41 protein-coding genes and 2 pseudogenes (1 of these 43 running past the window's edge) are annotated in these 57671 nt (G+C 32.7%); 41 read left to right on the top strand and 2 right to left on the bottom strand.

What is annotated here, in order from left to right:
• The 11 genes and pseudogenes from M2098_RS08110 to M2098_RS08055 all read left to right on the top strand — a co-directional run.
• Positions 1 to 6559: the 3' portion of an RHS repeat-associated core domain-containing protein gene (locus M2098_RS08110; RefSeq protein ID WP_280684516.1), read on the top strand. Its footprint begins 2012 nt before the window's first position; only the last 6559 of its 8571 coding nucleotides appear in the window; its start codon lies beyond the left edge, outside the window; it ends in the stop codon at positions 6557 to 6559.
• A 71-nt stretch (positions 6560 to 6630) separates the two neighbouring features.
• Positions 6631 to 7158, top strand: coding sequence for a hypothetical protein (locus tag M2098_RS08105; protein ID WP_280684514.1), 528 nt, complete (start codon positions 6631 to 6633; stop codon positions 7156 to 7158).
• Entirely contained in the window at positions 7155 to 8339 is a 1185-nt protein-coding gene (locus tag M2098_RS08100) for a hypothetical protein (RefSeq protein ID WP_280684512.1), read from the top strand. The genes M2098_RS08105 and M2098_RS08100 overlap by 4 nt, the downstream gene beginning before the upstream one ends.
• 149 nt (positions 8340 to 8488) lie before the next feature.
• Positions 8489 to 9193 (top strand): DsbA family oxidoreductase, encoded by a 705-nt coding sequence (locus tag M2098_RS08095; RefSeq protein ID WP_280684510.1) that lies wholly within the window; start codon positions 8489 to 8491, stop codon positions 9191 to 9193.
• Positions 9194 to 9373: 180 nt separating this feature from the next.
• Positions 9374 to 9664, top strand: a complete 291-nt coding sequence (locus M2098_RS08090; RefSeq protein WP_280685261.1) for a transposase — start codon at positions 9374 to 9376, stop codon at positions 9662 to 9664.
• A gap of 26 nt (positions 9665 to 9690) precedes the next feature.
• Positions 9691 to 10542: pseudogene (locus M2098_RS08085) on the top strand (IS3 family transposase); the annotation flags it as partial.
• Between the two features lie 64 nt (positions 10543 to 10606).
• Positions 10607 to 11623: pseudogene (locus tag M2098_RS11570) on the top strand (reverse transcriptase domain-containing protein); the annotation flags it as partial.
• Positions 11624 to 11807: 184 nt separating this feature from the next.
• Positions 11808 to 12758, top strand: a complete 951-nt coding sequence (locus M2098_RS08070; protein ID WP_280683397.1) for an L-lactate dehydrogenase — start codon at positions 11808 to 11810, stop codon at positions 12756 to 12758.
• 103 nt (positions 12759 to 12861) lie between these two features.
• A complete protein-coding gene (locus tag M2098_RS08065) occupies positions 12862 to 13482 on the top strand; it encodes a DUF975 family protein (protein ID WP_280683399.1) in 621 nt (206 codons plus the stop codon).
• A 94-nt stretch (positions 13483 to 13576) separates the two neighbouring features.
• On the top strand, positions 13577 to 14242 hold the full coding sequence (locus M2098_RS08060; RefSeq protein WP_280683401.1) for a DUF975 family protein: 666 nt from the start codon (positions 13577 to 13579) through the stop codon (positions 14240 to 14242).
• A complete protein-coding gene (locus M2098_RS08055; RefSeq protein WP_280683403.1) occupies positions 14221 to 14652 on the top strand; it encodes a helix-turn-helix transcriptional regulator in 432 nt (143 codons plus the stop codon). The genes M2098_RS08060 and M2098_RS08055 overlap by 22 nt, the downstream gene beginning before the upstream one ends.
• 82 nt (positions 14653 to 14734) lie before the next feature.
• On the opposite strand, the gene M2098_RS08050 is transcribed toward M2098_RS08055, so the two are convergent.
• Positions 14735 to 15037, bottom strand: coding sequence for a type II toxin-antitoxin system RelE/ParE family toxin (locus M2098_RS08050; protein ID WP_280683405.1), 303 nt, complete (start codon positions 15035 to 15037; stop codon positions 14735 to 14737).
• Positions 15024 to 15293: a prevent-host-death protein gene (locus tag M2098_RS08045; RefSeq protein WP_280683406.1), complete on the bottom strand. Its 270-nt coding sequence runs from the start codon at positions 15291 to 15293 to the stop codon at positions 15024 to 15026. Before M2098_RS08045 ends, M2098_RS08050 begins: the two co-directional genes overlap by 14 nt.
• Positions 15294 to 15514: 221 nt before the next feature.
• On the opposite strand from M2098_RS08045, the gene M2098_RS08040 reads away from it, so the two are divergent.
• From M2098_RS08040 to M2098_RS07895, 30 genes are all read left to right on the top strand, one after another.
• Positions 15515 to 17464: a PTS sugar transporter subunit IIA gene (locus M2098_RS08040; RefSeq protein ID WP_280683408.1), complete on the top strand. Its 1950-nt coding sequence runs from the start codon at positions 15515 to 15517 to the stop codon at positions 17462 to 17464.
• 13 nt (positions 17465 to 17477) lie between these two features.
• Positions 17478 to 17921 carry a PTS sugar transporter subunit IIA gene (locus tag M2098_RS08035; RefSeq protein WP_280683410.1) on the top strand — a complete coding sequence of 148 codons (444 nt, stop codon included), beginning with the start codon at positions 17478 to 17480 and terminating at the stop codon, positions 17919 to 17921.
• Between the two features lie 12 nt (positions 17922 to 17933).
• A complete protein-coding gene (locus M2098_RS08030; protein ID WP_208318310.1) occupies positions 17934 to 18218 on the top strand; it encodes a PTS sugar transporter subunit IIB in 285 nt (94 codons plus the stop codon).
• 26 nt (positions 18219 to 18244) lie between these two features.
• Positions 18245 to 19519: a PTS ascorbate transporter subunit IIC gene (locus M2098_RS08025; protein WP_280683412.1), complete on the top strand. Its 1275-nt coding sequence runs from the start codon at positions 18245 to 18247 to the stop codon at positions 19517 to 19519.
• 11 nt (positions 19520 to 19530) lie between these two features.
• Complete coding sequence (locus M2098_RS08020) at positions 19531 to 20274, top strand: SIS domain-containing protein (protein ID WP_280683414.1); 744 nt, start codon at positions 19531 to 19533, stop codon at positions 20272 to 20274.
• A 210-nt stretch (positions 20275 to 20484) separates the two neighbouring features.
• The gene (locus M2098_RS08015; RefSeq protein WP_280683416.1) at positions 20485 to 22179 is read left to right on the top strand and encodes a Na/Pi cotransporter family protein; all 1695 of its coding nucleotides are present in this window, start codon (positions 20485 to 20487) and stop codon (positions 22177 to 22179) included.
• A 194-nt stretch (positions 22180 to 22373) separates the two neighbouring features.
• Positions 22374 to 23009, top strand: coding sequence for a response regulator transcription factor (locus M2098_RS08010; protein WP_280683451.1), 636 nt, complete (start codon positions 22374 to 22376; stop codon positions 23007 to 23009).
• Between the two features lie 423 nt (positions 23010 to 23432).
• Positions 23433 to 23864: a hypothetical protein gene (locus M2098_RS08005; protein ID WP_280683419.1), complete on the top strand. Its 432-nt coding sequence runs from the start codon at positions 23433 to 23435 to the stop codon at positions 23862 to 23864.
• Positions 23865 to 24684: 820 nt separating this feature from the next.
• On the top strand, positions 24685 to 25362 hold the full coding sequence (locus tag M2098_RS08000) for a response regulator transcription factor (protein WP_280683421.1): 678 nt from the start codon (positions 24685 to 24687) through the stop codon (positions 25360 to 25362).
• Positions 25363 to 25806: 444 nt separating this feature from the next.
• Positions 25807 to 27024: an NlpC/P60 family protein gene (locus tag M2098_RS07995; protein WP_280683423.1), complete on the top strand. Its 1218-nt coding sequence runs from the start codon at positions 25807 to 25809 to the stop codon at positions 27022 to 27024.
• A 25-nt stretch (positions 27025 to 27049) separates the two neighbouring features.
• Positions 27050 to 27721, top strand: coding sequence for a response regulator transcription factor (locus M2098_RS07990; RefSeq protein ID WP_280683425.1), 672 nt, complete (start codon positions 27050 to 27052; stop codon positions 27719 to 27721).
• The gene (locus M2098_RS07985; protein WP_280683427.1) at positions 27714 to 29078 is read left to right on the top strand and encodes a hypothetical protein; all 1365 of its coding nucleotides are present in this window, start codon (positions 27714 to 27716) and stop codon (positions 29076 to 29078) included. The genes M2098_RS07990 and M2098_RS07985 overlap by 8 nt, the downstream gene beginning before the upstream one ends.
• 1 nt (position 29079) lies before the next feature.
• Positions 29080 to 29715: a hypothetical protein gene (locus M2098_RS07980; RefSeq protein ID WP_280683429.1), complete on the top strand. Its 636-nt coding sequence runs from the start codon at positions 29080 to 29082 to the stop codon at positions 29713 to 29715.
• A gap of 187 nt (positions 29716 to 29902) precedes the next feature.
• Positions 29903 to 36796, top strand: coding sequence for a LapB repeat-containing protein (locus tag M2098_RS07975; RefSeq protein WP_280683430.1), 6894 nt, complete (start codon positions 29903 to 29905; stop codon positions 36794 to 36796).
• 371 nt (positions 36797 to 37167) lie between these two features.
• Positions 37168 to 40953 (top strand): leucine-rich repeat protein, encoded by a 3786-nt coding sequence (locus tag M2098_RS07970; protein ID WP_134169320.1) that lies wholly within the window; start codon positions 37168 to 37170, stop codon positions 40951 to 40953.
• A 209-nt stretch (positions 40954 to 41162) separates the two neighbouring features.
• Entirely contained in the window at positions 41163 to 45251 is a 4089-nt protein-coding gene (locus tag M2098_RS07965; protein ID WP_280683431.1) for an InlB B-repeat-containing protein, read from the top strand.
• A 353-nt stretch (positions 45252 to 45604) separates the two neighbouring features.
• Positions 45605 to 46252 carry a signal peptidase I gene (locus M2098_RS07960; RefSeq protein ID WP_134169316.1) on the top strand — a complete coding sequence of 216 codons (648 nt, stop codon included), beginning with the start codon at positions 45605 to 45607 and terminating at the stop codon, positions 46250 to 46252.
• A 97-nt stretch (positions 46253 to 46349) separates the two neighbouring features.
• On the top strand, positions 46350 to 47435 hold the full coding sequence (locus tag M2098_RS07955; protein ID WP_134169314.1) for a hypothetical protein: 1086 nt from the start codon (positions 46350 to 46352) through the stop codon (positions 47433 to 47435).
• A 103-nt stretch (positions 47436 to 47538) separates the two neighbouring features.
• Positions 47539 to 48423 (top strand): LPXTG cell wall anchor domain-containing protein, encoded by an 885-nt coding sequence (locus M2098_RS07950; protein WP_134169312.1) that lies wholly within the window; start codon positions 47539 to 47541, stop codon positions 48421 to 48423.
• The gene (locus M2098_RS07945) at positions 48413 to 48994 is read left to right on the top strand and encodes a signal peptidase I (RefSeq protein ID WP_166667555.1); all 582 of its coding nucleotides are present in this window, start codon (positions 48413 to 48415) and stop codon (positions 48992 to 48994) included. Before M2098_RS07950 ends, M2098_RS07945 begins: the two co-directional genes overlap by 11 nt.
• The gene (locus tag M2098_RS07940) at positions 48978 to 49922 is read left to right on the top strand and encodes a hypothetical protein (protein WP_280683434.1); all 945 of its coding nucleotides are present in this window, start codon (positions 48978 to 48980) and stop codon (positions 49920 to 49922) included. Before M2098_RS07945 ends, M2098_RS07940 begins: the two co-directional genes overlap by 17 nt.
• A 160-nt stretch (positions 49923 to 50082) precedes the next feature.
• The gene (locus M2098_RS07935) at positions 50083 to 50823 is read left to right on the top strand and encodes a hypothetical protein (protein ID WP_280683436.1); all 741 of its coding nucleotides are present in this window, start codon (positions 50083 to 50085) and stop codon (positions 50821 to 50823) included.
• Positions 50824 to 50986: 163 nt separating this feature from the next.
• Entirely contained in the window at positions 50987 to 51622 is a 636-nt protein-coding gene (locus M2098_RS07930) for a CatA-like O-acetyltransferase (protein ID WP_280683438.1), read from the top strand.
• A gap of 143 nt (positions 51623 to 51765) precedes the next feature.
• The gene (locus M2098_RS07925) at positions 51766 to 52026 is read left to right on the top strand and encodes a hypothetical protein (RefSeq protein ID WP_134169304.1); all 261 of its coding nucleotides are present in this window, start codon (positions 51766 to 51768) and stop codon (positions 52024 to 52026) included.
• Positions 52023 to 52583, top strand: coding sequence for an aminoacyl-tRNA hydrolase (pth, locus tag M2098_RS07920; RefSeq protein WP_280683440.1), 561 nt, complete (start codon positions 52023 to 52025; stop codon positions 52581 to 52583). The genes M2098_RS07925 and pth overlap by 4 nt, the downstream gene beginning before the upstream one ends.
• Positions 52584 to 52590: 7 nt before the next feature.
• Positions 52591 to 55935, top strand: a complete 3345-nt coding sequence (gene mfd / locus M2098_RS07915) for a transcription-repair coupling factor (RefSeq protein ID WP_280683442.1) — start codon at positions 52591 to 52593, stop codon at positions 55933 to 55935.
• Positions 55936 to 55942: 7 nt separating this feature from the next.
• Complete coding sequence (locus M2098_RS07910; protein ID WP_280683444.1) at positions 55943 to 56227, top strand: RNA-binding S4 domain-containing protein; 285 nt, start codon at positions 55943 to 55945, stop codon at positions 56225 to 56227.
• Complete coding sequence (locus M2098_RS07905) at positions 56217 to 56372, top strand: hypothetical protein (RefSeq protein WP_280683446.1); 156 nt, start codon at positions 56217 to 56219, stop codon at positions 56370 to 56372. Before M2098_RS07910 ends, M2098_RS07905 begins: the two co-directional genes overlap by 11 nt.
• A 40-nt stretch (positions 56373 to 56412) precedes the next feature.
• A complete protein-coding gene (locus tag M2098_RS07900) occupies positions 56413 to 56709 on the top strand; it encodes a septum formation initiator family protein (protein ID WP_280683448.1) in 297 nt (98 codons plus the stop codon).
• A 15-nt stretch (positions 56710 to 56724) separates the two neighbouring features.
• Positions 56725 to 57480 (top strand): DUF975 family protein, encoded by a 756-nt coding sequence (locus M2098_RS07895; protein WP_134169294.1) that lies wholly within the window; start codon positions 56725 to 56727, stop codon positions 57478 to 57480.
• The last annotated feature ends 191 nt before the right edge of the window (positions 57481 to 57671 follow it).

The following is a 57671-nucleotide window of genomic DNA, read 5'->3' as shown; positions in this document are numbered from 1 at the left end:
TACTCCACCAGAGAGAATAGCTGAATACAAGGCAAAATATGTAAATAGAGGACCAAGATGTGTTGGAACTTGTGATATTATTGATCCAGTTAATGCAACAACAGGTAATTATTTCAATGTGACGACAGATTTTACGCTAATCGATTTTGAAGATATAAAATTTAATAGGTATTATAATTCTACAGGACCGCAAATATCAAACATGTTTGGTAATGGGTTTACGTCAATATTTGAAAGTTATGTAAGTTATGATAAAGACGGAAATATGCATTATTTTTATGGCGATGGCAAAATCTATGAGTTTAAAAAGAATGGGGAGAATTATGAAGCGAGAAAGCAAGATCATTTTGAAATAAGAAAAGATAATAATCACATTGTAATAAAAGACTTAGATACTAACTATATATATACGTTTAACAAGTATGGAAGCTTAGATATAATAACTACTGATTTAGGAAAAGAAATAAAAGTAAATTATGATGATTATGGATATATAGTTAAAGTAGATATAGGTGCAAAAGAAATAAAATTTAACTACAATGATAAAAATTTAGTTAAAGAAGTAGTTTTACCAAATGGAGCAACAACTGCATATTTCTATGATAAAAATAGAAATTTGGTTGAATTTAAAGATGTAAATGGAAATAGTATAAAATACAACTACAATGAAGATAATTATCTTACGTATGCAGTAGATAAAAATGGTTATAAGACAGCTTTAAATACATATGATTCTGACGGGAGAGTTATAAAACAAAGTGATGCAAATGGAAATATTACTACGCTGTCATACAATGCAAATTCTTCTGTTGTAATAAACGCTGATGGCACAAGACAAGAATTTATATTTGACAATTCATATAGAATTACTGAAATGAAGAATGATGACACAAGCACCTATAAGTATGTATATGATAATTATGGAAATATATCTAAAGAAATAGATAGAGAAGGAAATGAAACGACATATATATATGATAAAGAAAATTTACTTAAAGTTGATTATCCTGATAAAACGTTTGAGGAGTATAGATATAATACGAATAATCAAATAGTTTATTCGAGACATCGGGATGGTAGCGTAGAAAATAGAATATATAATGGACTTGATGAAATATCCAATATAGATGCAAATGGAAATGCGATGTATTTTGAATACGATAACGAACATAGACTAATTAAGGAAACAAATATCTATGGAGCAAGTAAATCATATGAATATACAGAAAACCAAATAACTACAGTTAAACATAGTAACGGATTAATAGAGAATTTTGAATATGATGCGAATGGAAATACACTTAAAGAAAGTGATAATCAGGGTAAAGTAACAACATATGTGTATAATCTAAATGGAGAAATGATTCAAAAGAACTATCCGGATGGCAGCGATGAGAAATGGACGTATGATGGAAATGGAAACATCGTTGAATATCAAGATAGATTAGGTGGAGTTACTACGAATGTGTATGATAAGAACAACAATTTAATAAGTTCGACAAAGGGTTTAATGACGAACTCATACGAGTATGATGTATTTAATAACTGTATTAGCGAAACTGATATTAAAGGAAACACAATTCGTTCAACATACAACACTTACAATAAAAAAGAAACTGAAACAGACATTTATGGAAATAAAACTACATTTTTATATGATGAACAGGGACAATTAATAAAAACAATTGATCCTTTTGGTAATGAAGAAATTCAAGAATATAAATATGAAAATCTTGTTAAATCAATATCAAAAGAAGGAATTACTACTTTATATAAGTACGATGAGTTAAATAGAGAAGTTGAAAAAACAAATCATAATGGATTTAAGGAAACTAAAATTTATGATGGTGATAAATTGTTATCAACTGTAGATGAATATGGAAAGACTATAGAAAATAAATATGATTCGTTCGGACGGATAATAGAAAGAAAAACTATATATCTAGATGGAATGATTACAATTACTAAAATCACTTATGATGAATATAATAATATTATTAGTGAGAACGTTGATGGAGCAGTAACTTCTTATGAGTATGATGTATACAACCGTAAAATTAAAACGGTTGATCCGTTGCAAAACACAACTACTTTTATGTATGACTTTAATGATAATATCATAGAAGAAACTGATCCGTTGGGAAATAAGAAAATAACAAAATATAATGCAAATGCAGATGTAATAAGTGAGACAGATAAGAATGGCAATATAACTACGAAGCAATATGATACAAATGGGTTTTTAATAAATGAAACAGATGCAATGGGATTTACTTATTCATATATATATAATAATAAAGGACAAATTGTTGAAGAAATTGATCCGTATAATGTTCATACTGTATATGTTTATGATACTTATGGTAATCAAATAGAATCAAAAATTGATGGTAGTACAATCGAGAAGAAATTATTTGATGCTTACGGAAGAGAAATCGAAGTAGAGAATCAAGAAAATCATATGTCTAGTAAATATGATTCTTTTGGTCGTGTAACAAATACCATAAACCATGTTACAGGTTTAGAAACTGTAAAAAAATATGATGAATATGGAAACATTGTAGAGGAAAGTGATAGTGAAGGTTTAAAAACGATATATACATATGATACTCACCAAAGGAATATTGAAACACAAGATGCATATGGCAGAAAACAAACACAAGTTTATGGTGTTAGAGGAAATGTTATAGAAAAGTATAATTATGATGGTACATGTGAAAAAATGGAGTATGATGTTAAAGGAAATGTGATCAGAAAAATTGATGTTAATGGTCAAACTACAACGTCTAAATATAATGTTTCAGATGAATTAATTAGTGAGAAAATTGGAGAAAAAGAAACTCAATTTGAATATAATGCACTCGGAAAAAATACGAAAATTATTCATATAAATAACAACTCTTTTGAAAGCAAAGTATATGATGCAAATGGAAATCTAATTGAAGAGATAGATGCGCTTGGTAATCAAAGTAAAAAGGAGTACAATAAAAACAATTTAGTAATCACAGAAATAGATGCACGAGGGAATAAAATTTGTAAAGAGTATGATGCATTCGGTAATTTGATAAAAGAAGTAAATCCTTTAGGTGGTAGTAAGCAAAACCAATATAATAAATTTGGACAATTGGAAAAAGAGATAGATGAAAGAGGATTCGTAATTACATATTTATATGATGAAAACCATAAACTAGTTGAAACTATTGATCAAAAAGGAAACTCGATTAAGGCAACGTATAATGAGGTAGGTCAACTCGTTAGTGAAGAAAATGCAAACGGAGGAATCACAGAATACTCATATGATGCATATAATAGGATTGTTGAAGTAATAGAACCAAATGGGAAAATTATAAGTATCACATATGATGCGATAGGAAATGCAACTCAGGAAAAAGATGGTGAAAAAATAACAACAAATATTTATGATTCATATGGTCGTCTTATTCAAAAGGAAGTAAATGGAGTTATTCAAGAAAAAAACAAATATAATAAATATAATCAAATAATAGAAAAAGAAGATGCAAATGGAAATGTAAGTGAATTTACATATGACTTGAATGGAAATGTCGTATATCAAAATGAAAAAGGATATATTATTGAAAACAAATATGATGTTTATAACAATTTAATATCAAAAATAGAAAACAAAAAATATGTTGAACTATATACATATGATAGTAAAGGGCAGTTAATTGCAACTTCGATAAACAATAAGAAATCAATTGAAAAGACATACGATGCAAATGGAAATGAAATAAAAGTTGTAGAATCAGGTTTAACTAAAGAATTTACGTACGATGTATTAAATCGCCCAATTGAGATGAAAGTGCCTTCAGGAGATGGAAGCGAAATGATCGTTTTTCAAAAAATAACATATGATGAATCTGGAAATGTTATTGAGGAAATGGACGCTTTAGGTAATAAAATTTTGAGAACATATGATGCAAAGAATAATATAATATCAGAAACAAATGCAAATGGAATAACTAATACTTTTGAGTATGATGCACTTAATAATTTAACTAAGGCACAAAATGCCAATGGTAGATATGTAAGTTATACATATAATTCAGGAAATGATATGATTATTAAACTAGTAAATTCAAAGTATGCAACATATGAATACGATGAACAACATAACTTGATTGTCGAGAATAACGAGTACGGATATACAAGTAAGTACGAATATGATTTTTTTGGAAATAAAACAAGTTATATTAATCCTAATGGAGTAGAGATTAAATTTGAATATGATAAACTTAATAATAAAATTAAAGAAAATGATTCAATATTTACATATGATAAGCGCGGGAATCTTAAAACAGCTTCAAATAAAGAGGGAAAAATTACATATACATACAACGATTTTGACCAAATTACATCAGTAGTAGATACAGAAGGTAAAAAAGTTACATATGTATACAATGAAGACAAACTACTAACAAGTGAGATATACGAAGGAATAAATATAACATATACTTATAATGAAAATAGGCAATTATTTGAGGTGAAAAAGAATGATATTATTATTGCCACATACGCATATAATAGTAGAGGTGAAAACACAGCGTTAGTTCAAGGAAATGTTGAAACAAAAACAGAATATGACAATGATGGTAGTGTAATAAGAAAAACGTCCATAAAGGATGGAAAGACAATTCAAGATACTTCATATGTTTATGACTCGAACGGTAACTTGATAGAAGAAACAATTAACGGAAAGAAAAATACGTATGAATATAATAAATATGATGAACTTTTGAAAAGTAAAAAGTATATTGATAATGAATATATTACAACAACATATGCGTATGATTTATATGGAAATAAAACGATTGCTTCATCAAATGGAGAGAACTACCAATATAATTATAATGATAAAAATCAGGTAGAGAGTATTGTAACACCAAAAGGAACAGTTAAGTATAACTATGATAAAAATGGAAATGTTAGCGAAAAGATTAATGAAGATAAATCTGTTGATAAATATGTGTTTGACGATAATAATAAACTAGTACAATTAACAAAAGGACAATATCAATATGATTATTTTTATGATGCACAACAAAATAGAATAGCTCAAATTAAAACAGATTTAAAAGATTATCATTTTGATGTTTGGTATGATTATAATGTTGAATTTGAAGTAACAAGTACTGAGCAATTAGCAAATGGATTTGATGAGTTACGAAAACAAATAGAAAGCAAAGAAAAGAATGGTGGAATATGTAGTTATATTGATAGTTCAAGTTATGATGTAACATATTATAAAGAACCAGAAGTGACTAATTATATGCTAGAAAGAAACTCGGATTATGCTCAAGTATTAAGTATAAATGGAAAAACCAATGTATTTGGTATTTCATTATTGGAAAGTGACAATGAAATTCAAGTAAAAGGATTGAATGATAGCATTGTTGCAAAGGTAGGAAATGATAAAATTACTAAAATTACATATAATGATTTTGGTAAGACAAATAGTCAAATTGTAGGACATGGATATAATAGTGAAATGATGGATGATACTGGCCTTATTTATTTAAGAGCAAGATATTATGATCCAGAAGTTGCACAATTTATTCAAATTGACAATAATTACAGCGGAGAAAAGGAAACGGTGAATACCCAAAACCGTTACGCATATACGTTAAACAATCCATATAAATATGTAGATAAAGATGGTAATCGATCAATTAAAATAGGAGAAGGTACAGGTGCAGTAGAAAAACTATTAAAATCATCATGGCTACAAAAATCTTTAAAGGAATTTACAAAAATAGTAAAAGCATTATTACCATCGCCATCAGTTTCAATAGCAATAAATGCATGGAAAAACGCTAATATTGTTAAAGGAAATAAAACAAGTAATAAAAATAGTGGTAAAAACACAAATAATATTGGTTTAAACAAAAGTCAATCAGGATTTGACAAGGTAGATAAGAAAACTTTAAAAAGAAGAATTATAGAGGTAAAATGTCCAGAGATTGTATCCAGTATTAAAAATGTCGTGTCAGCAGCGTTTGTAGTTACTCATAAAATATTGGATTTGAATTTTAATTTAGGCATTATTAGTATAACTATAGAGAAATTTGTGAAAACAAAAATTGAACTTAGTCAAGATAATGCAAAAAAACTTGCAGGTGTAGGAATTACAACATCAACAGAGTTTAACTTAAGACATGATCTAAATATTGTTACAGCCCTTAGTGAGCTAACAAGTATGGGAATGAGTTATTATAGTGGTGATTGGGGAGACAAGCATTTCAATCTCTCAGCAACTGTATGTAAAACAACATATGCTGTTGAGGCAGTAATTCAAACACTTAATCCATTTGCAGATAACTATCTAGGATTTTCAGTAGAAACTGAAATAAACGAGTATGTGTCTATCGAAGATACGTTGTCAGTTAGCTCGAATCCGTTAGCACTTGCATTACTTACTTTAGCTGTAGTAGTCACATTACCTGCTTCAGCACCAGCATTTGCAGTAGCGGCAAGTAGTGCATTAACTATACTACAAACATTAACAGAGTCGATCCCTCAACTCGGATCAGCAGTTTAATAAATATAGTAACGACATTCTCGAATTACGTGTTAAGTATTACATGAGGATAATAGAAGAAGGATGAGAAAATGAATAAAAGAATGACAATAGTATTAATAATAAGTATGGTTGTGATAGGTTGCACGAAATCACTAACAACACTAGAACAAATAGAAGATCAAATATCTAATTTGTGTGAAGATAGATTTTGTAATTTTGATAATTTTGTTGAGATTAGTGATATTAAGGGGGTAGGCATATACACGCTAGCAAAAGTGAATTTTGAAAATAGAGATGGTTTAGTATATGGATGGCATGATGAACTAACTAGAGAAGATGATTTTGATGTGTATTCTGCTGGATTGATTAGAAATGAAGACTATCACGTTTTCGAAAACTTGGATGAGAGCTATGGTCGTGGTCATAATTATTATATTTGCATGACACTCTTGCCAGTGAATAGTATTGAGTATAATGGAAAGAAAATTGACCTTAAAACAACAAAGTTTGATTTGAATGGAGAGACAAAAACTGTAACGACGTTTGTGATAGAACTAGATAGTGAAGAATTATTGAATAAAAACTTATTGGATTTAGTGCAAGGTGAAGAAGGATGAAAGATAACATAGGTAGAATACTATTTGCGCAAATTGTTGCGATGTGTGGAGCATTTATTGCGGTTTATGTGTTTCACACATTCTATAAAGACAGTATAAATGTAAGTCAATTTGAAACGTTTTGTATTCTTGCCTTATTCGTTAGCAGTTTCGTAATGGCTATTTTCATATTGGAATATGTTGATAGAATTAAAGGGAGAGTTTTTTCAATTATTCTAGCAGTCTGTATGATGTTTGTGATATTTGGATTGTTTGTAGTATCTGTACCTATGTTATTCGTCGAAATATTGTTATTTATAAATTTCATTTCTAAATTAAACATGAATTCAGTTTTAAATAGAGATGAACAAAAGCGAATTGATCAAGACAGAATTGATAAAATCAAGGCATTTTTATTAAGTAAGAGAAGATTATACATATATAAAATTTTGATTGTGATAATTGATACTTCGGTTATATTTGGACTTTCAAATATTATTGAAAATAAAGTAGTAATTGTCATAGCTTCAGTAATATTGGTGGTTTTGTCATTTTGTATGTATGTAATTATTGTTCAAGCAAAAAACAGAAACAAAAATGCTGAGTTATTTGATGATATTTTAACAGAGGAATGTGATGCAAAAGCATATTGTGTTATTTATCGTGCAATTGAAAGAAATTGCAAATCGATTGATGTTATGTTTGGTTATATGCGTGGTCTTCGATGGGGTGGCTATGTAATAGAATTCGATAGAATGTTGAATGCATATAGGGTAAACAGAAAAACGTATGAATATAAAATAATGATTTATTATAGAAACGCACTTGATAATGACGTGAATGATAATTTATACAAAGAGCTAATTTCACTTTATGATAGTTACATTAAACGCAGTAAGAATGATAGAGCGTGGATATATAGTAAAAAGATATTCATGATACAACATGAAGTTATTAAAGAAAAATACACAGAAGCACTAGAAAACATTCATGAATTACATGAATATGAAGAGACTTTACCAAAGATTTCATTAATTAATCAGAAAAGTTTAGAAAGTGAGTGCTTATTTCATTTAGGTAAATATGAGGAGTGCATGAACTTACTTGATTGGATTATTGAACATGGTAATACATTGGTGGTGGTACGTAATGCGCAAGATCGTAAACAAAGGATTCATGAAAAACTAGCCATTGAAGTATAAAATGGATAGATAAAGTGATATTTACAACATCCTGGTTACATCAATTGACATAATGTCTATCCAATACTAAGATAACACCAACCAAAGCAGTAAAAGTTATAAACAAAGAGTTTATAGGTTTATAAATTTACAGCTAAAGGAGGGCGTTTATGAAAGTAACTATTGATATGTACAGTGACTATGCATGTCCATTTTGTTATCTGGGAAAAGAGAATTTAAAAGCAGCAATTAATGCGTTACATCTACAAGATGATGTTGATATTCGTTACCATAGTTTTCAGTTAGATCCAAATATTGATCAATCACACCCAATTGATTTAGAACACTTTGCGAAGATGAAAGGAATTTCATTGCAGCAATTACTTGAATCACAAAAAGAATTAGGTGAAAGACTACAAGAAAAAGGATTGACGATGCATTATGATAAGCTGATTGTCGCAAATAGTTTTGATGCACATCGTTTAGTAAAATTTGCAACAACACAAAACAAAGCTACAGAATTACAAGATCGTTTATTAAAAGCAAGTCTTGAACAAGGTTTAGATATTGCAGACTATAATGTATTAACTACACTTGCTGTAGAAATAGGTTTGGATAAAGATGCAGTAAAAGCTGTACTAAATTCTGGTGATTATGCATATTCAGTCATTCAAGATTTAGATAGTGCACGCGAACAAAATATATCGGGTGTTCCATTTTTTGTGATCAACAATCGCTATCCAATTTATGGTGCACAACCAGAATATCGTTTTGAGGATACATTACGTCGTGCATTACTTGAAATGGATGATGCACCAATTAAAAAAGAAAAGAAACCAGAAGTCTGTGAAGGCGATTGTTGTTTGTTTGAATAGGTGATGTAAAGGCATCACTTTTTCGTGTGACGGGCAGTCATATATATAGTCCTCAAACTGCAATGGGAATTGGCAAAAGTTGATGCTAGTATAAAAATAGGACCACTGAAACAGAGATTTTCCGACATTTGGTATAATGTAAGTAGATGGACGTACAGATAACTAGAGGAGGTGTTATCAATGTCAAAAGGCAAACAATACACTAAACAATTTAAGCTAGATGCAGTTCAATATCATCTTAATCATCCAGAAATATCCATCAAGCAATGTGCCAATAACTTGAATATTGGATATAGTACATTAGGTAAATGGATTCAAGAGTTCAAAAATGGTGGTGATATTAATGTTCGTGGTAGTGGTAATTATGCAAGTGATGAAGCGAAAGAAAATGCAAGACTACGAAAAGAGTTGAAGGACACAAAAGATGCTTTAGAAATCTTAAAAAAAGCAATGAGCATACTGGTCGATTAACTGAGAGAAAATATGTTGCAACGAAAAAATCTAAAGAAGAAGACGCATCGATCTCTGTTAACAGTGTGCTAAGAATACTCGGTGTGTCAAAATCAGGATATTATGCTTGGTTAAATAGAAAACCAAGTGAAAGCCATAAACGGTGTGAAAAATTAAAAGAAGAAATATTAGATATCTATGAAGCCTCACATCATATATATGGATCACCTAAAATAACTGTATGTTTAAGCGAAAAAGGATATTCTGTATCTCAGAAAACAGTATTTAAATTAATGAAAAAGATGGGACTAAAGCCTCATTATATAAAGCCGTGGGTTCGTACAACAACAAATTGTGATTTTTCAACAAAGCTACAAAACGTACTGGAAAGAGACTTCAACCCAACCGAACCAAATGCTGTTTGGTGCACTGATATTACTTATATTCCAACTAGTGAAGGATTTGTATATCTAACAAGCATTATGGACTTATACTCAAGAAAAATCATTGCATGGACATTAAGTGAATCAATGGAGTCGGAAATTGTTCTACAATGTTTAAGACAAGCGATTGAAGAAAATCAAACAAGCAAACCAAGGGTGATTCACAGTGATAGAGGGATACAATTTGTATGCAAACTATATCAAGAAATATGTGGAAATATGACACGCAGTTATTCAAGGAAAGGAAACCCATGGGATAACGCATGCATTGAGGCTTTTCACTCATTGATAAAACGCGAATGGTTGGACCGTATTAAAATCAGAAATTACAATCATGCATATACACTTGTGTTTGAATATATCGAAACATTCTACAACACTGTAAGGATACACTCAAGCTTAGATTACCTTTCACCAAACGAATACATTAAAAAGTTTTACACACATTCTAATTAGACTAACTACATTTAACTTGTCCATTTTCTTGACATAGTACCATAGACCAAATAGAGATGTCGAACTAGCATTGAAAAAGATTCTATCAAGAATAGAATATGGATATGTCTATATTTATGATTTTGACATCAAAGGATACTTTGATAACATCCCACATAAGAAACTTATGAAAGTGTTGAATAAGTATGTGAGTGATGGAACTGTGCTAGATATGATATGGAAATGGTTAAAAGCTGGATACATGGAAGATGGAGTACGTTTCAATCAAACTAAAGGCACACAACAAGGAGGAGTAATTTCACCTCTACTAGCAAACATTTATTTAAATGAACTTGACTGGGAATTAGACAAAGCGAATCACGAGTTCGTTAGGTATGCGGATGATGCATTAATTATGTGCAAAACACCTGAAGAACTAGAAAAAGCGAAAGCGTTAGTCAAAAGAGTGCTTGATGAACTTGGGCTAGAGATTGCCGAAGACAAAACAAAAGATGTTGATTTCCACAATGATGATTTTGAATTCCTAGGGTTTAAGTTTGAACATCTTAGAATAAGTAAGAAAGGTGACGAGTATTACATAATCAAAATCAGTGAGAGTGGAATTAAGAAATTCAAGAGTGATATAAAATCTAAATCGAAGAAGAGTTGGACGTTTTCATTTGAGAAATGGAAAGAGATACTCAATCCAGTAATAAGAGGAAAATTCAACTACTATCTTAAAGCGATGAAAGCGAAGCAAGCAGTTGAGGAAGTACTTGAAAGTCGAGGGTTGAAATGCAAATGTATCGTATCTCACAATGAATATAAAACATTAGATGGGTATGTTAGACAACGACTTAGAGTAGCATTCTCATGTAGAGGAAAGAAAAATGGATGTCGAAGAGATGGAAAATTACTTACTGTCAAATATGACAATTTATTCTTTCTCAAAGAGATGGGACTAGTAAGTGGACATTATATGTTCAACTTACACAACAATAACGGAATAACAATTGAAGAATACTGTATGAAAACAAAAAGAAAGAATCAGAAGCGAACTAAAAGTAGCGACCGATTCTTTAGATATGCACTAGCAAAATAACTGTCATTACAACATAAACTGTCGAAACATGTTGGAAAGCCGTATACGTTAGTAGCGTACGTACGGTTTGATAAGGGGCGATTGAAGTAATTCAGTCGCCTACTTTTTTTTGAAAAAGTTGTATTCCAATAGAATTTAGACACACATATTGATATACTAAACCTAGAACTAGGAGGATGATAGGATGGCAATTCAAGAAGGAAAAGTCGTAATTATCGGAGCAGGTATGGTTGGTAGTCAAACCCTTTCTGCAGTATTAAGAGAAGCAGTTGTAAATGAAATCGTACTTATTGATATGAATAAAGAAAAAGCACAAGGAGAAGTACTTGATGCATCACATACAACAGCGTTTGCATATAGCAGTAATGTGAACATTCATACAGGAGATTATAGTGAATGTAAAGATGCACATATTATTGTGATGTCAGCTGGTCCAAGTATTACTAAAGGAAATACGATGGATCGTAGTTTATTGTTAAATAAGAATATTGCAGTAATGCATGATGTAATGACGAACATCACAAAATATACAAAAGAAGCAATTATCATTGTGATCAGTAATCCACTTGATGCATTAGTTTACTATGGGCAACATGCATTTGATTATCCACGTCATAAAATGATTGGGACAGGTACGTTATTAGATACAGCACGTCTACGTAAGATTATAGGTGAAACCTGTGGTGTAGATAGCAAGAATGTACATGGATATGTACTAGGAGAACACGGAGAAAGTGCATTTGTTACTTGGAGTGATGTGAATATTGCAGGTATCCCATTTGAAGATTTAAATACAACCTTCCAAACAAAACTCGTAAAAGAAGAAATCTATAATGAAATGCGTTCCGTTGGATTTGATATATTACAATTAAAAGGATATACAAATGTTGGAGTTGCAGCTGCATGCGCAAGAATTATTAAATGCATTGTATTAAATGAGAAAAGTGTATTACCAATTTCCAATGTGCCCGATGGTGAATATGGATTACATGATGTTGCCTTAAGTTTGCCTTGCATTGTAGGTAGTCAAGGAATTGAACGGATTCTAGAAATTCCATTAACAATTGCAGAACGTGCTTGCCTAGAGCGTTCAACAGCAAAACTAAAAGAAGAAAACTCAAAAATTGAAGCATAAGTTTGGCATGTTCCTTTATAAGGAATGTGCTTTTTTCTTTATACGTATATGTCAAAAAATGGTATGATATCAAAAGGTGTGTGATGTAGAATAGGAGGACTCTATGTTTTCAAGAATCTTAGTAAAAGAAAAAGCAAAAGTACAAAAAAGAAGTAATACGAAATTCATGCTTGTCGATTTATGTTTTTGCTGGATTTTACTGTTTGCACTTTTTATAGCAATTTGTCTTCTAACAGAACCAGAAGTTATAAACGTAACACTAACCATAAGTATTGTTGCTATTTTTATTATTATGATTTCATGCTTTGTTGCAAAAATAATTAATAAAACTGTAAAGTATGCAAAAGATGAAGATGCATTTTTATTGTCTATTGATGCATTGACATCATTTACGTTTACTATGAAATACACAGTTGCTTGTTGCATCATTGGACTTGGATTATTGTTATTTATATTTCCAGGAGTGTATCTAGCATATCGCCTAATGTTTGTAAAACAAATTGCGGTTGATAAACCAAAACTAGGAATAGTAGATACGATAAAATATTCTTTCGAACTGACAAAAGGAATTGAATTTGATTTATTTATCTTGGATCTTTCATTTGCTTGGCGTTACATAATAATCATTTGTACATTTGGTGTAGCTATGATTTTACTAGCTCCATATATCTTAGTAACAAAAGCAGTACTATATGATCAATTGTCAAAAGAACCACTGTGTTAGTGGTTCTTTACTGCCTTTGTAGCATATGCCTTCTGTATGATTTATGGTATGATATACATCGTGTGTGGGTTAAGTAATGAAAGAGAGGGAACGAATGTTTATTAGAAAAGAGTTAAAAGAAAAGGCAAAAAAGCGACTAAAAGGAAACTTAGCGAATATTATCGCATTACAGTTTTTCTCTATTGTCGCTTTTTTAGGTATGTATGTTTTTGCTTTTGGTATGATTGCAAGTAGAAATCGCCAACAAGGAATCACTATTTTACTGAGTATGGGATTTATCCTATTTCTACTGTATCTATCTGTGGTTATTATGAATATGTACGTCAAGTATGCAAAAGAAGAAGTATATACATTTTCTGATACAAAATTAAAGACGGTGTGTATGTATGCCTTGAAAAATCTAGTGGTAGGATTACTTGTATGCATTGGAACGATTGCATTTTTAATACCTGGAGTGTATCTGCTATATCGCTATACATTTGTTAGACAAATCGCTGTAGATCAACCAAACTTAGGGATTATTAAAACTCTTCGATATTCAGCAGAACTGACAAAGGGAATCAAACTAGATATCTTTGCACTAAACTTGTCATTTTACTTTTGGCAACTACTATGTGTAGTTACTTGTGGTTTAGCAGCGTTTTATGTAATACCTTATGTGACAATGACAAATACGGTATTATATTATGAATTATCTACTGATGAAGGTAATGTGACAAATAAAGTAAGGGAGGAACAATGGAAACAGGGAATCGAATAAGAATCGCTCGTGAACATAAGCGATACACGCAACAAGAGTTTGCAAAACATATTGATGTAAAAGAAGGAATTGTAAGGCACTGGGAAGCTGGTGTATTATTTCCTACGGCATATGAATTATATAAGATAGCTAAGTGTCTGGATCTAACAATTGATGAGTTTTTAAAAGATGATACACGTATGGTGAATGCAATTGAATACAATCATCGCTTACTTAAAACAACAAGAATATTCATTACGATTTCAGCACTCTCTATAATGATTACGTTATTTGCTTTGTTGTTTTCGTTTGGATCAAGAGAACTGCAAACCAACCTAATAGATTTAAACATATGGATTTCGATGTTTTGTATGTTGGCTAATTTTGTGTTAATCAGTGTATATCGAGTACCCCAAAAAGAAAATCATTGAGTTCATTTTTGTTGGGGAAACACTAAATAAGAAAAAACAACAGACAAGTTTGATTAAGTTGAATTAAACCTGTCTGTTGTGTTTATATGTTTCGTCCTTGATATTGTATGGTAACGACGAGAACAGTTTTATCTATTTCATTGATACGGAAAATAACAATATACTTATCAACTAGCAACTGCTTATAGTTCTTTCCTGCATAATTTCCTTCAATGCGATCTTGATGAGACATCGGAAATGTTGACAGACTCAAAATGTCGTGCTTGATTTTGTTTGTTAATTTTTTTGCACTTTCAGGAGCTAATATCGTATGTGTAATGTAATCATAAATGCCGTCCAATTCTTTTATAGCTTTAGGTGAAATAACTACTTTATATTTTTCCAAAATGCTTTTTGTCTAATTCAGCAAAAACTGTCTTCGCATCAACAGGTGCTGCTCCGTTTGTGATTTCTTGTTCAGATTCATAGATAGCTTGGTCAATACGATTTATTCTGGCAAATTTATCATATAGTTCACTACTCATTATTACTAAATCGCTATATCCGTTTTTGGTAACAAATATTGGTTGATTTTCCTTATGTGCAAGGTTTGAAATTTCAGTTGTATTTCGCAAATCTTTAATAGGTACAATAATTGGCATATCGTTAAGCTCCTCTCTTTACATAATTATAGCATAATTATGTAAAGAGGTAAATAATCGCTTAAAAGCACAGATTTAGATATAGAGTTATAGAAATTATGATGTATACAACAAAATAATGTAAAAAAATGAATAAAAGAATAAAGTTTGCCACAAGTAAGGTAAACTTTTTTTATTGGCAATAATTTTAGGTTTCATATAATGAAGGTAGGAGATAAAAGATGATAGTTCTAACAAAACGGCAAAAAGAGATTCTTACACTTTTGGCAAAGCAAAGTGATTACATCACATTCAATGAAATTGCAAAAAAACTAAATGTAAGTAATCGAACCATTCGTAATGACATGAAGCAAATTGAATATTTTCTAGATGAAAAGAATATTGAACTTATCAAGAAATCAGGGGTAGGTGTTTTCATAAACTGTTTAGATAATACTATGCGTGAAATTCAAAAAGATATTGATGAACCATGTATGCGAATTTTATCAAAATCAGAACGTAATGATTTAATGAAAGTGTATTTGTGTCTACCACGAATTAGCACCTTTCAAGAACTAGCTGATTTTTGTTTTGTGTCAAAACAAACCATTGTTAATGATTTTGACGAAGTGATACAGGAACTTGGTGGATGCAACATCTCCGTTGAAAAAATACAAGGTGTTGGCTTACGACTATTTGGAAGTGAAATTGATATTCGTAAGATGTTTATGCAAATCAACAACCAAGGAACGTATCAAAATGAAATCAAAGAGTTACTAACGATTCATGATGAAACTGGAATGCTTCAAAAGAAGGTAGAAGATATCTTTAATCAATTGGAAAATGAATACAATATTGTGTTCAAAAATAGAGAACGTTTTACCAATATTATCTTATTTTTCTTCCTGCGTATGAAACATAAGCAAGAATTAGCTGAAGACTTTCAATTTCCAGAAACACCAACACATGAGAGTTTGCCATTCTTTGTATCTTTTTTAACACCATATATTTCAAACAAACAAGAACGTTTATATATGAGTACAATCATGATCAGTGAAAGAATGAGTCAGTTATCAGATTTACTTCATACAGATACAAATGAAAATGATGAAGCATATCAAATCTCTATGTATTTAGTGGATTCCTTACAAGCTTTACAACCATTAGAAAAAGAAGCAGTTCAGGAAATGATAGATGGATTAACCCTTCACTTAAAAACTGCAATTCATCGTTGCCGAAATAATCTTCAAGTGAAAAATGATTTAGTCGATCAAACGCAAATGATGATTTCGCTATTCTATGAATTCACACGCAAGCAATTACATAAAATTGAAAAAGATTATGATCTAGCTTTTGATGAAAATGAAATTGCATATATTGCGATGTACATTGCCTCAATTTATGAAACGGGAAATAAGGAACAAAATCTAGTGAATGTATTGTTGGTTTGTTCGTTTGGTTTAGCAACGAGTTCAATTTTGAAATCAAGACTTTCACAGTTTCTACCAGAGATTTGTATCATTGGGCCAATTGGTGAAAAACAAGCACAAGACTATATACAAAAAGAAGATATCGATTTAATTATTTCAACTAGTGATTTTGAAGCACAAGAGATTCCAGTGATTCAAGTAAACGCAATGTTAAATCAAGTCGATATTGAAAGAATAAAGAATACGTTGTATCAATTCTCTTATGCAAAGATGTGTTCGTCATTTATTAATTCAGTTGCACCTGCAATAGAGAAGTTAGAGAAACACTATATTAGTGATTACATTGAACGTTCACATATTCAAATTGTTGATCGTGTAGCCTCATGGGAACAAGCGATTCAGTTAGCTGCAAAACCATTACTACACAAAGGATATATAGAACAAACGTATGTAGAAACTATGATCTATGCGGTAAATGAATATGGGACGTATATGGTGATGACACCAGAAACAGCATATATCCATGCTGGTGTAGATGATGGAATTTATCAAAATTGTACAGCGATGTTGGTACTAAAACATCCAGTGATGTTTGGATACAACAATCCAAAACTAGTTCGTAATATCGTAATCTTAGGAATCGAAAACAAACAAGAAAATGATTTGTTGAATATTGCATATATTTTAGAGAAAGAATGGAATATTAAACAACTGGAACATAAAGAAATAACTAAAGAAATGATTTTAGACATGCATGATTAATGGAGGACTTAAAATGAATGAAATTATACGAATGAATCATATACTAATCAATCAAAAAGCAAATACTTGGGAAGAAGCGATTCGATTGACAGGACATCCATTAGTGAAAAGTCATGCGATTGATATGGAATATGTAGATAACATGGTCACAAGTGTAAAAGAGCTTGGACCGTATATTGTGATTATGCCACACTTTGCCTTAGCACATGCTGCTCCAGGTATTGGGGTACATCAATCTGAAATGTCGATTGCGACATTTCCAGAAGGGGTTTGTTTTGACTGTGACAACGATCCAGTAAAAGTACTGATTTGTATGGCTTGTATCGATAAGACATCACACATTGATCGATTACAAAAGATTGCGAATATTTTAATGGATGAAACGATTATTCAACGGATGTGTGATTGTACAAGCAAACAAGAATTATACGACATCATAAATACAGATGGAAAATAGAAAGGAGGCATTATGAAACATAAAATTCAGACAGTTTGTGGTTTTGGTTGTGGGTCTTCACTAATGTTAAAAATGAATGTAGAAGCAATAGCTAAAAAACACGGAATTGAAATTGATGCGTTTTGCGGAGATGTTGGAACATGTTGTTCCAATGAATGTGATGTAATCTTCATCTCTAAAGAACTTGCAGAACGTATTGCAGAAAGAACAAAAGTACCTTTAGTTGTGTTCAACAACTTTATGGACAAAAAAGAAGTAGAAGAAAAAAGTTTAGCCTATTTTGAAACGATTAAATAAAAGATAGAAAAAGGAGAGTATATAATATGGCAGTATTTAATTTTATTATTAAAGAAATATTTGGACAGGGTGCAATATTTCTAGGATTGATTGCATGTATTGGGTTATTATTGCAAAAGAAATCCGCTTCAGAAGTAATTCGTGGTACGGTAATGACCGCAATGGGATTCTTTGTATTATCAACAGGGACAGGATTAATTACAGGAAACTCGATTGATGGAATTGCAACAGCATTTAATTCTATTATGCCCACAGCAGTAGAATCAACAAATGTAGATATTGGTGCATTATATGGTACAGAAATCGGAATTGTAATGTTGGTTGGATTTGGGATCAACCTATTAGTTGCAAGATTTACAAGATTTAAATCAGTATTCTTAACAGGACATATGTTATATTGGTTCCCATTTGTGTTTATTGCTGCTGGAGTAAATGCAGGACTTACAGGAACAAAATTAGTAATTATTGCAGGTTTATTCACTGCAGTATATATGGTGGTTTCACCAAACTTAATGCGTCCATTTGTAAAAGAAGTAACTGGAGATGACTCATTTACAATTGGTCACCCAACGACGATATTATCTGTAATTTCAGGGTTGTTAGGAAAAGCATTTGGAAACAAAACAAAATCAACAGAAGATTTAAATATTCCAAGTTCATTAAGTTTCTTACGCGAAGTATCAATTACTGGGTCTATTGTAATAGCGATTACATATATTGTAATGTACTTTATCTTACAAGGTAATGGAATGGATCCTGCAGTTGTATGGGGATATGCTGAATCAGGAACAACAGCATTTAGTTACATTTTCACACACGCAATTTACTTTGGTGTAGGGGTTACGATTATGTTACAAGGGGTACGTATGTTAATTGCAGAAATCGTACCAGCTTTCCAAGGAATTGCAGAAAAATTCGTACCTGGTGCAATCCCAGCATTAGATGTACCAGTTATCTTCCCTTATGGACCAAATGCATTAATTATTGGATTTATCGTAGCGATGATTACATCAACAATTACGATTATTCTTACTGCAGGAATGTTCCCTACAGTAATTATTCCGCTAACATTCACTTGTTTCTTTGAAATTGGATGTGCGGCAATTATTGGGAATGCCACAGGTGGAGTTCGTGGATGTATTATGGGAGCAGCAGTGAGTGGTATTATCATGGTTCTTCTTGTTGGGTTTGGAGCATACTTCTTTAACGATACGATCCAACAATGGATGCTTGTATATGGAGGACAAGATTTCTCACTATGGGGTATTCTAGAAGGATTGTTTGCACGCTTATTTGTGTAATTGGATAGTCTATGAAATTTGCCTATTTTGATAACATCAATAAGTTATTACAACTTGTTGAAGAAAAAGAACACGATGGAATGGAAGCCAGTGTAAATCTACTATATGAGTGTATTCAAAGAAAGAACAGTATTTATACCTTTGGCGCAAGTCATGCAGGAATTATAAGTGAAGAGTTGTTTTATCGTGCAGGTGGACTGATGCTATTTAATCCGATTTTTGGACGTGAGATGATGTTAGATACATCACCAATTACGCTAACTTCACAAATGGAGCGTACAGTTGGATACGGGACAGCTCTTGCTAATAGTAAAGTAAACTTTAAAAAAGGGGATGTCTTAATTATCCACTCTGTATCAGGAAGAAATCCAGTTGCATTAGATGTTGCAGAAGTAGCAAAAGAAGCGGATGTCCACATTATAGTAATTACGAATGTAGCATATTCAAAATCAACAACATCACGTCATCCAAATGGAAAACGTTTGTTTGAATATGGGGATATCGTTTTAGATAATCATGGTGATATTGGAGATGCTTGTGTAAGTATTGAGGGACTCGAGCAAAAAGTATCACCAACATCCACAATTATTGCTTCAAGTATGATGCATGCAATTGTAGCAAGTCTTACACAAAAGCTAGTGGATACGGGTATGAAAAAACCACCAATTTTCTATAGTGCAAACTTAGATGGTGGAGATCAAAGTAATCAAGAATTATACGAATTGTATAAAGATGCAATCCACTATAAATTCTAATATTCGGTTGATGATGACATGTCATTTGATATGTCATCTTTTCATCATATATAAACTCATAACTGCTTTGTTTATCGTTGGATATAGTTATTCAGGGGTTTTGTTAATTTTCTGTTAACAATGTAAATATTTGTTGAATAAAAAGAGGCCATATGTTTCAATGTGTACTGTTTGAACAGTGCAATTTTTATAGGCGCAAATGAGGTATGTATGAATTTTTTAGACGCTGAGTTTATTAAGTCTGCTGGACTGGTTTTAGGTGGTTTAGCATTGTTTATTTATGGAATAGATTCAATGAGTGATGGACTCAAAAGTATTGCTGGATCAAAGATTCGTGATTATATTGAAAAATATACGAGCAATCTATTTATGGCTGTACTTGTAGGGACAATTGTTACTGGAGCCCTTCAATCATCAACAGCTTCAACAGTTATTTCAATAGGGTTAGTTAGAGCTGGATTAATGAAGTTGGAACAAGCCATTGGGATTACCATTGGAGCAAACATCGGTAGTTGTTTTACATCGATTATGATTGGTATGAATATTGAAGATTATGCATACTATATTATCTTTATTGGTGTTTGTTTAATGCTACTAGCAAAAAAGAAAAAGTGGACATATTTAGGAAAAGTATTCCTCGGATTTGGTTTACTATTTGCAGGTCTTCAAATTATGGGAGATGAATTAATTGAAATTGCGGATACTGCGATGTTTAATGATGCAATGGTATTCTTAGGAGAAAATCCGTGGTTGGCATTACTTGGTGGAACGCTTGCCACTGCAGTATTACAATCATCTGCAGCGGTTGTTGGGATTGTCCAAAAACTATTTACCACAGGTATTATTACGCCTGTAGCAGGTGCTGCATTCATCTTTGGATCAAATGTAGGTACAACACTTACTGCAATCATTGCGGGTGCTGGAGGGACTGTATCGAGTCGTAGAGCTGCATGGTTTCATGCGGTGTACAATATTGTTGGTGCCATCTTAGGAATGATTTTAATGGTGCCATTCTTGTGGTTAGTGGATTGGATAAATTCCTTTATTCAAGGTTCCCCAGAAATGTGGATTGCCCAAGCACACTTAATCTTTAACATTCTATCTACAGTCTTGATCTTACCGTTTGTTGGCTACAGTGTGAAACTATTAAAGATGTTAATTCCTGGAGAAGACCGTCAAGGTGCGAAAATCGAAAGTATTGATAACTTAGATTTCTCTTTAATTGAAACATTACCTGCAGCAGCTCTTGAGGTATCAAGAAAGAATACTTTGCGTATGGGTCGTAATACATCAACGATTATGGATATGAGTAAGCGTTACCTGGAAAGCAAGAGTTCAGAAGACTATGATGAAATTCAAGAAGTAGAAGCAACGGTTAATAAGTATGATGAAACATTATCCAAATACTTATCAGTGATTGTACAGCAACAAAACCTTGCAAAAGATCAAACCAAAGAGTATTCACGTAACTATGTTGTTGTAAAAAACTTAGAACGTATATCTGATTTATCAGTTGTGTTATCACAATTCTATAAATTAGTGTTTGATGAAAAAGAAAGATTCTCAACTACTGCAAATACAGAACTACACAAAATGTATAGTCTTTTAGAAGAGATGTTACCAGCTGCAATGAATGTCTATGCAGACATAGATAAAGATGAGAATGTTGCAAGAGTTGGTGAAATTCATCTACAACTAAAAGAACTTGAAGATGGATTTAGAGATAGTCACTTTGATCGTATTGTTGATTACTCATGTAAAGATCAAGTAGCTGCATCAATATATGTAGATATCTTATCCAATTTAATGCGTATGGGTGAACATATGTTAAACATCGTAAATAACTCTGTTTCTAAGTCACAAGTAATTTCAAAACACGTAGAAACAGAAGCAATTACAGCATAAAAAAGGTAGTGGAAGTCAAATTCCATTACCTTTTTACATACATAGAGTAACAATGAAAAATAAACCCTAATTTCTTTGAGATTTCACTCGTTGTTTGTTACTATTTGTATAGTGTTATTTATGCCCTAGTGTGAAGTTGAAAGGTATAAATAAGATAATGAGGGAAAATGCAGGAGTAAAAAGTATATACATCTATATTAAGCAAAGTGTTAAGGAAGAAAGGTTATAAAGTGGAAAGTTTTACTGATCCAGTAAAAGCCGTTTCTACGTGTGTAAAAAAGCCATTTAATCTAATTGTTACTGAGTATGAATTAGATTCAATGAATGGTCTTCAAATGATTGGTATATTGCAGGGAGTTATACCGACATTACGCAGCATCATGCTTACAAATTGCAATGATGAAATTGTAGAAATTCAGTCCATTGAATGTGGAGTTGATCAGTTTTTAAGTAAACAGAAGAGTTTGGATGTTATCGTAACATATATTGAAAATGCACTGGCAAGAGACTTGCGAGAACAAGCAATGTTATCAAACAGTGTGATGTCAGAAGAAGAAGGACTTGTTATTGATACAAAGAAACGAGAAGTTTACAAAAATGATCAAATTGTAGATGTAACGAAAAAAGAGTATGATTTATTGCATTTATTTTTAAACAACAAGGGGGTTGCATTAAGTCGTGAAACGATTGCAGAAGAATTGTGGACGACTGAAATCGAAACTATTGATTTGCGTGTGATTGATGGACATATCAATCGTCTACGCACAAAACTAGATTTGTATTGTATCAATGCAATTCGTGGGTTTGGTTATAAATGGAATGAGCAGTGAGATATCATCAATACAGTGTAGGCAAGTAACTTATTATTTATGTGTGAAGGATGCGTGCAATTAAGAGATTGCAATTAAAGCGCATTTGTATACAAATGTGTGTCAGAAGGGCATAAATAACACATTGTTTTTAAGTATTTCATATAACAAACAATACATATAATCTATACAGAAATGTGTTTGAATGTGTTAGCGATGGTTGGTATAATGCCTTTGATAGAGATAGATCTATCAGTCTATAAGCGGGGGTTCCCTTCTTATTAAAACACACACACAAAAGGAAAAGGTGCTCTTTATGGGCATTTTTTTCTTTTTATTAAGGGATTCGCATTTAAGACATAAACTGAACAATTATCATGATTCTTCATGTTTTTGTTCAGTGTAAACCTACGTATAATAAAGAATTGAAAGAGAGGATTCGAAATGAAAAAAACTATCATTGGATTATTTGCTTGTTTAGTATTAGTTGGATGTGCAAATTCAAACAAAACAGTGTGTACATTTAGTAATGGTTCAGATTCTTATGAAATAACAATTAAAGAAGATGGAGACAAAATTGGGAAAATTGATTATATGATTACTAGTATAGATGATCAGTATAAGGATTTGAAAGAAGAAGATATTAAAAATTTCGAAGCAACTATGCAAAAACAAGTAGAAGGGAAAAAAGGAATTGAGATTGAAGTAGAAGCAGAAGAGGATGCTCTTAGCATGACGTTTAAACTTGATGTCCAAGAATTAGAGACAATTCCAGATGTGCTACTGAATAGTGGAAAAACGCTTGCTGAAATAAAAGCAATGTCTGTAAAAGATTTTACAAATTTGTTGAAAACAGAAGGTGCTACATGTAAATAAAAATACTAGCTCGTAATATTGAGCTAGTATTTTTTTGAGTATGCGTAAAGCTATATGTTCTCACAATTATGATAAAGGGGATATCGTGTAAGTTCACATATTTAAATAAACTGTTTTACAAGAGAGTTATACATAATGATATAGGTTGTATAATTCTCATATAGTTTCAATTTTATTAGTTGGCTAAGTTGATGTGAGTAAAGGTTTATAATTTTGTTCGTAGGTATTTTGCAGCAACTAGCCTAAAAGCCTCCTTTCGAATATAGTAATAAAATTGAGTGGTTGTACAAATCATGATTTTTTAACTTGTATACAAAGTTGAGTATGCAAATGATACAAGTTGTATGAATTCCCCATATATTCATATACGAAAAAATCTGTAATACGAGTTACAGACTCTTACTTGATATATTTTGAAAGCTGTACAATTTGAGAAAAAATATATCAAGCAAAGAGCTGTAATGATAAACACACAGAATGTCTTTATCATTACAAAAAGTATAGCAATGCAAGTTTGTGTAATACAAAGTTATATTTGTGTAGTTTGTTTATATTGTTAATTATCCCCTTTGATTGGATGTTTCGATAATAAAATCATACGATAAATAAAAGGTTTTAGTGTCTTTATGAGTAAAACTTTATGTGGTTTATGCAAAGATAACAAATCACAAAATATTAACACTCTTTTTATACAGTTCACGATATGCACAATTCTAATAATAGATACCCAAAACACATTGAGATTGCAATTTGTGTTTGTTAAGATTTAATAGTGTTGATTGTGTCATTTTTAAATTTGTGTGAAGTGTGAGGAGGAAAAATGTATAAAGTTTTAATAGTTGAAGAAGATGAAGTCTATTCAGCAAGGTTAAAAGATGCAATAGAGAGAAATGGATATGATGTTGTAAGTATAAAGAATCCAGTTGAGGCGGTAGCAAATTTTGTCGGTGGACATTATGATCTCGTGGTTTCTGAACAAATAATGGAAGGAATGAATGGAATTCAAATGATTTCGATTTTACGTGGAATTCATCCGACCTTAAAAAGCATTATTTTAACGTCAAATCCAGATGATGAAACAGAAATTAAAGCCCTTGAGGCAAATGTAGATCATTACTTTAGTAAAAATAAAAGTATTGATGTTACTGTGAAGTATATAGATGAATTATTGCGAAAAGAAATTACGCATAAATCAGAAAATGGTCATGAATTAGAGTCATTAAAAGAACATATCATTGTAGATACGCGAAAGCGTCAAGTTACAAGAGATGGAAAAGTTGTTGAAGTTACAAGAAAAGAATATGAATTACTCGTATTTTTCTTAGAGAACAAAGGAGTCGCATTAAGTCGTGAAGAAATTGCTGAGAAAATATGGACAATCGATATCGAAGATATTGAACTTCGCGTTATTGATGGACATATCAAACGATTGCGATCAAAATTGAATATTTACTGTATTACATCGATACGTGGGTACGGTTATAAATGGGATGAATAACCAAATGAAAGTTATGTAACGAAAGATAAGATAGATAACAATAAACACAATATATAGTTTGCAAATACAAGCAAAAAAATTTTGGCAAAGATTGGAACACATCAACTCAATCTTATCATTCGTATTATTGTACAAAGTAACAAAGGAGATTATGGTTTCCTTTGTTTTAGTAGTTCCATAAAAATAAAGAGAAAGGAAAACATTTCAAACAAGTAGTAATTATGACTAAGGGTCTCAGATATATCGGAGGGATATATCTGACAAAATAGAAAATGTAAATAATATAGTTTGTTTTTTATGTATAATATGGGTATTAAACAAATGTTATGCGTTTTGCATTATGAATGTAACTTGTATGTACTGGGTGAAAACATACAAGCTACATAGATAAAGGATATTGTATTTTTATCATGGTGCAAGAAATAACTATATTGAGGGAAATTCATGAAGAAGACAACGATTGTAATAGGGAGCATATGTTTCATATTAGCATGTGTAGTATATTTTCCAACTCAACAAAAGAGTGAGGAAATATACTATCTAGAATATGGAAGCACATTCGATGCAAAGAAGGAATTAGATATACCAAAAGAAGCTAGTGATCTGTCAGTTGATGTAGATACATTCGTTCCGGGAACGTATGTGGTACAGTGGAAAGAGAAGGACAAGACGATTTCAAAATCTGTTGTTGTTAGTGATACGAAGAATCCGAAAATTGAACTTGTACAAAACACTAAAGAAATCAAGAAAATTCATATCAATGAAGAATTTGTATTAGAGGGGAATATCCAATCGATTTTTGATGACTGTGATGGAGATATACATAGCGTTGAAGTGGTTGATGAAAAAACATTTGTTACAACAAGAAGTGCTGCAGCAAAAAAGTATTTAGAAGAAAATAAAAAGGTATACACTTCAGATGAGGATGTACAAAACTACAAAGCAAAGAAAAAAATATATGAATCTGCTTTGCTATATACCGATCTTGATACAACTACGGTTGGAACTTATGTCATAAAAGTAATGGCAATTGACAAAAGCTTTTTAACTTCTGTTGTGGAGTATTCCATTGAAGTAGTAGCAGAAAACAGTCCTATACAAGAAAATGAATTAGCTGCAGGTGCAAAAGGATCTCAAATGGGTGAATTGGCTATTCAGTTAGTAAGTTTGCGTGATGGACTAGCTAGTATCGTACCAGACGACACATATTATGAAGTAGATGAGAGTTATGGGAATGAGTTTATTGAAGCCCCGATAACAACTACCAATAATGCAGTAGCAAATGCTGCTCTTGATAAACAAGGGCAACAACTTACAAGTGAACAACTTGTAACAAACGCACTTGTTGATGCAGGTAAAATTACAGGAAATACGTCTTCAATGGAGGCCATTGAAGCAATCTATTTTCCAGGATTATCTACTGCGATTAGTGAGAATCAATTAAAACCAGGAGATATAATCTATTATGATGATGCAGGGTTTGGGAGTGCGCATGTTGCAATATACATAGGCTCAAATCAAGCTGTGCACGGAGGTTTTGAAGGAAATAGCGTAAAAATTTCACATGTAAAATTAGCTTATGCATCTTCACCGCGTTATTATCGATTCACATCGAAAATGACATGGGATGAAATAAATGCATATATTAGAAATAACCAGTAAATAAAAAACAGGGAGGATGGTGATTATGGAACAAATACTACTTGTTGAAGATGATCGTTCATATGGTCAATTCCTAACAAAATTACTAACTGATCATGGGTATAGTGTAGATTTATGTGAGAATCCAATCGATGGAATTGAACAACTAACAAAACATACATATGATTTAGTAATATCTGATTTAGTTATGCCAGATATGAATGGAGTGCGCTTTACAAAAGCTGCAAAAAATATACAAGCAAATATAAAAACCATTATTTTAACAGCAAATCCAGATGATGAAAGTGAAGTCGAGTCAATTAATAATCAAATTGATTTATACATGGTCAAAGAAAAAGGAATCCAAGTGATTTTAAAATATATTCGCTTAGTCTTAGATCGTAAAGAAACAGTCAAACAAGACTACGTTTTATATTCGAAAGCAAATCAAATTGAGTTGAATCAGAAAACACATCAAGTATACAAAGAAGGCGAAGTTGTTAATTTAACTAGAAAAGAATATGAATTACTTGCAATGTTCTTACAAAATAAAGGAAATGTCTTATCTAGAGAGGAACTCATTGAAAGTGTTTGGATGATGGATATCCATGATGTTGAGCCTCGTGTAGTGGATGTTCATATAAAAAATCTTCGTGATAAATTACGTATCTTTTCACTTGTGACAATCCGTGGATTTGGATATAAGTGGAATGAATAGAAAACACACACTTAAAGTGGTAGCAGCTGTATTAATTGTTGGATATGTTGCGTGTATGGGAATGTTTATATATAACTTTTTAAACCTAGAGGAAATTTATAGAGAAAATGAAGTAACATACATTCAAAATGCAGAAGAAGCTTTAGAGCATTTATTTGAACAAAATCCAGACGATTATAAGACATCAGCAGAGAAGGTAATTGATGAATATCCAATGGAATTAGTTATACGGAGTCAAGAAAACGAAGTATTATATAAAAGTTTACCAATTCAAGCGAATTCCTATATGGGATATATAAATAAAGATGCACTACTTGAAGAAGCTGAGGGGTTTTATGAAGTAGATGGTGAAAATATCATTTTTTGGTATGGATTATATCAAATGAAAGGGAATGAGAATTTAGAGAGCTATCTTGTAAATCAAGCAATGATATTAGCAGGCGCATTTGTATTTATAACGCTTGGTATTTTTGTATTAGGTAGAAATCTATTATTACCTTTAAAACGTGTACGTGATTCTGTTGCTAAATTAGAGAGTTATGATTTTGAGAACTTAAGTGCAAGTGAAGATAATGTCAATCGTGAACTTGAAGCATTCGCTAAAAAATTAGAGAATAATATACATGCTGTATCGCGAAAGCATACGATTTTAGAACAGCAACTTCAACTCGAAAGAGAACGTTTACATAATACGATTATTGTTTCGCGATCTTTTATTCATGATTTAAAAACGCCAGTACATCAGTTAATACTTGAAAACGAATATAGTTTGCAAAATGAGCAAATGACGAGTTCGCAAATTGCAAAAATGAATATTGAATTAAGTGAAAAGTTAATGAAAGATGTTAATGAAGTATTAGCTATCATGAAAGGAAATTTTTACAACGTAAAAGCAGAGACAACAGTTATTGATTTCGTAAGTATTGTAATGGATGCAATTAAACTTTTTGCAAAGTCACTTGATAGTAAGCATTTTTCGCTTAATGTATCAGTACCTGATATGTTGCAAGGTAGATTCAACAAATCAACCGTTCAATTACTGATTCACAATTTAATGTCGAATATGATGAAGTATGCAACACCACAAACAGAATTATTGATTTTTATGGAGACAAAGAAAGATAAAATTGCTATTGTGTTTGAAAATGTTAGTTCGAAAGAAAATATTGTTCGAATGAAAAGTAGTGAGCAGTTATTCAATGCGGTGACTGTCGAAAACAGTAAAGAACATGTATATAGTAGTGGAAACGGATTGTTTTTAATTAAGGATTTAACAAATTTGCTTGGTGGAACCTATGAATTACAAATTGAAGGGGAAAAGGTACGTATCATCATCTTGTTACCTAGTAATCTTTAGGATGAAAATAGTAAAACACTGTATCTTACTTTTAGTGATTTTATGTTTCATGGTGCCAGTGCTTGCAAATGACAAGGAAGAGGAAACCACAAATCCAGAATCGATAAATAAACCAGGAACATACTTTATTGAGATAAAAGTTGGAGAGCCAGGAAAAGAGACGACAAGGTATATTAAAACAACAATTACATTTCCTAATACTAAAATTAACAAAAAAAACCAAGAAGGTATTGATGCAAGTGATATACGGATACCTTTAAATACAATGGATAGTCTGACGGATAAAGAACTTATTAAAAAAGCCAACGCACGAGCGTGGAGTTTAGAAGATGGAAGAAACGTTCCAATAACAAAAGTAAATGTTAGTAAGTCAAAAGAATCTCAAGTTGCATATACAGTTACGTTCTCAACGAAAAAGAATACGACGATTATATCAAATGTATATGAAGGAAAAGTAACAAGTCTACAATTTGAAAACTTGTCCATCTATCTATCAGAAGAAACGAAAAAGAATACGTGGTCAATCACAAGCATTACTATAGCTATGAGTATAATACCTCTGGTTTTAATTCTTATGATCAGTATCTATCTACAAAGACAGTTACGTACTGGACAGCGAATACTTTATGACAATTGAGGGACATAAATGATAATAACGTGTCATTTATGTCCTTTTCTTAACGTTTTTTAGCCTGAAAAATTGTATAAACATAATCTTAATAAACTATATTTAAACGTGTTTGTATTGAAAAATGCCCGTTGCTACTATATAAATGCAAAGACCATATTTTATGGTTTTTCAGCAACCACGGGAGGGATAGAAAATGAATAAGAATTTTCAAAGATTTTTAAAGTCATTACTAGCCATAGTCTTGTGTGTGACCTCGGTGGGAGTCTTCTCCGCTGATGTTCTCGCAAAAGATGATGCACTAGCAAATGATGATGTAAGTGTAAGCCTTACACAAGATTATAATGAACAGGAGAATAAGGAATACGTCAATTTTACAGTTGATGCAATTCACGCTGATGTTAATGTAATCAGTATTGTGTATCCAGATGCGACAGAACGCAAAACGGACGAAAACACATACGAATACGTTGCAGAAAACAACGGTGTGTATGAATTCACAGTAAAATACTTGATCGACAATCCAGATACGCTAGAGGCAGAAGAAAAAGAATATGTCTTTAACGTGGAAACGACAAGTATTCAGGAAGTGAAAGAACCTGAAGTTACAACAACAACTAATGAAGCAGCTTCAGTATTTGCACCATTCAACAGTATTTTACCAACACTTGCACCAGTGACAAGTGATAAAGTAACTGTAGAAATTCCTGATTACGTCGAATTAAATGGTTGGAAAGCCGGACAAGCATATGATGTGGTTGTTACTGTTGATTTAAAACAAGCAGGAGCAGCAGAAAGATATATTAATATCACATTACCTCAAGGTATGAGATATGCTGCATACCCTGTATTCGACAAAAACGAAAACGATATCACACAAATACCAATGCCTTCTCCTAACGATGTATTAACAGAATCAGTAGCGAAGTTACCTACAAAAAGTGCATACTATGATAGTTATTCTGGTAAGTTAAGTTACAAAATTAAAGGTGATGTTGAAAGTTATGAACTACGCTTAAAAGTTACACCTGATGAATATTTAGCATACGGAAATAAAGATAACTTTGCTAATGCAATCGTTGTTGATGCTGAAGCAAACGGAGTGTCTCTAGGAAGTGTATCAACAAGTGTTAATGTTAAGCATACAAAAACTGGGAGTTCATATTTTAATCAAACCGCTGCACATACGACAGCTAAGTTAGGAGACACAACTCCATTATTAACTGCACCGATGTTTATGGGACTTGGTAATCCGCATAACCCATATCTATTAGAAGCGGAGTATAAAATTTACTATCCAATTGGGGCAAAATTTGATTCAGTAGCTCAAGGAGAACTTGTTAGTTATGATGATACTGAAGGGTATGCAATCGTAAAAATCAAAAATTGTAGACCTGCCAGAGATACTGGAATAATTCAAATTCGACTAAAAACAGATGAATTGACAGCAGGAACGCATGTTGCATCAAAAAAAGCAGAAATGAAGTTTACATATTATGATGGAACAATAATGAACGGATTAGCACCAACTGGATTAAAAATCAATGTGATTGATGAAAGTGCAATTAAAGATAAACTAGGAATACACGCACTTACGGTAGAGTATAAAAAAATTGTTGAAAACCAAAAGTCGGTAAACCTTATATACTACCTTTCTGGAACGACGATTAAAGAAATAAAAAATCAATGGTTAGATATCTCAATTGAGGATTATTTAGCAGATACTATTACTTTTCCAACGGGTTCAAATCCAGGAGCGGTAGTAACTTATACAACAACAAAAAATAGAACTGTCGAAACAAGCTTATATAAAGTTGACACAAATGACGGTGTAGTCCAATATGGAGTAAATAGAGAGACAGAAGGTCTTGATACTAATGAGTATTTCGAAAAAGTTACTGTGAATATCGGTACATTTAAAGCGGGATACAATACTGGCAATGTGCCTTTAAATGGCTACTACGGTAGTAAATATAAAGTTATTGGAAGCCTAGATGAAAGTTCTTCAACGGGAACAATTAAGCTTCGTACTTACGCATTAGATGAAAACAAAGTGGCTGCCACTGAAACAGTGAGTGAATTCACAGGAACTGTAAACTATGAATCGAATATAATTTCTCAGCAAATAGATGATCCTACAGCAAAAACTCTAGCGCTTAATGCTGGAGAAACTGGAGAACTTTCATTTAAAATAGATCATAATTTGCGAATAACTAGGGAAACAAATGAATCGTACGTTTCCTTAACTAAAGACCCTTCAATGATATTGAGAGTCCCTAAACATATAACATATAGTAACTTTAAAGCAACTCAAAATGGTGAAAATGTAAGTATAAATGTTTCAGAGCCATATGAGAAAAATGGAGAAACATACATTAAAATTGATACAAAGACGTATTTAGGTGGGTATGTTGATGGTAAATATTATGGTGCTATTGAAATAACATGTGATGTCACTGCAAGTTTGCTTGCATCAGGAAGCTACAATTGGAAAGATAATTGCTGGTGGACCGCGGCAAACACTAAGTATAGAGGTACTGACTATAAATCTAGCTTAGATGTGAATGATATTGTTAATAATGGAGATGCGACTGTTGACTCTATTTTCTCGGTACAACAAAATACAGTGTTAAACATCAATGATAAAAAGTCATTACTTATTGATACATATTTAGTTCCAACTGGAGGATCACGTCAACTACCATATGACGGAAATGCAGATTCTGCTGTTGGGTTTACTCCAAGTGCAGCAGGTGAATATACTGTTGAAGTTATGAACAACCGTGATACTAGTGTTGACAGCTTTGTAACATACTTACCAGTACCAAAAACTGGAAGAAATGTTGGGACAGAATTTCAAGATAATGCATTTGCTTGGGACATGAAGGTTACAGGTACTGCAGATATTGAGGTTACAGATCAAGACACTGTAAATGAAGCTAAGAAATCAAAATATAAAGTTTATTATAGTGATGATGCAACTTTAGATACAGTTAAAATTAAAGCGGACGGAAGTGATTCGTCAACGTCTGGTATTACATGGACAACAACGCCAACTGCAAATACACAAATGATTAAAGTTGTGTTGGATGGTGGAATGGATCCATATGAAAAAGCAATATTGAAATTTGACTATGAAGTTGCTGAAGATTCAGATAGTGTAACTGGAGCAGGTGCTGCAAAACTTGGTGCAGTAAATGACTTTATGCCATATACATACTTTAAAGCGGGAAGTGCAAGTTGGATTAATGGAACACGTGTTGGAGCAATCTTACAAATTGGTTCTATTGAAGGACAATTATTCCTAGATAAAGACCTTGATGGTATTTACAATAATTCTGATGAAATGATGAGTAACGTTGCATTAACATTAACTAAAATGGATGGAAGTTCAACTGTAACTGTTAATACAAAAGCAGATGGATCATTTGCATTTGAAGATTTAGCAGCGGGAAGTTACAAAGTAGACTTCAATGGTGCACTTAGTGGTGGAAACAAACAATACTTCACATTTAAGAATAAAGCTACTGGAAGTGATATCGGTTCTATGGTTGATAATGCAGGAGCTAATACAGGATTAATTCTTAATGTAGATCCTACAAAAGAAGAATCTAAGAAATTAAGTGTTGGGGTAATGGATTACAATCCATCATCATTGACAGTTGTGGCTATTGCAACTCCAGCTACTGTAAAAGAAGCAAATACACTGGGTTCTGGAACGAAAACAAATATCACAACTGTTGTAGTTAGTGAAGATACATTTAGTAAAGTAAAAGCAGAGGTAAATTCAATTACTTATGCTTCTCAAGATCCAACAATTGCGACAGTAAGTTCAACTGGTGAAGTAACGGGTGTAAAAGCAGGTACTACAAAAATTGTTGTAACTGCTACAGATATGTTTGGTAATACAAAAACTAAAGAAGTAGATATTACAGTTAACTCAAACAAATTGCCAGAATTAACATTATCTACAGCAACAGCTACTCTTGAAGTAGGAGATGCATTTGATCCACGTTCATACATTACAAGTGCTACAGATGTTGAAGATACTGCATTAGCTACAAGCGATGTAGTAATTACAAACTTAACTGATGCATTGGTTGATAAAAATAACAAATTAAATGATACTGGATCATTCACATTGAAATATAAAGTTACAGATAGTGATGGTAATAGTGTAGAGAAACAAATTGCATTTACTGTTGAAGATAAAACAGTCCCTACATTTACAACATCAACAAAAGAGTTAATCCTTGAATTAGGAGCAGCTGATAAGTATACAGTTGCGGATGTTGCAGCGTTGTTAAGTGATGTTGTGATTGATGACAATAATCCAAACTCATTACCTATGACAATTCAAGCGAAAAACTTTGGTGATATTAAACAAGATGAAGTTGATACAGTAGGTAAAAAAGTGGTATTCTTTGTTACAGATGCAGCAGGATTAGAAACTAAACAAGAAGTACTTGTGAAAGTTAAAGATACAACTGCTCCTACATTTGATGTAGAAAACAAAACAGTAACAATTGAAGCAAGTGAAAATATTAGTTTAGCTGATTTTGTTACTAAATACTTAGGTACTATTACAAACACAGATAACGATAAAGCATATGCTGGACAAATTGAGTCAACTGCATTTGAAAGTCTAGTTCAAACAAAAGTAGATAAAACAGGAAAAGATATTATCTTAACTGTAAAAGATGCTTCAAACAATTCATCTAGCGTAACTGTAAAAGTTAAGGTAGGAGATACACAAGCACCTACATTATCTAAAACTAAAGATGAATACGTATTGGAAGTTGGAAAAACTATTGATTTAGCTGATTTAATTAGTGCATCTGGTGTTACAGCAAGTGACAATGATAAAGGATCAACACTAGAAATTAAATCAGACAACTTTACAAAACTAAAACAAAATGAAGTTAACAAAAACGGTACAACTGTTATTCTTTATGTAGCTGACAATTCAGGTTACAAAACAACTACTGATGTAGTTGTGAAAGTTGTTGATACAACTGATCCAAAATTCACAATCGAGAAAAATAAAGCAAGATTGGAATTAGGAAAGAACTCAACACTTCAAGATGTAATTGATCAACTTGGAACAATTACAAAATCAGATAATGATCCAGCATCTACAAATAGCATGGATATTACATCTGCTGAGTTTGGAAGTATTAGCAAAAATACACCAAGTGTTACTACTATTAATGTAACAGTAACTGATAAATCAGGAAACTCTACATCATTACCAGTAGAAGTAACTATTTCAGATACTACGAAACCAACATTTGATGTTGAGAAAAAAGATATTACAATTGAAGCTGGTGTATTGACTACACCTGCTGAATTAGAATCACTACTTGGAAAAATTACAATCGAAGATAATGATCCAGCGATGGTGAAAACAATTGATTACTCTGATTTTGCTAAAGTTGATCAAGCTCGTGTTGATAAAGTAGGAAAAGATGTTACGTTAACTGTAACAGACCCAACAGGTAACAAAAAATCAGTAACAATTAAAGTGAAAGTTGAAGATACAACTGTACCTACATTAACAGTAGATACTAAAGAGTATGTATTAGAAGTAGGAGATACAATTACTCTTGCTGATTTAACTACAGCATTAAATGCAGTATCTAATGATAATGATGAAGGTTCTAAACCACTTGAAGTTAAATCTGCTGACTTTAAAGATTTAAAACAAGGTGTAGTTAATGAAGATGGTACAAAAGTAACATTATATGTGGAAGATAAAGCTGGACTAACAGCAACTGTAGAGGTAACTGTAAAAGTTGTTGATACAACTGCTCCAGAATTTACAATTGAAAATGATGAAGCAAGATTAGAATTATCAAGTGCTTCAACACTTCAAGATGTACTTGACCAACTTGGAACAATCACAAAGTCAGATAATGATCCAGCATCTAAAAATGACCTAGAAATTACATCAGTTGATTTCAATGACATTGATTTAGATGTAGTGGATGAAACAGGAACAGTGATTACATTAACTGTAACTGACAAAACAGGAAACTCAACATCACTTCCAGTTACTGTAACAGTAACAGATACAACAGATCCAACGTTTGAAGTTGAAAATGAAACTGTTGAATTTGAAGTGAATACAGAAGTAACTTATGAAGATTTCTTAAAAGCAGTAAATGTTACAAAAGCTAAAGATAATGATGTCTTAGCAGATGTAAACGTATATGCTACAAACTTTGATGACTTAGATACAAGTGTAATCAAAGATGGAACAGTAATTACATTATATGTAACTGATCCAACAGGAAATACAACATCAATTGATATTACAGTAAATGTAATTGATACAACTGCACCAGTTGTTGATAGTGACTTAGTAACTATTTCATATCGTGCAGAAAGCGAAGTAACTGAAGCAGAATTCTTCGAACAAATCGGATTAGTAGTAAGTGATAATTCATTATTAGCACCAACTGTTACTTCTGACTTTGCTAAAGTTGACTTCAACCCTGAAGATTTAAAAGAAATTAAACCATTCCTTGTAACAATTACAGTAACTGATTCAGTTGATAATGTTACAACTAAAACAGTACAAGTGAATATCGTGAGAAAAGCACTTTACTATATTGAAGGAAATGACATTACATTAGAAATGAGTGAATTAACTTCACACATTGAAGATGGAACAGTTGAAGCATTTATTATTAATAAAGCAGGAGCGAAAGCTTGGAAAGATGATTATTTAGATGGAATTACAGATTTACCTGTATACATCAAAAACATGGATGCTTTAAAAAATGCAAAAGCTGGAGAAGATGTAATTCTTGACTTAGTATTAACAAGTCCTACTTCTGCTAAAGCAGCAAGAATGCTTGTTAGTGAAGAAGATCTTGAAGTTGTTGTTGGACAAGTGAAAGTAACAATCAAAGAAGAAGTAAAAGCAAATCCATCAACACCAGGTAAAGATAAAGACAAAGATACATCAGGTGATCCTGCAACAGGAGTTAATTTATCATCAACAATTAATGAAATGATGGCATTACTATTAATCTCTCTTGCTGGTATTGCAATCTTCACAAGAAGAAGACGTACAAACAAATAGTCATTTAACATAGATCCTATACTAACTATGTATGATGAATGGTGATATTCACCAATACCCAAAAGGTTGGCACTAGTGTCAACCTTTTATTGGATTTGTAATACAAATATGGAGATTATAAAGTTTTTGTGAAGTGCGTGTCAGCAAGAGTTGATAATCCGAACATTACGCAACAAATCATCATTATTCTCACTGAAATACAATTGAGTGCATTGGCGAGGATATTTATGATTTATATAGTGGGGTTGCAAATGAGAGAATTTGTTTACTGTATGTGTAAAAAATTCTATTGTTGGCAAGTAGAACGCATATCGAAAAGTGTGTGTATGTAGATGATAGTTCGATGTATTATCTAGGAAAGGAAAGAAGAAATGAAACGAACGCAAAGTAGTTTTATTCGCAAGCTATTTACGGTAGCAATTATTATGTTTGTGGTAATAGGGCAAGTAAGTAACTATTCAGTAATGGGTAAAGCGAATGAGGAAGTGGTTGAAGAGAATCCACAAGAAGAAGGTACTCCAGAAAATGGAAGTACTCTTGGTGAATCGGAAACAGCAGAAGAGATTGTTATAGTGGAGGAAGAAATAGTTGATGAACCAATAGAAATTCCAGCACTAGAAGATGAGATAAAAGAATATGAAGAAAAGACGGATGCACAAGATTCATCACAAAGTGAAAACAATGTAGAAGAATCAAAAGAAGGTGCAAAAGTTAAACAAGTCAACACGGGTGATGTGGCTAGAAAAGTTCAACCAAGAACTGGGGTTGTAGCAGAAGCTGATAGTGTATTAACATATACATTTTCAACAGATGGTACTAAGACAGCAACAGTAACGGGAACAAAAGATGCTGCATATGCTGGAGATTTGGTGATTCCATCAAAAGTTTTAGCAACAACAGATGGTGAAGAATATACAGTAACTAAAATTGGTGCGATGGCCTTCTATAAAGATACTGGAAGGACTTTTACTGGAAGCCTTGTATTTCCTTCAACAATTACTGAAATTGAAGACTATGCATTTACTCTTGTAAATGGATTTACAGGAGACATCGTAATTCCTAGTACAGTGAAGAAAGTTGGAGACTATGCATTTTATTGTTTTGGTAGTTATAAAAAGCCGATTAATGGGAACGTGACAGTAAATAGTGAAACGATATCTGAGCAAGCATTTTATGGCAGCGTTTTTACAGGTTCATTAACTATTGGTCCTGAGGTAAAGGATATTGGTGAGTATAGTTTTAGCTATACAGGGTTTACAGGAGATTTTGTTCTTCCTAGTACAGTAACTTTAGTCAATAAGTACGCATTTTATTATTTTGGGTATTATGGGAAGGTGCAAAATGTTGATATAAATTGTTCACTTCCAAAGTCAAATGTCTTTCAAAGTGCAAATATCAATGGAAAAGTGACCTTTGGGCCAAACGTAGCGTATATTGGAACAGAGGCTTTTCGCCAAGTGAAAAACGCTACAGGAGATTTAGTACTACCTTCCACAGTTAAAGGTGTTGGAACGTACGCGTTTAGAGAGTTTGGAGTTAATGGAAAACCAGGAAACTTAACAGTAAATTGTGATTTGTCTAAACCAGCTGTTTTTTATCGTAGTGGATTTACAGGTGCGTTAACGATTGGTGAAAGTGTAAAAACTATTGAAACGCAAAGTTTCTATCAGGCAACAGGGTTTACAGGAGATTTAGTGCTTCCTTCAACTCTTAGTTTAGTAAAATCATGGGCGTTCTATCAATTTGGAACAGTTGGAAGACCAAACAATTTAACAGTAAACTGTAATCTTGATGAAACTGCCGTGTTTCAAGAAAGTGGATTTACAGGAACACTAACAATTGGTAACTCTGTAAAGACTCTTGCAAAGCAATCGTTCAGAGGGGCAACGTCATTTAGTGGAGACTTAGTTTTACCTGAGACTTTGACATATGTTGGAGAGTTTGCATTTGAAAAATTTGGAACAGTTGGAAGTCTAAACAATTTAACAGTAAACTGTAATCTTGATGAAATTGCCGCGTTTCGAGAAAGTGGATTTACAGGAACATTAACGCTTGGAAATGCAGTAAAAACAATTGGGCATTATGCATTTGCAATGACAAAGTTTACTGGGGATTTGGCATTACCTTCTAGTATAGAGTATGTCGGAGAAGCAGCGTTTCATCAGTTTGGTAAAAATGCGACAGTTAAACCACGAAACTTATTTGTAGATTGTGACTTGACAGAAAGATCCATCTTTTATGAAAGCGGGTTTACTGGAACTTTGTCCTTCGGTGAAAATGTTGAACATATTTCAGGAATATATATTTTTGCATTTTGTGATTTCACTGGAGAACTAGTTATTCCAGAAACAATAAAAACTTTCCATGGACGTGCGTATGAGGGATGTTTGGGTATATCTAATGTTATTCATAAAAAATTAATGACATTAACAGGAAGCCTTCCAGATGTTAATACACCTCCGGTTGGATATCCTGAGGTTAGTGGATATGAAAGTACTGCGCAAAACTATAGTGGAGATGTAATGCTGCAGTCTTCTGCGAAGTGGACAAATGATGCTTTAAATGAAGCAGAACTTCGTGTGGATTTTGCACGTTCTAAATTAAATACGAGACTAGATTATGTATTCGTGCTCGATTATAGTGATTCTATGCTAGTTCCAAAAAACATTTCGGGTACAGATGATAAGTATCCTAGATCATTAATTATGGAAGATATTTTATCTGATGCATATGATATGATTTTGGAAAAAAATGGTGAAGGATACGACAATAGAATCGCTTTAACAGCTTTTGGAACAGATTCATTATGGAGTACAGATGGATTCCTTGAAGATGGAGATGCGTTAAGAGCAGAAAAAAGAACGTTGATTGAAAGTAATTATACAAATTACTCGGAAGGTTTGCTTGCGGCAAAAGAATTGATTGATAATAGAGAAGATACAAGTAGAGAAGCAGTTATTATTTTCATAACTGATGGAATTCCAAATGTTAAGTTAGAAGATGGAACAAAACTTCCAAAAGAAGAATGTGATGGTGTGGCTGAAGCTGCAATTTTACGTGATGCAGGTGTCAGGGTATATCCTCTTGGTATTGCTTCAATTGAAGCAGAATACGAAAAGAACTTGAAAGATATTTCATTTGATAACGAAACATTCTATCTTGCAAAAGATGACAACGAATTTACAGAACTTCTATCAGAAGCGATTCAGTATATTAATGAAGATGAACTTCCGATTACATCTCAAGTAGAAGTGGATTTATCAAAATACTTTGACTTCTTGAGTGGTACAGATGCTGATATAGATGTTCTTACTGAAAATAGTTCAGCAAGAATTGAAGGAAATAAACTGATTTGGGATATCGTTGAAGCTAAAAGTGGTACAGTAAATTCAGTTACAGTACAACTAAAACTAAGGGATGGAAAAGAAGATGCAACGGGTAATCTTCCAGTAACTGCTAGTGTTGTTGGAGATAAAATAGCTGCAAAAAATCATCCGAAATTAAATAGATACTATGCATATCATGAATTTGTAAGTGTTACAAAAGGAAAAGAACTTCCTGAAAGTATTAAGAATATGGCGCCAGAAGCATTAGGTGCATTTAGAACAGGAACAACAGTACACGCTACAGAATTTAGTAGTGATCCGATTGTAATCGGAGAAGACCGTTGGATATTCCAAGGGTGGAGTACAACTAGTACAACGCTTGAAAACAGTAACTATATTTTTGCTGGTGCATGGAAGTGCGAGCGTGATGATTACCAGGTTGTATTTGAAAAAGGTGACAGTGGTATTTTGGTTGGCGATGATAATAAGGAAGCGGTAACAATTGATGAGCGTGTGTTATTCAACACATCTGTCTCATATGTTCCAGTTGTAAAGCCAAACGAAAGATACAAGTTTGTAGGTTGGTTGCTTAAAGGAACTGAAGATGTATACAGTAGTGAGAAAGTTAAACAAATGTTGATCACAGAAGATGTAACATTTATTGCACAATATGAGAAACTACCAGAAGACAGTAAACCTAATGTTGCAACTAGCAACACAGTGAATTCAGGAGATACTACTGATGTAAACGTGTATTTGTTGCTTGGACTAGTAGCAGTACTTGCTCTAGGTGGATTTGGATGGAGTAAAATAAAACGTTCTAAAAAATAACAATAGAGTGAATAAAGATAATGAAATGTGGGGTGTATACAGTAGTGTATACCTCGCATTTTCAATTAAGTAGAAGTTATGGTTCATAAAACACATAAAACAAACAAGAAAAAACTTGTTTGTCAGCGATTATCTTTATACACTTATGATGTTGGAGTCTAGATTTCTAGACATAGAGATAGAGATAGAAATGAAGAGAGGAACATAAAATGAAAAAGATTATAAGTGTTGCACTTGCAGTGGTTATTGCATTTGCAGCGATTTTCACTGTTGAACAGCAATCAATACGAGCAAGTGCTGATGTGATTAAAACATCAGACTATAGTGCTAGCAGTGTGTTTAATTATAGAAGTGTATCAGGAGGGATAGAGATTACCTCTTTGAACAAAAGTTGGTACATTTCGGTTGCTGGTAGTGAATCTACCCTAAAAGATGTGGAACTAACAATTCCAGATGAAATTAATGGTTCGAAAGTAGTGTCTATAGGTTCGTTTGCATTTGCAAGAAATGGAAGCGTTCCAGGTTGGACTGGCTCATACATGCCATATACAATTACAAAGACAGATATGACACAACCAACAAAATTAACTACAATCAACTCAAGCGCGTTTAATGCACAGTATCAAATGACATCTTTAGAGATGTCGGATAGCGTGACAACATTACAAACAAAAGCCTTGCATCAAACTGGTTTGAAGCAAATTACTCTGTCAGATAATATTACGTTTATTGGCGAGTTAGCATTAGGTTCCATTGGTGCAGTAGAATATATAAAGGTCAACGGAAAAACCATAACTTCAGCCATTACTTTACCGTCTAAATTGGTGACAATCGGTAATAACGCATTTTCTTTTCAGATGATACAAGATGGAAGTTCAGTGTTTTTTGCGATTCCAAGTACAGTTACTTCTGTGGGAAATGAAGCGTTTAAAATAAATACGATTAGTCCATTCAAAAGTGTTCAAATCATAAGTGAAACAGTTGGGGCTTCCTATACATCTACATCTTTTAATATAAGCGGTACGAGTTCTTCTGCGGTTGCAAACAGCATGGTTGTTTTTTCAAATAAGTCTGAGTTTGATAGAGTAAATGCGCTTTCAGGAACTGATGCAAATTTAAAGAAGCAATTTACATATGAAGTAGAACTTCAAGCACAAGATACAAATGGAACAGTACTAAGTAGCGAAAAGAAACTATATAATCAATCACTTCAGTATACGAAAAATACAACAACTTCTTTTTGGGAAGTCAACACAGCGTATACATTACCTTCGCTTGATGGTGTAACACTATCAGCTGGATATCAAGCGAAGTGGTTATATAAGGACACAGCAAAAAAAGTAGAAACGACAGATATATTATCTGGGACATATCTTGATGCAGCTGGAGTTGTAGCTCTAACGCCTGGAGTGTATCCAATCGAACCTGTAATTAAGCCTACGGTAAATGGTCAAATTGTTGACGCAATAGGAACAGGAAATATTACATATGATCTTAATGTTCAATTACAAAATGGAAATCAGAAAGTTGGAGTCGACGTTTATCATCCACTTCTTTTGAGTGAGTCTGGAAGTTTAACAGGTGGATATGTTGAGTTTGAATATTACTGGATAGATATTCAAACAGTTGCAATGGGTGGTTCGTGTTTCTTAACGAATGGTACTCGTAACTATGATTATACTGATGGGTTTAGTAAACTAACAAAAATAAACGAAATTAAAATACGTAGTGAGCAGGATCTAAGAAGTTTTAGACAAGTGACACAAACATGTTCTGGAGACGAATTTTATCGAGTAGCTATACGTGGAACGTATTATGATGGAAGTGGTGCAAAAGAAGTATTCTATAATGCAGGTACGGGAAGTATAGGTGGCAATACAGTAGGAAATACTACCAATACACATTTTGATTTAATGGTATACGATCAAGTAGTAGTTGCTGATATTACATATGATTTGAATGGTGGAAATATTGCAGGTTCTGAAGCAGATGTAAAATGGACACAAGTGACAGACTATGAAACTTTAGGTGATTATGAAACTGCAATGAATCCAACTCCAGACTACAAACAAGTAATAAGAGAAGGTTATCGTTTAGTGGGATGGGAAGATAAAGCATATGGAGCAATTATTTACCCAAAAGCAATGGACAAACAACCAATTGTTGGTAATAAAACATATACAGCTGTTTGGGAGAAAAACGGAACGGCGACAGTCATATTTAACTATGATGGTGGAATTGATGATAATGATGAGAAGATTACAATTGTAAGTGGTGAACCAAATGAAACCTATACAGTTCCTTCAGTTACGAAGGAAGGTTATGAATTCATCGGTTGGAATGTAGAGCCAACTAAGAAATTTGGTGATGCAGGAAGTACAACAATTTACACAGCACAATGGAAACGATTATCATATAACGTAACATTCAAACAAGGAGATAATGGTACACTCAGCAATAAAAAGGGAGATACGGCCTCTACAGTATCAGAAAAAGTAAAAATTAGTGATACAGTCACGTTTGTGCCAGGTGTTACGGCAAATACAAATTATGAATTTGTTGGTTGGAAACACGCGGGCACTGGGAAAATCTATTCTAATGAAGCGATTGAGAAATACAACGTAACTGAAGATGTGACATTCACTGCAGTATATAAAGAAATAAATAATGCAACAGTTATCTTTAACTACAATGGTGGATTAGATGATGACTCAAAATTCATGAAGACAATCAATGGAAAACCAGGGACAGCATATGCTACACCAGTTCCAACAAGAACAGGTTATGAATTTGATGGATGGAATGAAACTCCAACATTAGTGTTTGGTGAAGCAAATAGTATAAGTATTTATCATGCACAGTGGACACCAATTTCATACAAAGTTACCTTTGAAAAAGGAGAACATGGTGTACTAACAAATGAAGCAAATGATACTGTTGATACAGTGGAAACAAGGGTAGTATACAAAGAAAAAATTACCTTTGTTCCATCAGTGACATCTGATGCTTCATACAAGTTTGTTGGTTGGTCAAAAGATGGAAGTGAAATATTATACACAAGTGATGAAGTTAACGATCTAAAAGTCACAGGTAATGTGGTATTTACTGCAATTTATGAAGAGATTGGCGAAGTAACAGTTATCTTTGATTATAAAGGTGGAGTTGACGATAACTTAGAATATATGAGTGTAATCGTTGGGAAACCAGGAACAGCGTATATATCACCTTCAATCATAAAAGACGGCTATACGTTTGCTGGGTGGGATAAACAGCCTACATTAGTATTTGGCAGTGCTGGTAGCACAAGTGTTTATACAGCAATTTGGGAAACATCATCTCTTGAAGTAACATTCCTACCAGGTGAATATGGAGATATGTTTGATGCGGACGATGCAAAAATTGATACATATGCAGAAGACGTGAAATATCAAGATACAGTAACATATGTGCCGGAGATTAAAGTATACGAGGGACATACATTTAAAGGATGGTCTTTAAATGGTTCAAGTACGTTATATGCTAGTGAAGATATTGCAAAAATGAAGATTACAAAAAATTCTGAATTTGTTGCGCAGTATGAAGAAGTAGACAATGCAACGGTAATCTTTATGTACGATGGTGGAGTTGATTCACAAGGAGCATTTGGAAGTTACGTAGAAGGAAAACCTGGAAAAGCTTATGAGGTTCCAGAAGTAACGAAAAAAGGATTCGCATTTACAGGATGGGATGTAGAACCTACAAAAGTCTTTGGAAAAGCAGGTAGTACAACTGTTTATACAGCAACATGGAGTGCAGATGAACTGCTTGTCGTGTTTGAACAAGGAGAACAAGGAATCTTAGTAGATGCTTCTGGTAATACAACAAATACGATGAACGAACAAGTAGTATTTGGAAATCAAGTGTCCTATGTTCCATCAGTAAAGAGTAATGAAAACTATGAACATATTGGATGGTCGATGAATGGATCGTCAAGTGTATATTCAAGCGAAGATATCGCAAAAATGAATATGGAAGAAAGCACAACATTCACAGCGGTATATCGTAAAATAGATGTTTGTAATAGTCTGCCAAATGAAGGTGGTAATACACCAGATAAACCAAGTGCTAATTTACCATCAAAAGATTCAAAACCAAATGGAAGTGCTAATTCAAATCAAACACCAAATTCAAAACCATCAATTGAAACTGGTGATACAAGTAGTGCATCGAAATTATTGCTTACGCTATTTATGGCAGCAGTTAGTGTTGCGTTATTAATACGGAATAAGGTGCGATCACTTTATAAGACTGAAAATTAGTTTATAAGACTTGCGAATAGACGCAATGAATCAACGTCTATACGTAAGTCTTTTTTTGCGAAAATCGATAAAATAAGTTGGAAAAAATGAATCAAGAATTCATCATTCGTTATCGTTGACAGTTTATATATAATAATTTTAAAATGTAAACACAACTTAGGTAAGGGGCTATGAATTAAAAAATATTTATTATGAATTAATTGTATGGATTGTTCAAAAAATGCGTTAAAAGACACAGAAATAACGTTGAGTAAAAACGAGAGAATCGATATAGTTATTCTATATGATTTTCGTTAATTAATTATGTTTAATAAACTTATTCGAGAATGAATAATGAAATGAAGGGAAAATAAATGAGCGAATTGAAAACAAAGAAAATGAAAAATACATCGACAAAGCACAAAGTGTTGACGATTGTAGGAATTATTATGAGTATCATCTTAATTCCGATATTGATTATCAATGTGACATTAATAGTTAAGAGTTATACAGAACCGGAAAAAGTACCAAGTATTGGTGGAATAGCACCAATGATTGTGTTAACGGATTCGATGTACCCTGAGATTCAATCAGGTGATTTAATTATCTGTAATGTGACAGATGCGAAGAAAGTTAAAGTAGGAGATATTATTACTTACTTTGATCCAAAAAGCGAAAAAAATGCAGTTGTAACTCACCGTGTAGTTGAAATACAAGATGTAGAAGGGAAATTGGCATTTATCACAAAAGGGGATGCCAATAATACAAATGATGCAGATCCAATACCAGAACAAAACTTAGTTGGAATTTATGATTTCCGTATTGGTGGTGCAGGGAACATTGCAATGTTTATGCAAACAACACAAGGTTTGATTGTCTGTGTTGTTGTTCCATTATTCTTACTTGTCGGATATGACATCTTTAGAAGAAAAGGTTTTGAAAAAGCAAGTGCTAATGAAACTGAAGCACTTTTAGCAGAACTAGAAAAGCTAAAAGCAGAACAATCTAAAGAAGATAAGTAATTAGTGTGGTTTCACCTGTTTTGCTCCACAACAAAACAGTGAAATATATAGTTTAAAGAGTAAAGGATGTATGTTTAATAGGAGGAAAAAAGATTAGATGAACAATTTGAAAACGAAAAAAGAATTAAAAAAGAATAAATCGATGCGTCTTGCATCAGGATTATTAGTTGTTACATTATTAACAACAGCGATTGTAAGTGGAACTTTCGCAAAATACACTACAACAGCAGTTGGTGAAAATACTGCACGTGTTGCTAAATGGGGTGTTGTGATGACCGCTGACAATAATATCTTTGGAACAGACTACAAAGATGCAGCGAATGGAAATACAATTACAACTGATGTAACTGATAACTCGATTAGTGTATCAGCATTAGCTAACTCTGATAAGACTAGAGATAATGTACTGGCACCAGGAACAAAAAATGATACGTTTAATTTGAATTTAACAGGAACACCAGAGGTTGATGGTGTTATTACTGGAGAATTGAAAACACAAAATTTCCGTATTCGAGGTGATAAGTATTTTCAAATGAAAAAAACAAGTATATCTACAGAAGCGGAGTATAAAGCGTATTCAGGCGAATATGATTTATATGTTCTTAGAGATAGCGATAGTTACTATGCGAAAACAAATGGATACACAAAAGATGGTGATGTTTTTTATGAAGCTGTAGAAATTGCAAACTTGGAAAAATCAGATGGAAACGCAGGTCCAGACTATTATCCGATTACATTTAAAATGACGAACCAAGATGGAACAGATTGGAATGGATTTACAAACCCTACAGGGGCGAGTGCATACCAACAAGATACGCTAGAACTGATTGCAAATAAGTTTAACGCTGTTTATAAGACTTCAGGTGTAAATTTTGAATCAGGTACTGACCTAAGCCAAGCTGCATTGCCTAAAATCACATGGGAGTGGGCATTTACACATGACGATTCAACTACAAACGGAAAATACGATAAAGTAGATACCATGATTGGAAATGTAATGGCAGCAAATAGAGGAGATACTGATTTTGATGTAAATTGCTTTGCTTCAACAGGATTTAATGGGATGCAAGGTGAGTTTATGAAAGAAAAAGGATTAGACGGTGCATATTTAGGGAAACCATTTGGTCCATCATCATTTAAAGTGATGTTTAATTTAAACCTTACTATAACTCAAAGAGACTAGTTTATAGTTTATGTTATATAGCCCTTGGTATGCGCTAAGGGCTATATTTAAAGAAATAGCAAACAATTGACAGATTGTTTGTTGCTTCTTTAAAAGGAGAACTATGCAAAATAGAAAAGGAAAGATTTGGCTATTGGTATGTGTGCTTTTCATCTGTGTTGCAATTACAGTAAGTGTGATAGGAAATCATCTTATTTACATATCACAGATTGAAAAAGAAGCAATTTCATTGTTTCCATCAGTTGCAGTGGAATCTGATGAAACAAACGATGAAGGCGGTAGTTCATCTATTGCAATTACAAACAATGCCAATGGGGTAGGAACACAACAAAATACAGAGGGGATTGAAACCTTTGATAATAAACAAACTTGGTCAACAGAAACAGATGTTGAAATTTTTAAGCTTACATATACAAATGATGATGGAAAAGTAAGCGTAGTAAGTTCAAATGGAGAAGAAGTAATCGCTCCAGGAACAGAAAATGAGTACACCTTTCATATCAAAAATAATGGATCAACTACTGTAAAATATCAAATGACCTGTGAAGTACTAACAAGTCCAAGTGATGTTGATTTCCCTGTAAACATTGCGATGAAAAGTTATACTGGTGACTATCTTTTAGGTAGTGATCAAGGAATGGAGCGTCTAGCAAAGGGCAGTTTTATTCGTGATGAAGCTAGTCTGTATGCTAAAAACTATGCGTATTACACATTGTTTTGGGAATGGCCATTTGAACAAGGTGATGATGACTTTGATACCTATTTAGGCAATCGTGCAGTCGATGAAGACTTAACTGTAACTGTCGTGATTCGTACCTATGCATGGAGTGATGAAAATTCACAAATTGCGGATGGTGGACTACGTAATCCAAACACCGGAGATACAACAAATGTAATGTATTATCTTATGTTAGGTGGAATTGCTGTTGTACTTGTAGCATGCATAATTTGGAAAAAGAAGAAAGATGGAGAACATGATGAAGAGTAGAAAATCACGCATTTTGCGTACACCAATTCTTATCATTGTTGGAATCTATATTGGATTTACTGTGTATTTATATAATGCACAGTCCATCGTAGGTAATGCACTACCAACTCCATTTGGTTATGGTGCATCCGTTGTGTTATCGGGAAGTATGCAACCTGCATTAGAAAAAGATGATCTTATTATCGTGAAAGATACAACAAATGTATCTATTGATGATATTGTGGTGTATCAAGATGGGTATGAACTTATCGTTCATCGTGTTGTAAGTATAGATGAAGATAATATTTACACCAAAGGTGATGCAAATGGAATGGTTGATGATCCAATCACAAAGGAAAACATCAAAGGGAAAGTCATTTGTAGTATTCCTTTTGTTGGAGCGATTATCAATGTGATGAAACATCCACTTGGAACCATAAGCGTATTGTTGTTAGCATTTCTATTATTAGAAATGTCATATGCAAAAGAAAAGCAAATCAAACAAGAGGATCTTGAAACGGTCCGTTTAGAAATAGAAAGATTAAAGCAAGCGAAAGCGGAAAGAGAGGTAAGCAGTGAATTGGATACATAAACATGCAAAAAAACTAGTGGCAATTATACTACTTGCCTCATTAATTGTATTACCCATAACAAGTGGGGTACTTGGTCGGTATGTGACACAAGAAGAAAATCAAAACTCTGCGCGTGTTGCATTATGGGGAACTGTAGCTACAGCTGAAGGTAAATTATTTACAACAAAAGACACGCTTGGTAGAAATATTGTCTTACCAGGAGAAAGTAATGATGATGGACTTCATATATCAATTGATGGAAAACCAGAAGTAGATGGTGAATTGACATATGAATTGAACCAACAAAATATATTCTTAGGAAATGGGTTTTGGGCAATGATGAAACCTGTAGATTTTATGCAATACACATATGTACCACAAACCTACTATGTTTGTGAAAACGATGCATGTACCTTAGATGAAGGTCCATATGATAGTGCAAAAACATACTATATGTTAGAAAATGCAGTACAAGTCACAGAGACTAATGGATATTGGCCAGTTATCTTTACTTTAAAAGGGGAAGGTATTCAAACATTTGACAGTGCACTAAGTACACAAAATTCATTAGGCACAATCAAAGAGCGTATGGATAAAGCACTTAGTGATACTACATTTACACCTGGTGAAGATTTAGGAAAACTATACGGACTTAAAAACCAAACGCTTACATGGAAGTGGGATAACTGTATAGATGGTACAAATTTAAATACAATTGATGTACAAGATGGAAGTGCTACGTTGTGTGATGCATGTAAGAAAGATCGAATCTTACAACAACTGATGCAAGAGTATGAGACAAATAATACGTCTGTCTATGTTATGCATGATGCAACAAAAGGGTTTGTAAAACCGAAGGCAGCTACACAAGATGGAAACTATGCAAATAATGATTATCACTTATTTGTGAATTTCGATTTTAAATTATCAATACAACAAGTAGACTAAAGAAACATGGGTAAAACTGTGTTTCTTTTCATGTAAGGAATTATGAAAGGTGAGTATTCCATACTCATTTGAAATATCTCCGTATTCATATATTGGAGAAAAATTGTTAAAAAGAAGGATTTGTTACGTTGTATTATAAGTATATAGATGAGGTGAAAAGATGATAAAACAATTGATTAATGAAATTCAGGATACAATAAAAAATGATGAAAAATTTAAAAGCGAAATAATAAAACTAGTATTTTTAATTATTCTAATGCTTGTGCTGAAGGGGTTAGAACAGATTTTTGCAAGTGTAAAGATATGCGAACATGTATTATTGATTATGGATCTTATAATCAAAATGCTTGTTTTAGTAATTTTTGTACTAGTTGTTTATATTGCTTTAAGATACATCGCTAAAATTACGAAGAGAGATATTTTGATTTCTACTACGTGTCTATTGATTTGGATTATTATAAATCTGTTGGATTTATTTGGGAGAAATGCGGAACTTTATTCTTTGATCTTTTTCACAATAATTGGGGGGTTATTTGGTAGATATAGAGACATTAATTTTCAAACTAAGAAAAATGATATAAGTAAAATACAAAAGTTGAAATTGTCCTCGGAAGAGGAGTATAAGGTATATTATGAAAAAGAAACGTTTGATTTGGTTGGATTGTATTATATCATTGTACTTTTTGTGTTTGTTGCCGAAAAACTAACATATGGTAAGAACTGTCCGCTAGATATAACCATCTACTCACAATTAGAATATTCATTATTGAATGAGCTATCATTTATAATGGATAAGTCCATAAATACGATGTTTTGGGGTATACTTGCTGCTTTCGTTGCGACATTGTTTTGGATTTTCTTGCTTAAGTGTTTCATTGAAAGGAAAAAAGTTATAAAGTAGTTAGTTGGTGTAGTTTTGATCAAGTAGAAAAATGAAAAATATGAATATTTCAATATAGCCTAGTCATAAGACTAGTGGTTTAGTTTTTCTATATTTCCCAGGAAATATAGGTTTGATAATAAGCTGTTGCATTGTACAATAAGGATACTGTGAGGATAAAGACATGAATTATAAAGTAGTAGATATGAATGTATATAAAAGAAAAGATCATTTTACATATTTCAAAAGTTTGGCAAATCCATATGTAGGATTGACTGTACAAGTAGATATTACAAAGTTTATACAGGTGGTAAAAGAAAAGAAGTTACCCTTCTTTTTAACGTTTAATTATTGTGTGGCTAGAGCTGCAAACAGTGTGCCTGAATTTCGTCAACGTATAATGAATGATGGAATTGCTGAATATGCGGATTGCAAAACATCGCATACAGTTGTATTAGAGGATGGAACGTATTGTTACTGCACATTATCAACAAATATGCCTTTTAAAAAGTATCTTCCTTATGCTATAAAGGCGCAAGAAGATGCTAGAGAAGCAAGAAGTACAAGTGATGATGAAGAAGATGCAAACGAATTACTGTTCATCTCAAGTCTTCATTGGCTTTCTTATATTGCATTAAGTAATCCAACGCCATCTCCTGCTGATAGCAATCCTCGGATTACATGGGGGAAATATACATCTCAAAATGGTAAAGTGGAAATACCAGTTACGGTACTATGTAATCATGCACTTGTTGATGGATTGCATATTGCTCAGTTTTATCAAGCATTGGATGAATATCTAGAAAATGTAATAAGTTAGTAACTTGTGAATTTTGATTTTGCTCTAGTATTTTATGTAGAAATTGATATACTAATAAAACGACTTTAGGAAACTTGGTTTTCTAAATTGAAGTAGTTGAAGTGGTGTTGTACAATAGATACATAACGGAGGGACGGATAAAGATGGCAAGTAAAGAACGCGCAATAATTACATCACGCTATACTGGGAAACCAGAAAAAGAAGAACTTGTATATGATCTAATTCGTTCCATTCGCTTAAAAGATGGACAAATTTCAGTGATTGTGCAAAGTGATTTGTCAGTGTCGATTGTGGCAAACAAGAACTTGAGCGTAGATGAAATCAATGAAATTGTATGTGTACAATATCGTGCCATTCAAGATGAAATTGCGCGGGTTCGAAGAAAGGGGTTAAAAGAAGAATGAAATTAATAGTTGGACTTGGAAACCCAGGAAAACAATATGAAAAAACAAGACACAATGCAGGGTTTATGGTAATAGATGAAATTGCTAGAAAACTCGGTGTTGAACTAAACCAAGAAAAGTTCAAAGGATTGTATACCCAAACCTTCGTAAAAGGGGAGAGGGTATGTTTACTTAAACCGATGACGTTTATGAATAACTCAGGAGAAAGTGTCATTGCAATTGCAGATTACTTTGATATTCCTGATGAAGATATATTATTGATCTATGATGATTTAGATATGCCAGTAGGAAAGTTACGATTACGAGAGAAAGGCAGTGCAGGAGGACAAAATGGTGTAAAAAGCATCATACGTCATTTAGGTACTGATGAACTTCGTCGAATTCGTGTAGGAATTGGACGAGACCCGCGTATTCCTACCGTAGACTATGTACTTGGTAAAGTAGCAAAGGAAGATCAAAATGACTTCCAACAAGCTGTATCAAATGCAGCAGATGCTGCAATTGAAGCCTGTAATAAAAGTTTCAATCAAGTCATGGAAACCTACAACAAGAAGTGAGGTGTGAATGAATAACTTACTAAAAGTTTTATCGCACAATGATGCCTTCAAAGCTTTTGCAGCCAAGAGTAATCAACTTGGAAATCTAAGCGAAGTTGAAGAGAGTTTAATGATTGCTGCAACCTACCAAAAGCAAAAAGAAAGCATGCTTATTGTGAAACATAATTTATATACAGCACAGAAACTTTACGAGCGGTTATCCCCCCTCTTAAAAGATAAAGTGCTGCTTTTTAGCGTAGAAGAAAGTATGCGAATTGAAGCCTTAAGTCAAAACAATGAGGTAGTAGCTAATAAAGTAGAAATCTTATATCGCTTATTACATGAAGATGACTTAGTAATCATTACACATGTAGGAGCTTATACTAAGTTTTTGCCAAATCCAAAGGTGTTTGCAGAGCATATTATCGAATTAAAAATTGATCAAGAAATTGGTTATGACAGTTTAAAACAAACCCTATTTGAAGCAGGTTATGAAAAGGTTGGTTATGTAGATCAACCACTAACATATGCAACCCGTGGGGGAATTATTGATGTATTCTCGATGAATTATGATTTACCTATACGAATTGAGTTCTTTGATAATGTCATTGATAGTATTCGCTTCTTTGATATATCCACAAAGAAAACAGTAAAACAGATTCAAGAAGCGACGATTATTTGTGCAAGCGACATACTATTCTCGCAAGCTGAAGAAACACGAATAATCAATCAACTATCTACAAAGTTTGCTGATGATGAATTGCTTGAAGACATTAAAGAACGAATTGGAAAGAAAGCATTTCAACCAGCAGATCGTGCATTATATTCACTGTTGGAAGAAAACTACAGTATCCAAGATTATGGAAACTTTGGATATCGTATCTTAAGTAGTTATGAGGACTGTGAAGAATATCATAAAAAGATATTTGGTGAAAATATCGGTTATATTCAAGAGATGAGTGAAATTGGTGAAATGTTGCCAATTTATACGATTGCTTATGAATTTTATACCTTCACAAAAAAAGATATGAAAATTCATCGCTTTGTCAGTGTAAAACAACCAATATTTTCTAATATTAGTGAACTACAAACATTAGACATTCCACTAGAAAGAAAAGTAGAAGAAATACGCACATATAGTCAAGACTATGAAGTGTATGTAAGTGTAAGTGAAATGGAAAAAGAACTTCTCTTACAAATTGACAAGTCATTAGAATCCTTATTTGCTTCACTTCCATTAACTAGTGGCTTTGTCGCAACAAATGAAAAGATTGCAGTTTATACATCACAAGAACTATTTGATACCGTACACTATAAAGCACGTTATCAAAATAAGTTTAAAGATGCTGAAGTCTTACAACATTACCAAGACTTACAACCTGGTGACTTTGTTGTGCATAAACTTTATGGAGTGGGACAATACTTAGGAATTGTCACAAAAGAAAAAGATGGCATTCATAAAGATTACTTAAAGGTTGTCTATAAAGGAAATGATATACTATTTGTTCCGCTGGAACAATTTCGTTTAGTTCGTAAATTTGTTTCTAAAGAAGGAGCAAGTCCAAAGCTCAACAAGCTAGGAACGAAAGACTGGGAAAAAACAAAAGAAAAAGTAAGTGCGAATGTAAAAGAACTTGCTGAACGTCTTGTTAAATTATATTCGTTGCGTGAAAAACATATCGGTCATGCCTATGCACCAGATAGTGAACTTCAAAAATCATTTGAAGATGATTTTGATTATCCACTAACTGTAGATCAAAAAACGGCTACAGAGGAAATCAAAAAAGATATGGAAAGTGAAGTGCCAATGGACCGCTTACTTTGTGGAGATGTTGGTTTTGGAAAAACCGAAGTTGCTTTACGAGCAGCTTTTAAAGCAATTACCGATAATAAGCAAGTTGCATTTCTATGTCCAACGACAATTCTTTCTTTGCAACATGTAAAAACAGCAGTTGCTAGAATGCGTAATTTTCCAGTTACAATCAAAGTCGTAAATCGCTTTGTTTCAACAAAGGAAATGACACAAATCAAAAAAGATTTAGCCGAAGGTAAAATTGATCTACTTATTGGAACTCACCGTTTATTATCCAAAGATATTAAATTTAAAGATCTAGGTCTATTAATTATCGATGAGGAACAACGCTTTGGGGTAGAACACAAAGAAAAGATTAAAGAGTTAAAAAATACGATTGATGTATTAAGTTTATCGGCAACACCAATTCCAAGAACGTTACAGATGTCACTTGTTGGAATTCGTTCCTTATCACAATTAAATACACCTCCAGTCAATCGCTTAAGTGTACAAACTTATGTAATCGAAAAAGATTATGGTTTGATTAAAGAAGTCATTGAACGTGAACTTTCACGAAATGGACAAGTATTCTATGTCTACAATAAAGTAAAAAATATTTACAGTGTAGCAAGTAAACTAGCAAAAGACATGAAAGGGGTTCGCTTTGGTGTTGCCCATGGGCAAATGTCAAAAGAAGACTTAGAAGATGTAATGCTTCAATTTACCAATAAGGAATACGATGTCCTAATTTGTACAACAATCATTGAAACGGGAATCGATATTCCAAATGCAAATACAATATTGGTTGAAAATGCTGATACCTTTGGTTTAAGTCAGTTGTATCAAATCAAAGGGAGAGTTGGACGTAGTAGTCGTTTAGCCTATGCGTACTTACTATATGCACCAAATAAACAACTTAGTGAAATTGCGACCAAACGTTTGCAATCAATGAAAGATTTCGCAAAGCTTGGTTCAGGTTATCAAATTGCATTACGTGATTTAACCATTCGTGGTGCAGGAGAAATGCTTGGTCCAAAACAAGCAGGATTTATTGATACAGTAGGTATCGATATGTATCTAGAAATGTTAAATGATGCCATCAAGGAAAGTAAAGGAATCAAAATCGAACCAGAAAAGGAAATCATTCGTACCAATGTAAAAGTGGATGCCTATATTCCTGAAAAGTTCGAAGAGGAAGATTATGAAAAACTATCCCTTTACCAACAAATCGATGGAGTGCCAACATTAAGCAAACTAAATCGATTATATAAAGATACAGCAGACTTATATGGAAAATTACCAAAACAAGTCGGTATGTTATTTGAGAAAAAACGTTTGGATTTATTAGTGAATGAGAAACACGTAGAAAGTTTTAGAGAAAAAGATCGCGATGTCGAAGTCAATTTCACTGAAAAATGGAGTAGTAGTGTAGATGGAGTTAAACTTTTCCAACTAGCGACAACCATTTCCAAAGAAATACGCATTGCATATGTAAATAAAAAGATTGTAGCAAAACTACCAAAAGTCAAAAACTATTTAGAGTTGATCATTGAATTTATTGCCCAATGTGGCAAATTATAGGAGAACTATGCGATTAGATAAATATTTGAAAGTAGCAAGAATCTTAAAACGTAGAAGTGTAAGCAAAGAACTTGCAGATAAAGAAAGAGTTATGGTCAATGGCAGAAGAGCAAAACCAGCGACCAATGTAGAAATTGGTGATACGATTACCATCCAATTTGGAAATCGTGAACTTACAGTAAAAGTACTCGATACACCGAAACAAGTATCAAAAAATGATGCGACCTTAATGTTTGAAGTAATCGAGGAAAAACGAATTGATCCAAGAAAGGAAGAAGAAAATGGAAACTGAAGGAATGAACATAGAATACTTGATTGATGAAATACTCTCAATTCCGATGTGTGCTAAGTCAAAAGAAGAACTTGAAACGATGTCATATATTGAATTATTGGATTTACGTGATCGACTATATGGCGTAAATGTTGAATTCTTCTAATAAAACAAGTAAACTATAACTACATAAAAAGGAGGTATACATGGCTCAAGCAAAGAAAAAAAGAAAACCATCACATTATGTTATTCTTGCATTGTTGATGATTGCATCGATATACTGCATTGCCCAAGTTGTAAAAGAAGTGCAATTAACACTTACTTTGCGTGAAAATATCTCCGGTTATGAAGAAGAATTAAAAGCTTTGCGACAAGAAAAAGCAAAGTTTGAAGATGAAAAAAGCAAATTGAATAACGAAGAATACGTTGTCAATTATGCAAGAGGTAAGTATAACTTGACCAAGGGTGATGGTGAGCAAGTATTTAAATTACCAGAAGATTAACTAGAGGAGGAGAATATGTTTAATCGTCAATTAGCGAAGGTGAGAGCAAAAAATATTTTGCACCGTAATATACTGTTTTTAGGTGCATTAGCAGCCATTCCTATTATTTTTAACTTTGTAGCAAATTTTTTTACACCAACATTTTCGATGGGAGCTAGTGCAACGTATGAATCGTTGACACAATCACAAGCGAACTTGGTTGTAAAAGCATACTTTAATTCATTGCTTGTTACAATACCGGTATCGTTTTTAATTTCAACGGTTGTAGCTTTCTTTAATTATTTTTTAATGTTATCTGCAGGATATCTTTCAAAACATACAGCAAGCGATGCAGTACCGTTTTCAAGTTTGGCATCATTTGGAGGATTTATTAACTTTGTATTAAAGGTGTTTGTTAAAAATGTTATAATAGCACTTGGATATATATTATTAGTTGTTCCTGGAATTTACTTAACTTTCCGTTTCTATTTGGTTGAACAAATCGCCGTAGATCAACCAGAACTTGGAATTGGTGAAACATTAACGGAATCAGGTATTTTAAGTAAAGGAAGTAAGTTGAATTTCTTTGTATTAGATTTATCATTTATTTTATGGGAAATGTTGGCTCTTGTTTCTTATGGTATTTCAAACCTGTATGTATTACCATATAAAACACTTACACAATTTGATGTGTACGAACAATTAAAATCAAAACTTTATCCAGATCAAGACTATTCACAAAATGCAAATGACAATCAACAAGATGATTTCGTGAATACAGTAGAATTTTAATAGAACGGCACACCAAAATAACTTGGGGTGAGTCAGAAATTTGATTTAAAATAACATGGGGTGCTAGGCACCCCAAAGTTCTTTAAAGACCACATTGCTGTGGTCTTTTATAGTTTTGTAGCGAAGATCCGATATGTAGCGTCATCGTTTAGGACATACAATGCTCTTGTTCTGAACCGCTCCCAGTTATG

The organism is Breznakia sp. PFB1-19 (assembly GCF_029893935.1).
Lineage (GTDB): Bacteria > Bacillota_I > Bacilli_A > Erysipelotrichales > Erysipelotrichaceae > Breznakia > Breznakia blatticola.
Note: the sequence above shows the minus strand (reverse complement) of the source record. Positions and strands in the feature narration are given on the sequence as shown.

What these genes read in the sequence shown, in the direction of transcription:
- M2098_RS08040 (WP_280683408.1), top strand. Translation starts at nt 15,515, where the DNA reads ATGATAGTTCTAACAAAACGGCAAAAAGAGATTCTTACACTTTTGGCA.
- M2098_RS08060 (WP_280683401.1), top strand. Translation starts at nt 13,577, where the DNA reads ATGTTTATTAGAAAAGAGTTAAAAGAAAAGGCAAAAAAGCGACTAAAA.
- M2098_RS07960 (WP_134169316.1), top strand. Translation starts at nt 45,605, where the DNA reads ATGAGCGAATTGAAAACAAAGAAAATGAAAAATACATCGACAAAGCAC.
- M2098_RS07895 (WP_134169294.1), top strand. Translation starts at nt 56,725, where the DNA reads ATGTTTAATCGTCAATTAGCGAAGGTGAGAGCAAAAAATATTTTGCAC.
- M2098_RS08065 (WP_280683399.1), top strand. Translation starts at nt 12,862, where the DNA reads ATGTTTTCAAGAATCTTAGTAAAAGAAAAAGCAAAAGTACAAAAAAGA.
- M2098_RS07945 (WP_166667555.1), top strand. Translation starts at nt 48,413, where the DNA reads ATGAAGAGTAGAAAATCACGCATTTTGCGTACACCAATTCTTATCATT.
- M2098_RS07910 (WP_280683444.1), top strand. Translation starts at nt 55,943, where the DNA reads ATGCGATTAGATAAATATTTGAAAGTAGCAAGAATCTTAAAACGTAGA.
- M2098_RS07905 (WP_280683446.1), top strand. Translation starts at nt 56,217, where the DNA reads ATGGAAACTGAAGGAATGAACATAGAATACTTGATTGATGAAATACTC.
- M2098_RS08005 (WP_280683419.1), top strand. Translation starts at nt 23,433, where the DNA reads ATGAAAAAAACTATCATTGGATTATTTGCTTGTTTAGTATTAGTTGGA.
- M2098_RS07900 (WP_280683448.1), top strand. Translation starts at nt 56,413, where the DNA reads ATGGCTCAAGCAAAGAAAAAAAGAAAACCATCACATTATGTTATTCTT.
- pth (WP_280683440.1), top strand. Translation starts at nt 52,023, where the DNA reads ATGAAATTAATAGTTGGACTTGGAAACCCAGGAAAACAATATGAAAAA.
- M2098_RS08035 (WP_280683410.1), top strand. Translation starts at nt 17,478, where the DNA reads ATGAATGAAATTATACGAATGAATCATATACTAATCAATCAAAAAGCA.
- M2098_RS07925 (WP_134169304.1), top strand. Translation starts at nt 51,766, where the DNA reads ATGGCAAGTAAAGAACGCGCAATAATTACATCACGCTATACTGGGAAA.
- M2098_RS08020 (WP_280683414.1), top strand. Translation starts at nt 19,531, where the DNA reads ATGAAATTTGCCTATTTTGATAACATCAATAAGTTATTACAACTTGTT.
- M2098_RS07935 (WP_280683436.1), top strand. Translation starts at nt 50,083, where the DNA reads ATGATAAAACAATTGATTAATGAAATTCAGGATACAATAAAAAATGAT.
- M2098_RS08000 (WP_280683421.1), top strand. Translation starts at nt 24,685, where the DNA reads ATGTATAAAGTTTTAATAGTTGAAGAAGATGAAGTCTATTCAGCAAGG.
- M2098_RS08025 (WP_280683412.1), top strand. Translation starts at nt 18,245, where the DNA reads ATGGCAGTATTTAATTTTATTATTAAAGAAATATTTGGACAGGGTGCA.
- M2098_RS08045 (WP_280683406.1), bottom strand. Translation starts at nt 15,293, where the DNA reads ATGCCAATTATTGTACCTATTAAAGATTTGCGAAATACAACTGAAATT.
- M2098_RS07955 (WP_134169314.1), top strand. Translation starts at nt 46,350, where the DNA reads ATGAACAATTTGAAAACGAAAAAAGAATTAAAAAAGAATAAATCGATG.
- M2098_RS07995 (WP_280683423.1), top strand. Translation starts at nt 25,807, where the DNA reads ATGAAGAAGACAACGATTGTAATAGGGAGCATATGTTTCATATTAGCA.
- M2098_RS08055 (WP_280683403.1), top strand. Translation starts at nt 14,221, where the DNA reads ATGGAAACAGGGAATCGAATAAGAATCGCTCGTGAACATAAGCGATAC.
- M2098_RS08105 (WP_280684514.1), top strand. Translation starts at nt 6,631, where the DNA reads ATGAATAAAAGAATGACAATAGTATTAATAATAAGTATGGTTGTGATA.
- M2098_RS08100 (WP_280684512.1), top strand. Translation starts at nt 7,155, where the DNA reads ATGAAAGATAACATAGGTAGAATACTATTTGCGCAAATTGTTGCGATG.
- M2098_RS07950 (WP_134169312.1), top strand. Translation starts at nt 47,539, where the DNA reads ATGCAAAATAGAAAAGGAAAGATTTGGCTATTGGTATGTGTGCTTTTC.
- M2098_RS07930 (WP_280683438.1), top strand. Translation starts at nt 50,987, where the DNA reads ATGAATTATAAAGTAGTAGATATGAATGTATATAAAAGAAAAGATCAT.
- M2098_RS07980 (WP_280683429.1), top strand. Translation starts at nt 29,080, where the DNA reads ATGAAAATAGTAAAACACTGTATCTTACTTTTAGTGATTTTATGTTTC.
- M2098_RS07965 (WP_280683431.1), top strand. Translation starts at nt 41,163, where the DNA reads ATGAAAAAGATTATAAGTGTTGCACTTGCAGTGGTTATTGCATTTGCA.
- M2098_RS08015 (WP_280683416.1), top strand. Translation starts at nt 20,485, where the DNA reads ATGAATTTTTTAGACGCTGAGTTTATTAAGTCTGCTGGACTGGTTTTA.
- mfd (WP_280683442.1), top strand. Translation starts at nt 52,591, where the DNA reads ATGAATAACTTACTAAAAGTTTTATCGCACAATGATGCCTTCAAAGCT.
- M2098_RS08090 (WP_280685261.1), top strand. Translation starts at nt 9,374, where the DNA reads ATGTCAAAAGGCAAACAATACACTAAACAATTTAAGCTAGATGCAGTT.
- M2098_RS07990 (WP_280683425.1), top strand. Translation starts at nt 27,050, where the DNA reads ATGGAACAAATACTACTTGTTGAAGATGATCGTTCATATGGTCAATTC.
- M2098_RS07975 (WP_280683430.1), top strand. Translation starts at nt 29,903, where the DNA reads ATGAATAAGAATTTTCAAAGATTTTTAAAGTCATTACTAGCCATAGTC.
- M2098_RS08030 (WP_208318310.1), top strand. Translation starts at nt 17,934, where the DNA reads ATGAAACATAAAATTCAGACAGTTTGTGGTTTTGGTTGTGGGTCTTCA.
- M2098_RS08095 (WP_280684510.1), top strand. Translation starts at nt 8,489, where the DNA reads ATGAAAGTAACTATTGATATGTACAGTGACTATGCATGTCCATTTTGT.
- M2098_RS08070 (WP_280683397.1), top strand. Translation starts at nt 11,808, where the DNA reads ATGGCAATTCAAGAAGGAAAAGTCGTAATTATCGGAGCAGGTATGGTT.
- M2098_RS07985 (WP_280683427.1), top strand. Translation starts at nt 27,714, where the DNA reads ATGAATAGAAAACACACACTTAAAGTGGTAGCAGCTGTATTAATTGTT.
- M2098_RS07970 (WP_134169320.1), top strand. Translation starts at nt 37,168, where the DNA reads ATGAAACGAACGCAAAGTAGTTTTATTCGCAAGCTATTTACGGTAGCA.